Below are 57,671 nucleotides of genomic sequence, written 5' to 3'. Positions count from 1 at the left end.
TTTCAGCTTTTTTACCATTTTTGAAACAGCCTGTATTTTGCCAGGATACCATTCATTATAATCATTGTAATAGAGTTCGGCATTGGGATCTGCTTCATGTGCATACTGAAATGCCAATGGAATAAACTCTTCACCCAAAATTTCGTAAAACTTAGATTTCCGGTACGAACCATCTTCCAAAATAGCCTCGTTCACTACATCCCAGCCTTTTACTCTTCCTTTGTAGCGGGAAACAACTGTGGTAATGTGATTTTTCATTCTCTGTTTCAGCACTTCAGGAGTTACGTTGTTGCCATTGCTGTCTGTGAAAAACCATTTGGGAGCTTGGGAATGCCATACCAGGGTATGTCCAATAATGAACATTTTATTTTTCTCTCCGAAAGCAACAAACTGATCGGCATCATCAAAAAAGAATTTTCCTTCAGCAGGTTGCAGGAACATACTTTTCATACAGTTTTCTGCAACAATGGAGCTGAATTGTTGTTTGATGATCTCTACTGATTTCTGATCTGTTCCATGAATCTGCTGAAGATTCATGGCTGTTCCGATGTAGAATTTTTTATTAAAAGCTTCTTTCAATGAAACATTGGAAGTGCTCTGTTTTACTGGCGTGCAGGAAACGGCAAAAGCCATAAGGCCTGCTATGATAATACGATTCATATATTGGTTTTTATTTTCTTCTTTCTGCCAGATCTTTTTCAATCTGCACTTCCATTTTCTTATTAATTTTATATAGGAAAAGCAGTCCGCATGCGATAAAAAACGGAATCGCAGGAAATATGCTGACCAGCATTCTGGCTCCTTCTGCTACGGTTTCCGGTTGAATGACCTGTTGGGCGCCTTCGGTTGAAATATACCCGTATTTACCGATGATCATAGCCACCAGCGAACTTCCGATGCTTAATCCCACTTTTAATCCTACCATCATGGCAGAAAAAATAATGGCTGTGGCTCTCCGGTTATTTTTCCATTCCGAATAGTCGGCCACATCAGCAATCATAGCCCAAAGTATGGGCGTGCTTATTCCATAGAAAAAGCCGTGGCAGATCTGTGATAAAAACATCAGTTCAACTGATTTTGGCGGGTAAAAAATAAAGACTACAATAAATAAGGTTGAGATAAAAAGTGACAGGACAAATACATCTCTTTTTCCGTAACGGTCGGCAAACTTCTTTGAAAATGTAATTCCTACAATCATCATGATAATTCCACCGGCATTAAAGAGTCCAAATCCTGCAGACTTCACATTCTCGCCAAAAAAGTTCATCCCAATGGAATCAAAGAAATGGGTAATTGGGGCAATGAAGCTTTTCAATGCTGCTTCATCTACATAATTATTAAAATAATAGACATAGGAACCTCCTTTCATGGCCAATGTAATGAATATTAACGCTGTTACCGTCAGCATAATGACCCACGGCTTATTCTGAAACAGATCTTTTACATCTTCTTTTACACTAGATTTTTGCTCCGGCTTAGGAATAACTCTTTCTTTCGTTGTAAAAAACGTGATTAAAAGCATCACAGAACCGATAATGGCCAGCCAGGTCATTACTTCTTCAATTCCCACTGCTTTATCTCCATTACCCACTGATAAAATAATCGGAAGCATGAAAACCTGCACAAAAAACTGAGCAAACATCACTGCTACGAAACGGTAGGAAGATATACTGTTTCTTTCACTCATATCCCCGGTAATGACTCCGCTCAAAGCTGAATAAGGAAGGTTGTTGGAAGAATATAATAATAACAGTAACGTGTAGGTCACGGCAGCATACACCATCTTTCCTTTATAAGAAAAATCCGGGGTACTGAAAGCCAGCAAGGCAGCAATTCCCAACGGAACGGCCGTAAACAGAATCCATGGACGGAATTTCCCCCATTTTGTAACGGTACGGTCTGCCAGGGCACCAATCAACGGATTGAACCCAAAACCGGCAACCAGTCCTACGATTAAGGTAATAACCGAGGCATCCTTAGCTTTTAATCCGTAAATATCTGTGTAAAAATACGCCAGATAGGTCACCAGAGTCTGGAATACTAAGTTGGCCGCCAGATCGCCTAAGCTGTAGCCGATTTTTTCAAGGACCGATATTTTTTGAGATTGATTATTCATAAGTAGTTGTAATTTCAGATAGGATAATGGATATTTTATGTTTTTTATTCTGTAGTAAAAGGAGAAGCAGGAAGCCCGTTTTTATTTTTCAGGTTGGCCTGATCCGGATTATCTGCCCAGGCATATCTTACGGCGGCCGGATTTTTAACGGCGTCGCTCCAGACAACGATTTTATTTCCTTCTATTTTTGCATTGGCCCATACAAAATTTCCGTTTTCATTTTTAAGGGCAAATCCTTTCAGTGAGGAAACCGGAGAAAAGTCATCAGTTCCTTTTTTAAACGAAAGAATGATCGTATTTCCTTCTTTTTTGAATGATTCATACACCGGACCGTCTGCCATGATATTTTCTTTATAGGCGATTTTCAGTGCCTGAAGAGCAAGCCTGTCACCAATTGTTTTCTTGTGTAAAGGATGGATATCGTTCCATTCTCCGGCATCAATAGCTACGGCAAGCCCGGTATTGGGAACGGTAAGGGAAACTTTACGCTGCTGTTCCCGCAGCTCTGCCCAACCGCTTTCCACGGTCTGGGATTTCGCTTCCATAAAATTCGCAAGCTGTACGATGAGAAAAGGAAGATTTTTCTGATTCCACCGGGAACGCCAGTCGTTAATCATGGTAGAAAGCAGATCTGCATATTCACTGGATTTTCCGGTATTGCTTTCTCCCTGATACCAGATCACTCCTTTCATCTCATATCCTGTAAGCGGATGAATCATCGCATTATACAATCCTGTTGGTTTCCAGCGGATGAAAGTCTGCCCGGGAGCATTTCCATTCATTTTGTACCCTATGTTGTATTTCCATTGGCCTTTCAGATCTATTTTCTGATCTCCAACGTGCAGTTCATAAGGTTTGCCTTTAATAAACTCGCCTTTTCCACTCCCGTTGAGTACGCGTACCGTAATGATGTTTTTCCCTTCTTTTAATACGCCTGCCGGAATATCATACCAGCGGGGCGGATATTCATAGGTTACATTTCCTACTTTTATCCCGTTGATATAGGTGATATCAGCATCTTTTATTCTTCCCAGATTCAGAAAAGCAGCTTTATTTCCTGCTCCTTTGGGAAGTGCTATTTCTTTCCGGAACCAAACCGACCCTTCAAAAGCCCCTTCTTTATCTTCCCAGGAGCCCGGAATATTCATAGTACTCCATCCGGAATCATTCCATTGAGATTGTTCCCAATGTTCATTCACTCCTTTGTCATTCTTATCCAGTTCCGAATACCAGGCTTTGCTTAGCGCCTGTTCAGAAGATTCTGTGGTTTGTATGAGTTGATCGTTCTGCCATTTTTTGGCTTCGGAAAGATATTCCGGATATTTTTTCAGGGAATTTTCACCCATCCACGCCTGAACGAGTGAACCGCCTAAACTTGCATTGATAATTCCCACCGGAACATTCATTTTTTCGTGTATCGCTTTGGCAAAAAAATAGGCCACCGCAGAGAAATTTAAAATAGTCTGCTGATTGGTTGTTTCCCATACTCCGCCATCCAGATCTTCCTGTGGCGATTTGAAATTGTATTTTTGAGGAACGGTAAAAAAACGGATGTTCTGAGTATTCGCGTTTTGAATTTCCTGCTGGTACAAAGGTTTTACCCTCCGCATCGGAAGCTCCATATTGGATTGTCCTGATGCCAGCCATACTTCACCAATCATGATATTATGCAATGTTATTTCATTCACAGTCATGGTAAAAGGGCCTCCTGCTTTCATTTTTGGAAGCATTACATTCCAGTTTCCTGTTGCATTGGCTGTGGTGCTGTATTTTTTATTCTGAAAAGTTATATTCACTTTTTCCCCCGCATCCGCTTTGCCCCATATTTTTATGTCCTGATCTCTTTGCAATACCATTCCATCTGAAACCAAAGCCGGAAGTTTCACTTTAGCATTTACCGTATCGGTCACCCAAAAAGCAGTAAACAGGATCAATATTTTTAAAACGTTACAGGTATTCATTGTTATAAATTTGTGTGAAATATTATTAATAGAAATTTTCAGCAAGCTCATATAGACTATTGATATTCATATAATCTGACGTGAAGAATCGCAAATTCATCAACACCGATCCGTATGTGTCTTCCCTGATGGGTCTGGTCACCATTCAGCCTTCTTATAGGAATGAAATTTCCATTTTCATCAATCCTGATCTCATCCACCGGACCAATTCCCACCCTCTTTCCGCCTGTCCATTGATTTTGAGTCTGTATTTTTCCACCCTGCGCTGCAAAACCGTCTTCTCCCAAATCTTTAGCCTGAATTTCTTTTTTTTCATTGAGTTTTTCAAACTCCACCACCATCCCACTTCCGGCAATAAGGTATTCGTCTTTAGCTAACCGGAGAATAATTCCGCCTCCTTCAGGCCACACACTTCCGTCTTTTGCTCTTGGATCCCATGGAAGACTGAAAAAATGTCTAGCTGTAATCGTCAGGTCATCAAAACTGATCTTGCGCTCTGAATTGGTCTGATCGAATAACAGTCCTTTTGACCATCCCTGCCCCTGGTATTTTGTAAGAACCGGAATCAGCTGTTTCAATTTTGAATAGGCTTCTGCGAGTCTTTTGCTCCCTGCTTCGGAATTATTTTCTATGGAAAACGGACTGTATCCAATGGCATCATGTTCCCCGAAAGCATAAAAAGCCTGCACACCGTTGTTAGCCGTCATTTTCACTTCCGGTACAAAAAGCGGATTGTTATGGAGCCTGTACTTGGATACCCAATCAGCAAAATTTCCGTCATATAAATCGGGAGAAAGCATATCTATGCTGGGTGCCGCTGCGTGCCAGATATCAATCAGGTGAGCCAGCGGACCGCCCGCAGGATATTCTCCAGGCTGTCTGTTTCGGCTGTTCATAGCGGCATTTACATATAATGGAATATGATAAATGGATTTGGATGTTTTAGCCAGTTTTTCTACATACTGGGCATATGACCAGGCCGTGAAAAGTTCATCGGTATACAGATCATTTCCAAATATTTCCTGCCAGTTTCCTTTGGTTTTAAACCCTTGTTTCCCCCATTTTTCTGACAGGGAGGAATGAAGTTCTTTTTTATTGTTAATTAAAAATTTGATCAGTGTTTCAGGAACCTGAGCATTGAAAGCTGTATTGGCTTCTTTAGAATAGTCACGGGCACCTTCCAGCATTCCGATTTCGTTTTCTACCTGCATCATAATGACTGTTCCCTGTTTGGAATCAACGGAAGCAATATGTTTCATTACTTCAGCGAAGGCTTTCTGATCAGCATTCAGAACGTTTTGTGAGAAAGAGCTTGCTATTTCCATAGGTTTTCCGGCTTTGGAATAGGCTCTGGGATATTTTTTATAGTCTTTTTTAAACCACAACGGAGCGTAGCAGCTCATTGAGTTTTTCCAAGCACCAAACCATAAGAAAACGATTTTAAGATCATTTTTCCTGGCCTGATCAATGGTTGTATCAAGTAAACTAAAATCGAATTTCCCTTCTTCGGGTTCTATCATATCCCAATAGGCAGGCACTAAAACGGTGTTCAATCCCATCTGTTGAAGTTTTGGAAAATGGGTTTCAATATCATGAGCGGAAGATGCGGAAGAATTTCCCAACTCACCGCCTATGATAAGAACTGGCTTCTGCTCTACGACAAGCTGGGTTGCCGTACCTTTTTTCTGCAAATGAGGAATATTTTCCTGCGCCTGTAAACAGAACGAAAGGGCCATCCCTGAAAGAACCAACGCTTTATGTATCGTCATCATCAATTGATTGATTTTTTAGTTTATCTGTATTGTATTATTGATAACACAAATGGTATATTATGTACTGTTTTAAAATATTCTCACCATAGATTGTATTAACCTGTCAATATATTTGTGATGGTTTTTAAAAATAAAAGAAAGAATCTATATAGCAAAGGAATCCTGTGAGTACAAGCTTTCCGTTTGTCAAAGTGAGCCGTAAAACTTTAGTATTTCTTAGAAAAAAACAACACCCTTATCATAGATTGTACGATTATAAAAATGGAGTCTTTTTTATTTCCGGGTACTGCACAAACCTCAGCATACAGTATAAAAATATTCCGGACCGATTCTTTACACTTTCAACACGGGACTTATCATATTTTCGACAATAACTATCCTGTTGTTTATTTTTAAAATCAAATATGTTACATTAATAAATTTTAACATATATTTAACATTAAATTCATTTTATTTTCAGTGATTTTCTACATAAAACATAAACATTTACCTGATTATATTGCCTGAAATGAGATCCAACATCGTTTATTAATGAAATCCTTTTATTAAATATTCAAAAGCCAGACTTTACTTTTCCTCTACTGAAAATTTATAGATCGTTTTTGTCTGATATTTTTCTCCCGGAAAAAGCTTTACAGAAGGAAAATTAATCTGATTGGGAGCATCGGGATAATGTTGCGTTTCTAAACAAATTCCTGTTCTTACCATATTTTTACCTCCTGTTTTTGTAGTATGTTTTCCATCTAAAAAATTTCCGGTATAGACCTGTATACCGGGCTGATCAGTAAAAACTTCCATTTTCCTCCCACTTTCCGGGTGATACAATGTTCCGGTCCGTCTCATCCCGCTTCCTGTAAGGACAAAGCAATGATCATATCCATTAGCTCTCTTTAGCTGCTCATTTTCGGTATCGATATCTTTTCCTAAGAGTTTGGAAATCCTGAAATCAAAAGGGCTGCCTTCAACATCCTGAAATCTTCCTTCGGGAATCGAAAAGGTATCAATAGGAATAAACTGATCTGCTTCCAACTGTAGTTCATGATCAGTAATGGACTCTGTAAACCGGCCGGAAAGATTGAAATAGGAATGATGCGTCAGATTGATAATGGTAGCGCGGTCAGTTACCGCTTCATAAGAAATAATAAGCTCATTATCGTCGGTCAGACTGTAAAAAACCTTCGCTATAACTGTTCCCGGATACCCTTCTTCTCCATCAGGACTTTCATAAGTTAATTGTAAGGTGGGGATTTCAGTCTCTGCAAGCACTTCAGCAATCCAAACCTTGTTAAAAAACCCTTCTTTTCCACCATGAAGATGATTGGGTGCATTATTTTCTGTCAGATGATAGTTTTTGCCTTCCAGTTGAAAGGCAGCATTTGCAATCCTGTTCGCAAATCTCCCAATAATAGCTCCGTAGAAATATGAATTTTGGTTAAAATAATCCTGCGGTTCTACAAAGCCCAACACTACATCTTCATAGTTCCCATTTTTATCCGGAGCGGTTAATGAAGTGACAATCGCTCCATAGTTGATGATTTCAGCGGTCATTCCATTTTTATTCGTGAGGGTGTATTTTTTGACATTTTCCTCTTTGTCTGTGGTTCCATATTCTGAAATCTGAATATTTTCCATATTTTTTAGTCTTTTCGTTTTTTTATTAATAGATGTCAGATATGAGATTTCAGATATCAGACGTCAAACTTGCTTATAAGAATGTTTTTATTAAAATGTATAATTATTTAAAGTTATTATATACAATTTTTTATGTATTGTCATTCCGACGAAGAAGGAATCCCATTCATCAATTAGATTCTTCATTTCACTTCGTTACATTCTGAATGACAGCAGAATGAATAAAGTCCGTGTAAAATTGCATATTCTCATCTAATTTTATATTAATATTATTCATAGTTACTTTCGGGAGGGCCTAAATAGGATGGCTGTAATCCTCCTGTATTGATGAGTATTTTTTCGATGACAATTCCGGAATCCAGCACCCGGAAACGCAGGGTATGTTTTCCCGGTGTCGTTATGGTATGCTTTGTCACTGATTTTATAATATGCTCAGACTGCCATTGTCCCAGTTCGCCCCGGTAATTTCCGTTAAAATTAATGATTTGCGGTTGTTGTCCGTCAAAAGAGATTTCATACCGCAAGCCTTTATTGCTGTTAAAATTAAGGGTAGGCGCCAATAAAAGCTGGACTTCAAATAGTCCTGTTGAGGTAACATTCATATCATATTCCAGATAGATATTGTCCTCATTCTTAAGTTGACTCTTCTGCGGAAAGGTAGTTACACCGGACTTTGTTTTTCCGAAATCGGGAATTACTTTCCACTGTATGTTATCTGAAGTATGCTGACGTGCAAAATTCTCCGCTTCTATTGAAATATAGCCGTCTTTTTCTTTGAAGGTTTTAGTTTTTGGAGTTGAGGCTTTTGAAACATAGACTACTTCCGGCATTATATTTTGATCAGGCTGGTTCCAGCCTGTATATCCGATGTGCGGCTGATCCATCATATGTTTCCATTTTCCACCTGCAATTTCAGTGTTGTATTGCTGCTGTAGCAAAGCGTCATATGCAAAGTTCTTTTTTACTTTATCAGCATATTCGTTGGCGCTAAAATCATTTTTCGCCGCCAGCTGCCTGTTTTTTGCCACATTATAATACATTTCATACAGATTACTGCAAGCCTCGATCGGATAGAGCACTAACTGAAAATAAGCATCCTGATATTCCTTCGGGAGTTCTCCGGACAGGCGCATTGCATCAAGAGCAAGCGTGCGGTACTCGTTTACCACGGTTTCAAATTCATTATAATTATCGAGACTGTACGTGGTGCTGTTAAGTGTTTCAGGCGTTACTCTGCGATTATATTTTGCATACAGATTGATCATTCTGGCAATTTCTGTGGAATGCTTCTCTCCAAACTGTTCTGACGCCCATTTTTGGGTATATTCCATCAAATTATCCGCAGTAAACTGTTTGGGATTCCAGGCCATATCCATAAAGAAACTGATCGGAAATTCCATAGGCTTTAAATCGCCTACATTGACTACCCATACTTTATTCACCTGATGTTCGTAAGTCAGGTTCATCTGTTCCCAAACCCTTTGAATCGGACTGATGTTGATCCATTTTGAATTTCTAGGTCCGCCCACATAATCAAAATGATAATACATTCCATAGCCGCCTTTGTGAAGCGGTTTCGACAGATCGGGAAGTTTGCGGACATTCCCCCAGTTGTCATCACAGAACAGCAGAATAACATCATCAGGAACTTTCATCCCTTCATCATAATAATCCTGAACTTCTTTGTACAATGCCCAGACCTGAGGTATTTTTCTGGCCGGTTTTCCTGTTTCGTTTTCTATAATTTTACGCTGATCTTTTACAATCTTCTCTAAAAGGGAAATATTCGTTTTCTCTCCCATGGCTTCGTCTCCATCGCCTCGCATTCCAACTGTGATCAGCTTTTCCCAGTTTTTACTTCTTTTGATTCCGGTTTTCCAGAATTGCTGCAATACGTCAGCGTTTTTGTTATAATCCCAGATATTAGGAAGATTATTTTTCTTGATATAGCGATGCCAGTCGGTTTGTGCCAGTGCCATCGGCTCATGATGGGAAGTTCCCATGATAATTCCCATTTCATCCGCCAACACTCCATTTTGAGGATCATCATCATAGAAAGCTTTTCCCCACATTGCAGGCCAGAGGTAATTGCCTTTAAGGCGAAGGATCAATTCAAAAACTTTCTCATACAACTGGCTGTTGATTCCGCCAAAACTATTTCTGGCCCAGGTTCCTAAAGAAGGTTCTTCATCGTTCAGGAAAATCCCTCTATATTCTACTGCTGGCTCTCCGTCTGTATATATTCCTTTTTTAAAATATAGATTTTCTTTTTTTTGTACGGGAATATCTGCCCAATAATACCAGGGTGAAACGCCGATCTGCTTTGAAAATTCATAAATCCCGTAGATCGTCCCCCGTTTGTCACTACCAGCAATTACAACTGCTTCAGAAACTCCGTCAAAAGGATTTTTAATATTCTGAATGATGAATTTTTCCCGTTTCTCGTTTAATTCCTTACCATTCAGTTTATGTTGTCTGATCAGAAGGTCAATAATTGAATTCGTTCCTGCACTTCCAATGATGATCAGCGGAGAAGATCCATCTGGATTTTGATGAATTGTATCAGGTAATTCTCCGGTTACTTTCTTAAGATCAGTACTTAGCATATGAACGGCTCTTGCAATACCTTTATCAATTCCCTGATCAGTATACAAGGCAAGCTTTACGGATTGATTTTTTAACAGCAATACTTCTGCACTTGTCTCAGTAGTGATAAAGGATCCAACAGACTGAGCCGTCCCGCTAACGCAGAATATAAAAGCTGTGATGATGATTACTTTTGATAAAACTTTCATTGGATTGATTATGTACGTTGATTAAGGAATTTTTCACCAGTTCATATCGTTGGATAAGGTACTGTACAACCCGATCAAACTGCCTGTAAATCCTCCGGCAATATCGGTCGACAAAATATCTCCCGAAACTTTTCCGCCCAGATTTTTAAAAGTTTTTCCGTCAAGAGAATAATTAAAGGTATAATCATCTCCCTCAGCGACTACCTTGAGCTGCATCGTTTTAGAAAGCCCAATTTTTTCATGGGCAACAATGATAGAGTTTCCTTTTTCTGTTCTTTCCAGTACCAGATAATAGTCATTCCCTTTTTTCGTCAGTCCAAATACATAGTTGAATTTTTCATTCTGATAACACGTAATTCCGGCCAATTCCTTCTCAGATTTCGGGGTAAAATCTAAAGCTACGGCCGCCTCAAACGAAGCATGCTGTTGCCTGTGAAATAATGCTGAAATGGGAGCTTTTGCTTTAATATTGGTAGCAAAAGAATTTATTTTCAATCCTTTTTTAGTGATGGTAATAAAATTTTCACGCGGACCTCTCATCGCTATCCATCTCTTATCAAGATCAGAATTGGTTAAAGCATCTGAAAACGTAAAATTCCCATTCGGAAAAAATCCGGTTTGCCCTGTTTGATTTTTAACTCCTTTCAGCATCTTAAGTGCTGGCTTTATAGGAACTAATCCATTCTGAAATACAGGATACGTTCCGCTCCAGTCTACAGGGAGGATAAAAGTTTCTCTTCCCGTATTTACCCGGTTCTTTTCATTGGGACGGATGGCTAAAAATACTCCGTAATAATCACCTTCAGGGGTTTCTACCAGGTCGGCATGTCCTGCCCAATCTACTTTGTCTTTTCTGTCTTTCGGAAAATAACGCTGGGTAAGGATAGGATTATTTCCTGCGGGAATAAAGGGACCTTTCGGACTGTCGCTCACAAAAATAACTTCACTGTGATTGCCTCCTGTGCCTCCTTCCGCGCACATCAGATAATATTTCCCTCTTTTTTTATAGAGGTGCGGACCTTCTATCCAAATCGGTTTCTGGCTGAGGTCTACTCCACCATTCACAATGATTTTATCTGTGCCTGCTACCACCTGATCTTTCTCGAGATCATAATCCCATATTTTGATCACGCGGTGACCGCTATACTGTTCGGTTCCTTTTGGTGGGGCATCGTTATGAATAATATATGCTTTTCCGTTGTCATCAAAGAAAATGGAAGGATCAATTCCATCAAAATTAAGTTTTTGAACTTCACTCCAGCCTTTTGTTGGATCTTTGGTTTTGACAATCATATTTCCGATCCCGCTGGCAATCTGAGTAGTCACCATATAAAACGTATCGTTGTAGGGGTTGTATTTAATATCCGGAGCATAGATTCCTTCTGAAACACCTGATTTTTCCACTTTCAGCTGTGAAGGTCTGTCTAAAACATGCCCAATCTGCTTCCAGTTGACCAGATCTTTAGACTGAAAGATCGGAACTCCCGGAAACATTGAGAACGAGGAATTCACGAGATAATAATCGTTTCCTTTTCGCGTGATGCTGGGATCGGGATAACACCCCTGAAGGACCGGTGAATAGAATTCATCGTCTTTGAGTGGATTATCGGTATATATTTTATCATTTCCCCGGTACGTAAAGCCGGAGAAAACCTGTGCTGAAATATTCAGGGAAAGCAACGCTGTAACAGCTAAGACTGCTTTATTTTTAAAAACAATTGGATGGATTAGTCTTTTTTTCATAATTATTATCAATTAGTTTTTATCTTATTTTCTGGCTTTCGGTTAATGAAACGGATGATGAGCCAGGCGGCGATATAGGAGATTCCGGCAATAAAAAAGATGATATTGTATCCTCCGTTGATATTTCCGGCTTTTTTAAAAGTGTCCAGTATAATTCCAATAAACAAAGGAAAGATAATCCCGGCAACAGATCCCAGCATTCCACCGAATCCAATCACTGAGCTTACATATTTATTGGGCAATCTATCGCCAACCGTGGTCATCAGATTGGCTCCCCAACCCTGATGTGCAGCCGTAGCAAAAGCAATCACAATGGTAATGACCCACATATTGCCAAGATATTTGGAAAACATAACAGGCACGACCATCAATGCAAAAAGCAGCATCGTTATATTTCTTGCTTTGTTGATTTCCCATCCTTTTTTTATCAGCCATGAGGAAAGGTAGCCACCGCCAATACTTCCGAGGGTGGTTCCGCTGTAAATAAGGATCAGAGGAAGAGACGGTTTCGTAAGGTCCATTTTAAAAACATCGGCAAAATAAGCGGGAAGCCAGAACATAAAGAAATACCAGATCGGGTCGGTCATGATTTTCCCGATGGCAAATGACCAGGTTACTTTGTATTTGAATAATTCGGAAAGAGGGACTTTAGACTGTTCTTCTGGCTGTGCATCCTGATCGCTTTTTATATATTGGTATTCTTCATAGGTTAGTTTTTTTGATTGTTCAGGCGCACGATAAAATTTCCACCAGAGAACAATCCAGATCATTCCGGCTGCTCCAATCCATACAAAGGTTTGCTGCCATCCATAATGTCCGAGAATCCATGGAACTAAAAGAGGGGCCAAAATAGCTCCTACTGTCGCTCCGGAATTAAAAAGACCTGTCGCCAGCGCTCTTTCTTTTTTGGGGAACCATTCTGCTACGGATTTTATCGCGGCAGGAAAATTTCCGGCCTCGCTTAGTCCAAGAGCTGTTCTTGCGAGAATAAATCCGAAGGTATTTTTCACAAAACCATGTCCGATGGATGCGAGAGTCCAGATGATTAAAGAAACTGCATATCCTATTTTTGTGCCTACTCTGTCGATAAATCGTCCCATGGCAAGGTAGCCCAATGCATAGGAAGCGGTAAAAGCCATCACAATATAGCTGTAATCTTTTTCTGTCCAGTGAAAGTCTGCTTCCAGCGTTGGCTTTAGCAATCCCATCACCTGACGGTCCAGGTAATTGATTGTTGTGGCCAGGAAAACCAAAGACAGCATCCACCATCTCATATTCTGTTTTTTAGGAGGATGTATTTTGATCATGGTTGTATTAATGATTAATTGAGGGTTTTACTTTACTTTTTATAGATGATTTCAAACTGAAAAAACAGGGCCTTTCAATCCAATGAATGGCTCCAGGCCCCGTCTACTAAGTATATGAAACTATATGAAACGTGTTTATTTACACTCCGCTGAATGCACTGAAACCGCCGTCAACAGGCAGCAGTGCTCCGGTAATGAAGCTTGCCGCATCTGAACACAGGAACTGTACAGCCCCATTGAGTTCTTCGGCATCTCCAAAACGTCCCATCGGAGTTTTTGCAATCACTTTTATGCTTCGTTCTGTTAATGATCCGTCCGGATTCAATAAAATGTTACGGTTTTGATCACCGATAAAAAATCCGGGGGCAATGGCATTTACTCTTATTGTATCGCCATATTTCAAGGCTAAATCGGAGGCCAGCCATTGGGTAAAATTGGTAATTGCCGCCTTTGCCGCTGAATATCCGGCTACTCTTGTAATGGCTGAATAAGCCGCCATGGAAGAGATATTGACGATACTCCCGCTTCCCTGATGTGCCATTACTCTTCCGAAAACATAGCTTGGATATACTGTTCCGTTGATGTTAAGATCAGTGACCTGGTTCCATCCTTCAATGTCCATATCAAGAAAAGACTGGTCGGGAGATAAGGTGGCTGCTGGAATATTTCCGCCGGCTATATTGAGTAGAATATCAATTTTACCGTATTTTTCCACTATTTTATTCGCTGCGGCTTCTAAACTTCCTACGTCCATCACATTGGCTTCTACGGCAAATGCCTCACCTCCTGCATCGATAAGTTTTTTCACGCGGACATCCAGCGTTTCCTTATTTCTTCCCAGTGCGACAACGGTAGCACCTGCTTTTACGAAACTTTCGGCAAGACTTCCGCCTAACACTCCTGAAGCACCTGTAATGACAGCTATTTTTCCTTGTATACTAAATATTTCGTTCATTTCTTTTAATTCATTTAATAGCATTTTATACTATCGTTTATTATGATACTTCGCCGTAGGTTGTGTCGATTTTCATTTCATTTTGTACAGCTGCCATGACCCCTTCGATCTGGCCAAGCGCTAACATTCTTCCCAAAAATGAATAACCGGGATTGTATCCTTTATCAATATCATCGGTTAAAAGACGGCCGTGATCGATACGCATCGGCAGGGCTGGATTTTCTTTTTCAAATATCCGTATGACGTCGATAAGTTTTCCTCTTCCTCCAAGGTGATGCGCTTCGATAAAATCTCCGTTCTCAAAAACATTGGTACTTCTGAGGTGGACAAATCTGGTGCGTGAAGCATATTTCTGAGCAAGCTTAGGAACATCATTCTGCAATCCTGCACTCAGTGAACCGGTACAGAATGTAAGTCCGTTGTGAGGATTATCTACAGCATTCAGGAACCAGTCGATATCTTCTTCACAGGTGACAATCCGGGGCAATCCTAACAGGGAAAATGGCGGATCGTCAGGATGTACACCCATTTGAATATTCCATTCTTCACATATGGGCATGATCTTTTCAAGGAAATATTTCATATTCTGACGAAGCTGTTCTTTGTCAATACCATCATAAAGCGCCAGTAAACTTTTAAAAATCGCTACGGGATTCTGATCGCCTTCTTTAATGTTTCCATTGACAAATCCCTGGGTTTTAACAATTATGGAATCGATGAGCAGGTGTTTTTCTTCTTCTGTGAGGGTGCTTTTAAGCTGTTCAACTTTTTTAAGAATCTCTGACGAATAGTCTTTTTCTGCCCCTTTTCTTTCAAGAATATGAATTTCAAAATAGGCAAACTTTGCTTTATCAAAATAAAGCGATGATGAACCGTCTTCCCATGGATAATACAAATCTGTTCTTGCCCAGTCGAGGACCGGCATGAAGTTGTAACAAACTGTTGTAACCCCTGCTTTCCCTAAATTTTCTAAACTTTTACAATAATTTTCTATCAGCAGATCCCTGTCTTCACCGCCATATTTAATGGATTCACTTACCGGAAGGCTTTCCACGACCGACCAGCGAAGGCCGGAATCTTCTATGTAACTTTTATAGTCATTGATGGCTTCCAGCGTCCAGATTTCTCCGTTTGGAATATCATGAAGAGCGGACACAATGCCTTCTACCCCAATCTGCCGAAGCATTTCAAGTTTTATTTTATCCTTTTTTCCAAACCAGCGCCAAGTTTTTTCCATAGCTTTTTTAGATATTTTTCATGAAAACAAAGCAGGTGTTGTAAGCACCTACTTTGTCGTTAATATGAATGTGAAATTGTCTTTTAAATATTAATATCCCGGATTCTGATAGGCAGCCAATGCTGTTGCACTCATGTCCATCGCATCCATCTGAGATTGAGGAATAGGTCTTAAATAGAGGTAATTGGCAATATTTCTGGTATAGACTTTTGGAGTGTGATCTCCCACTGCTGTCCCTGCGATGGTATAAGTCTGAGCCAGATCACCCCATTTTTGGGTTCTTACAAGATCAAACCATCTGTATCCTTCTCCGTAGTATTCTCTGGATCTTTCTGCCAGGATGTAATCAACGGTGATTGTAGCTGGAGTTGCAGCAGTCATTGCTGCGCTGTTGTCTTCATTTTTGGCAACGTTTCCGTTGTTGTCCCAACGCCATTTTCCGGCTCTGCTTCTTATTACATTTACCAGGTCTCTTGCGGTCATTGCTCCTGAAGCGCCTTTTACCGCTGCTTCTGCTGCAATGAAATAAAGCTCTGAAAACTTAGCAATAGGAAAAGGACGGGTAATTCCTCCGTTGGGCTGTCCAAGGCCTGTTCCGTTGTCTGTTCTGTACGTTCCGATCTTCCATAGGTTTGGATAGGCGTATCTGCTGATTCCGCTCGGAGCAATTACATAATCTGCTCTGCCCGGTAAAAACCCTGCACCAACATTGCTTTTGTACACTGCATTGCTATAATCTATGGTTTGTGCCGGATCATCATTCAGGAAGGTAAGAATTGCACTTCCGGGTTGTACCGGAAGTCCGTTGGCATTGTATAAGGTAGCATTTGAAATTCCTGCCTTGTTCCAGTTCGCACGGAATGTCGTTACAAAAGTACCATCGTATCTTGAATCCTGCGTTTTATTAGCGAAGGTATTTTTTACAACTTCAATGGTAGGTGCCATTGTTTTCCATGGTCTTCCGTAGGCCTGAGCAGCTTCTCTCTGTACAGATCTCACTGAAGTACCTGTCCATTGCGGATTCTGAGAACTTTCAAGGAATGTATAATCCCAGGTTGTCATCCATGCTGCAAAATTTCCAGGAGAACCTCCTGTGTTATATGAGTGGCTGGATCCGTCATAATATTCACTGGATTCTGTGTGATCTGCATACAACAGCATTTCTTTATTTCGGTCGTTCTGAGCCAGATTGACATCATAATAGGTAGCCTGCAATCCGTATGCTCCGGGATTATTGATCCCTGCTAAAGCAATATCATACGCCTGCTGAAAGTACCACTGAGCGTTGTGCCCGTCAAGGTCTACCCTTGGTGCCTGCGGGTAGGTAGGAATTCCGTTGGGATTCTGAAGCCACCATCCGTAGGTAAGATAGGCTTTTGCTAAAAATAATCTCGCCACTGTTTTAGTAACACCACCGGTAACACGGGCTCCGGTCGGCAGATCCTGTACTGCTTTCAGTAGATCTGGAAAGATGACTTTTGAATAGACTTCAGGAACGGTATTTCTTACAGAACCTCTGACGGTACTGGTATTAAATTGTAATTCTCCGGATCCCAAATCCAACGGAACTCCTCCAAAGGTCTGAGCCAGCATAAAGTAGTCAAAAGCCCTGAAAAACCTGGCTTCCGCGATGATGGCATCAGAAACTCCTACCCCAGAACCTTTTTGAATAACTCCGTTGGCGGTATTGATATTTCTGAATGCATTGTTCCACAAAACGTCGGCACGGCTGGATGAAGGCGTAAGATTTCCGACTCCGGACATATCCATATCTTTGAAGTTGGCGTCTGCGGCGTGGCCATAGGTATATTCGTCGGTTCCTGTTTCACAGGCATTCAGCCAGTATCCGTTTCCGTAAATGTATCGTAAATGGGCATACATAGAAGTGATCCCACCCAGTACTCCAGCTTCTGTCTCAAAGTATTCTGGGGTATAAATATTACGGGGTTCTTCATCCAACAGGTTGGAGCAGCTGGAAAGCACCACAGTACACAGTAAGATTTTTGCTGTCGTATGTATTCTGAACTTTTTCATGTGAGTCAATTTTTAGAAGGTTAAGTTGACACCGATCATATAGTTTCTAAGTGATGGTGTGTTGGTTCCTATGGTTAAAAATCTTGATGGATAAACATCTGATACAGCCTGGTTTTCATTACCATATGAGTTGGTTTCAGGGTCCATGCCTGATTGTTTATGGTAAGGAGAGAAAAATACAAACGGATTAGTAACGGTAGTATACACCCTCAGTTTGCTGATTCCTGCTTTTTTGAAAACTCCCTGCGTGAAATTATATCCCAACGTGATGGTTCTTATTTTAAGATAAGAGGCATCAAAATAGGCTAATGTACTTCCGTATTTAGGGTTATTGTTACTCTGTACACTTCCGGGTCTTGGATAGTAAGCACCCGTATTTTCCGGAGTCCAGTAGTCAACGTCTACGTTATTTCGTCTTCCGTTCATCATGTTCAGGTAACTGGTATTTCCGTAAAGCGTACTGATAAGGATTCCGCCGCTTTTGAACGCTCCGATGATACTTAAATCAAAATTCTTGTACGCCAGTCTTGTATTGAAACCTCCCTGGAAATCAGGATCGGCATTCAGGATCTGTCTGTCATCAGCATTGATGGCTCTCACCGGACTTCCGTCCGCATTATACCCTCCGGTATATTTTACTTTGATAGAACCTTCTACCGATTTAGGATCTCCCGGCTCCAAAATGCTCATATAAGGATCTCCCGGCTGCCACAATCCTACATACTGATAATCGTAGATGGAGTTAATCGAATGGCCCACAAACCACCAGTTGGCAACATCTCTTGTCGCACCTGAAGATAGTGATGTGATTTTGTTTTTATTCGCATAAAAATTAACCCCAAAATCCCAGGAAAACCCGTCAGGATTACGGATAATGGATCCATTTAATGAGATTTCGATTCCTTTATTGCTCGTGGAGCCTACATTTCCGGTGTAGCTTCCTACTCCTGAGGTCGCAGGCAGTTTAACATCAAGCAATAAGTTTTTTGTATTGGTAGTATAATATTCTACCGTACCCGTTAAACGGTTATTAAATAATCCGAAATCCAATCCGTAATTCAGTGTTTCTGAAAATTCCCATCCTAATTTTGAATTAGGCAATGTAGATACATACGTTCCGATTGCATAGGTATCTCCAAAATTATAAGGTTCAGTTGTTAATCGGCCAAAAGTAGAGTAAGGAGCCACAGCCTGGTTGGAAGTTTCCCCGTATCCGAAACGCAATTTCATGGTATTAATGACTTTGGAATCTTTAAGGAATTTCTCTTTTGCAATATTCCAGCCCGCTGAAAAGGCATTATAGATATTCCATTGGTATCCCGGAGCTAACACGGAGGAAGCATCTCCTCTGATCGAGGCAGTAAACATATAACGTCCGTCATACTCATACATTACCCTTCCCATCCATGATTTAAGCCCTCTTTTATAGTATCCCTGGCTATCAGGGTTGATCGTAATTTCTCCCTGAGCCTGTCCCAGGTTATAAAACTGAAACTGGTCTGATGGAATATCCCTGGCTGTGATGTAAGAACTGTTGAATGTTCTCTGTTCCTGAGACTGTAAAGCCACTACATTCACTTTATGTTTCTCTGCAAAAGTTCTGTCAAACGTTAAAATATTTTCGTTAACCCAATGCGTCGTTAAAGAATTTCCAATAGATGCTGTAGACAGGTTATTCGGTTCTGAACTGAAGACTCCTTTGCCGGTGTAACTTCCTGTATTGGTGGTTTTAAAATTCAGTCCGACATTGGTTCTCAATGTCAATCCCTGTACCCACGGAATTTTGAATTCCCCAAAGAAATTATTGTAAGAACTGAACGCAATCGCTTTATCCACCCACGCATCCCCTAAATTATTAATAACATCTCTTGAATAGACATATTGCGTATCCGCAGACATCACTACTCTCTCTTTCCAGGTTCCGTCTGCATTGTAAGGATTGGTAACAGGCGTTGTACTTAATGTATTATAAAGACTTAAATTACTTCCTTTATTAACGGTATAGGCATTATTGGTAGTTATCCCGACCCGGAAATATTTTCCTAATTCCTGATCAAGACTTCCTCTGATATTGAACCTTTCAAAATTTTGCCCCGGCAATACAGACTGCTCATTGTAATAGCTCATCCCAAAGTTGTAGGAACCCTTTTCTGTTCCTCCGGAAATCCCGATATCGTGGTTGGTAAGAATACCGTTTTTGTACATTAAATCCTGCCAGTCTGTATTCACACTTTTGGATTCATCCACTCCATATTGGGTGAAAAGTCCGGCATCCTGGCGCAGTTTAATGAATTTCTGCGCATCCATCATCGGATATTTAGCAAAAACCGATGTAATCCCGGTATAGGTATTATACGTGAAAGTAGCTTTCTGGCGTTTTCTACCTGTTTTTGTGCTGATTAAAATTACCCCGTTTGCTCCACGGGATCCATAAATCGCGGTAGACGATGCATCTTTAAGGATATCCATACTTTGGATATCGTTCGGGCTGATATCGGCAAGTGATCCTGGAAAAGGAATTCCATCCAATACAATCAAAGGATCGTTATCTGCCGTTAAAGAACGGGTTCCTCTGATCCTGATCTGCATGGGAGCTCCCGGCTTACTTGAAGTCTGTGAAATATCTACTCCTGCTACCCTGCCCTGTAATGCCTGGCTGACATTCGCGGAGGGAACTTCTCTCATTACATCTCCTTTTACAGAGGCTACAGATCCGGTTACTGCTTCTTTTCTCTGTTTTCCATATCCTATCACCACCACCTCATCTATCTTCTTCTCCTTTTCAACAGTATCATTTTTAACCTGGGAATACGCTAAGCCTGAAGGCAGTAAAGCCATTGCAAAAAACAATGCAGCTCTATTACTTTTGGCAAAATAAAGTCGGTTCATAATTATTCTTTTTAAGTATTAAGGGGGAAACGAAAAGGCTGGTGCAGATGACTACGGCAGCAGCCTTCTCGTTTTTTTAGATATACATGTTCACGATCGCTTCAAACAGTTCCTGTTTTCCGCTTTTGGTCTGAGGTTCTCCTACCTCGTGAGCAATTCTCTGAAGATCTTCAAGGGTAAGACTTCCTTCTTCAAAAGCTTTTCCATTGCCGCTGTCAAAAGAAGCATATCGTTCTGTACGTAATTTTTTGTAATCGGAGTTTTCCAGAATATCTGCAGCCACTAACAAACCTTTTGCAAAAACATCCATTCCTGAAATGTGAGAGATAAATAAATCTTCCGGATCAGTAGAATTTCTTCTGATCTTCGCATCAAAATTAACTCCGCCGCTTCCTAATCCTCCTGCCGGAAGCAATACCAGCCATGCCTGAGCCAGATCACGGTAATCCACAGGGAACTGATCGGTATCCCAGCCGTTTTGATAATCTCCTCTGTTGGCATCGATGCTTCCTAATAAACCTGCATCCACCGCAGCCTGAAGTTCATGCTCAAAAGTATGTCCTGCCAAAGTAGCATGGTTCACTTCGATATTCAGTTTAAAATCTTTGTCTAAACCGTAATGTCTTAAGAAACCAATCACGGTTTCAGAATCGTAATCATACTGGTGCTTCGTTGGCTCCATAGGCTTAGGCTCAATCAGGAAAGTTCCTTTGAAGCCCTGGCTGCGTGCATAATCTCTGGACATAGAAAGGAAACGGGCAAGGTGATCTTTTTCACGTTTCATTTCGGTATTCAGCAAGCTCATATATCCTTCTCTACCACCCCAGAACACATAGTTTTCTCCGCCAAGTGCAATCGTTGCATCGATGGAATTTTTCACCTGTATTCCTGCGCAGGCTACCACATCAAAATTAGGATTGGTAGACGCTCCGTTCATATACCTTTCATGCGTGAAAACATTTGCAGTTCCCCATAAAAGCTTGATTCCTGATTCTTTTTGTTTTTCTTTGGCGTATTCCACCACTGCCTGAAGATTGCTTTCATAATCTTTCCAGTTATCAGCCGGTGCTACCAAATCTACATCATGGAAACAGTAGTATTGAAATCCTATTTTAGACATAAATTCAAAACCTGCATCCATTTTATTCTTTGCTCTGGAAACCGCATCATTTCCGATATCCCAAGGATGGTGAATCGTTGCTCCCCCGAACGGATCACTACCGTCTGCACACAGCGTATGCCACCATGCCATAGCAAAACGCATCCATTCTTTCATTGGTTTTCCCATTACTACCCTGTCTGCATCGTAATATCGGAATGCCATTGGGTTTCTACTTTCTTTACCTTCAAATTTGATGGTATCAACACCTGGAAAAAACGCTTTCTTTTCTGTTAAAATGTTCATATGTATTTGATTTTATTTTTAGTTTGTTTTTAGTTTGTTTTTTTATAATTTGGCATAAGAATCCCCTGCCTGCCGGTTTTTTTTAAGTCCGCAGGTACTATGAAAAGCTTTATGGTAGGGTGATTACATTATTTCGTTAAGATGTTGTTTCCATCTGGTATAGGCTTCTAAATATTGTTCTCTTTTTTCTGTTTCCGGCTCTATCACAGCAATTTTTTCAAGGGAAGAAAATGCTTCTTTAGAATCTGCATAGAATCCTATTCCCATTCCGGCGGCTCTGGCTGCTCCTACCGCTCCGTCCGTATCGTAAAGTTCAATCACCGCATTGCTGACACTGGCAAGAGACTGCCTGAAAATTGAACTTAAAAACATATTGGCATTTCCTGCACGGATCACCTGGATATCCATACCCATATTTCTCATGATATTCATTCCGTATTCGTAAGAAAAAACGATTCCCTCCTGTGCGGCACGCAGAATATCTCCTTTTGAATGAATATTGAAATTGATTCCATGCATAGAACAGCTGGTATCTCTGTTTTCCAGTACTCTTTCTGCACCGTTTCCAAAAGGAATGATGCTTAATCCTTTTGATCCTACCGGAGAAAGTGAAGCCAGATCATTCATATCCCCGTAAGAGGAAAGTGAGGTGGCAAAATTATGTTTTAACCAGGAGTTTAAAATTCCGGTTCCGTTGATGCACAATAATACGCCCAGCCTGGTTTGTTCAGGGGTATAATTGACGTGCGCAAATGTATTGACTCTTGAAAGAGGATCATATTCCAATTGGTCCAGTACTCCATATACTACTCCTGAAGTTCCGGCTGTTGAAGCAATTTCTCCGGGATTGAAAACATTCAGGGAAAGTGCGTTATTGGGCTGATCTCCTGCCCGGTATGAAATCGGTGTTCCTTCTTTTAATCCCAGTTCCTGAGCAGCAGAAGCCGAAACGGTAGACTGAATCCCGAATGTAGGGATGATTTCCGGGAAAAAACTTTTAGGAATTCCGTAATAATTAATCACGTCTTCAGAGATGCAGTTGTTTTTAAAATCCCAGAATATTCCTTCAGAAAGCCCTTCAATCGTCATTCCTATCTCTCCAGAAAGCTTCATCGCGATATAATCTCCGGGAAGCATTATTTTATCAATTTTTTCAAAAATTTCGGGCTCATTCTCTTTTACCCAGGCTAATTTTGATGCCGTAAAATTCCCCGGTGAATTAAGAAGATGGGATAAACATTTTTCGGTTCCTATTGCCTGAAAAGCCTTTTCTCCATAAGATACAGCACGGCTGTCGCACCAGATAATAGAAGGACGCAGCAGATTCTGATCTTTATCTACCAGGATCAATCCATGCATCTGCCAGGTAATACCGATTCCTTTTATATCTTCCGGATTGATTCCGGATTCATGCATTACAGATTCATGGGCGAGTTTTAAATTCAGCCACCATTCTGCAGGGTTCTGCTCAGCCCAACCCGGGTTGGCGGCCATGATTTTCATTTCTTTTTTAGGAGAAAAATCTGATGCAATAATTTTCCCACTGGATGCCTCTATGAGACAAACTTTAACAGAAGAACTGCCTATGTCATATCCTAGCAAATACATAATTTCAAAAGAGGGTGTTTATTTGATGAGTTTGGTATTGTTTTTCTTAAATATCTTGGCATCGAATTTATAATATCTTGCCGCCCGATGCGATACATTGGTTTCTATCTCTTCTAAAGGAATGATATAGTTGAATGACGAGATCTTTTTATGAAAATTCTTGATATCGATCTGTTTTTCGCTTAATGCACTGTACAGCTGATACAATTGTCTTATGATGAATTTTTTTGGCAGCAGTTCAAAAATAATAGAGAAATCGGATTCTATCCATTTTCTGATCTCTGTTAACGATTCGTTGATGATCTTATTATGGTCAAATGGCAGTGTTGGTACTTTATCTATAGGGCACCAGTCTACCGTATCATATTTTGTGCTGTTGATTTTATGATCAATCTTGCAAAGGGAAAGATAGGCTACCGTAATAATCCTATCGATATCATGCTCATACTCCTTCCCCATCCATTTGATATCCTCCTGGTTGCTTGCCCGCACGGGATCTGCAAAACACTTAAACTGTTTGAGAACCATTTTTTTTATTCCGGTTAATTCATACAGCACCCGTTGTGCGGCATCATCTACATCCTCATCACTCAGAATTAAACTTCCAGGCAGTTTTTTCTGCTTCTCCTTCGGAAAATCATCAAGACGGCGCTGTACCAATAAAATATTCAATTGGTTTTCATGGTCAAATCCAAAAACAACACAATCGACAGAAACATAAGTATGAATAAAATTTGGGCTCATTGACATGTTAACATTTACGTAACATCACAAATATAAAAATTCAATCGAGATAAAAAAATAAATCTAACATTATCAACTGCATATCAACAGCTTACATATCTATTTTTTATGATAAGAATGACATACATTTTATGATAAGGTTATCGTAAAAATGATGATATAAAATACTAAAGAAATTCATTAAGAGTGATTTAACTCTAAAAAAAACCTGCAAAAAGGGAATCATTTTTAAAGGAAAAAATATGATAAGAGAAATTGTAAAATTCTTTAATTTTTTTTCGAAATATGGCAAAAAAAAGCATTTTTAAGTGTAAAATAATTACAAAAATGGAAAATATTTTACCCATTTACCAGCTCAATTTCCCAATTTTATCAAAATGAGAGAATAATTCATAAAAAATGATTGGAAATGGGTCATCTTGTGAATGAATATTTCAATGTACGATATAAAAAGTCATGAAATAAACATAAAAAACTGATTTAATGAATGTTAAAATAACATTCATACTGCATTTTAATATTTTACAAACCTTGAGATGGAATCTGCTATTGCGGATAGAATTTCATTTGATCGAAGATCTCATCTGAATCTGTCCGGAGAAGATCAATAAGCTGTTTAAGTTCGGATTCTTCCCAGCTTTTTTGAAACATTTCGTCATGAATTAACATCACTACATTATTTTTAACAAATGTTTTATCTGAGGTGCATAGATTCTTTACCGAGCTATACATTTCTTCCACCGACTGTATCGGTGTTCCATCTTCAAGACGATGCTGCCATTCTATATCCCACCCGACTACCTTATATCCGAGTTTTGCCAGCTGATCGGCTGTCTGTATTCCGCTGGGACCATCATTTTTTACTCTTCCATTGAGTCGCCACATATTACGGCCCGGTAAGCGGACTATTTTATAAGGCAGTTTTAATAATGACTGATTATACAGGATATCATTCACAGATTTTTCGGTATTGCTGTAAAAGGCTTCGTAATGGTTGTTGACGTGGGAAAAACTATGATTGTATTCATCAATATAGGGATTTTCGTCATAGTATTTTGCATAGGAATCCATTTGCTTATCTTTAATGACATGTTCACCTACCATAAAAACGCTGATTTTAATTTTTTCCTGAAGAATAATGGTATTGATATTTTCACTTCCGTTCAGCGGGCCATCATCAAAAGTGAGATAGAGGTAGCATTTATCAGCGCCTGCTGTGTTTTTTTGAGAATATGTAAAATTCCATATCGTTAAAAAAACAACAATCAGAAAGGTAACCGTCTTATTCATAGCCATTTGATTTGTATACAAATATAATCAACTCCTAAAATATTTTTAATTATTTTTATTGAGGAGTTTTACCGGGGTAAACCTATAAAGCATACATCACTATGAAGATCATGAAAATCTCAAAAATTATTAAACAGGTAGGCTGGAAGGAAGTCCTTGCCGTTATTATTTTGCTGCTGGCATTTGTATTTTTCAGGAGTGAAAGACATGAAATGGCTGCCATTGGTCCGGAACTTAAAAATGCAGATATATGGTGGATAGTATCCGGAATTGTACTGACTTTTTTCTATGTTCTTCTGCAGGGATTGATGTACGTAACGAGCTTCCGGAGTACCGGATTGAATATAAAGCTGGCTGATGCAGTCGGCTTATTTCTTAAGCGAAATTTTCTGAGTATTTTTCTTCCGGCCGGAGGAGTAAGTTCTCTGGCTTATCTTCCCAGGAATATCAGAACCAAAGGCTATAAGTCTTCTAAAATCCATCAGGCAAGTGCGGTGTACGGTTTTGTGGGATTACTGACGGTTTTAATGGTAGGCATTCCGTTGATTGGTTACGCCGTATTTATCAATAAAAATTTCAGTGACAGCTGGATCGGAATTTCTATACTTACTGCTGTACTTGTGGGATGTTATTGTATTTTTATTTCATTCAGAAAGAAAAACTCTTTCTATCTGTTTTTCGAGAAAAAATTTCCCAAACTGATTAGTTCTGCTGAAGAAATTTTCAGCAGTGATATTGATAAAAAACAATTCTGGCTCACCGTCCTGGTTTCGATAGCCATTGAATTTTGTGGTGTTTTTCACCTTTTAATAGCCATGTATGCTTTTGGGGTTCCGGCTTCATTTTCTGCAGCGGCAATTTCATATGTGGTTTCTGTGTTACTGATGATCGTATCGCCATTTCTGCGCGGACTGGGAGCGGTAGAATTTTCCCTTACTTTTATCCTTGCTAATTTCGGATACAGCCATGCAGATGGCTTAGGAGTTACGCTGTTATATCGTGTTTTTGAATTCTGGCTTCCGTTGGTATTGGGAATTTTTTCTTATTTGTGGAGCGGAAGAAAGCTTTTCGCCAGGGTACTGCCGGTTTTCATGATTTTTTCTTTAGGGATTATAAATCTCCTTTCCGTTATTACTCCGGCACTTACCAACAGAATTCATATCCTAAAAAACTATCTTCCTCTGGAAGCTATTCATCTCTCTAAAATACTGACGCTTATTTCGGGAATCCTGTTGCTGGTAACTTCGGCTAATCTTTTTCGTGGTTCTAAAAGGGCATGGTATTTTGCGGTAGTTCTTACCATAACTTCGGCTGTATTCAATGTGTTAAAAGCATTAGATTATGAAGAAGCGTTATTTGCATTGTTCACGTTAGGATTATTGATATACAGCCGAAAGGAATATATTTTAAAGGCAAAAAGAATATCTATTCATCGGGGATTCAGCTGGTTTTTAGGAATTTTCATCATTATTTTTATTTTTGACTGTCTTGCTTTTTACTTTATCAGTGAACGGCATTTTGGAATCAATTTTACCAAAGAACAGGCGGTATATTATACGTTATACACGTTTCTTCTGTTTAAAGATTCAGGACTTGTTGCCAATACTCCGTTTGGAAGGGATTTTCAAAACCTGAATTATATATTAGGAATTACTTCCTGGCTTTTCCTTATATTTTCATTTTACAGAATGAATATTCACCGGGAGCAGGATGACACTGAAAACCGCAGCAGTGCAGAGAATCTCGTGAAAGAATACGGAAATTCTTCACTGGATTATTTTAAACTAACCCAGGAAAAACAGTTTTATTTTTCCGAAGATGTTCACGGATTTGTTTCATTCAGAACAGCCAATGGTTTTGCAGTGGTACTGGAAGAGCCTGTATGCCCGGAAAGGGATAAAACAGATCTGATCCGGGAATTTGATCATTACTGTCAACAAAATAATTTAAAAACGTGCTATTACCGGGTAGATGAAAGCGGGTTGATTTACTTTAATCCCCTGAAAAAGCAAAAACTTTTCATCGGCCAGGATGCTGTAGTGGATACTGAAAAATTCAGTCTGACCGGAAAGGATAAAAAATCAATCCGGAACAGCATTAACGGTTTAGAAAAATCCGGATATTATGCAGAGATATTGTATGCTCCTCATCCGGAAGAGATTATTGCCCAGATAAAAAATGTTTCTGATCTTTGGCTGACAGAATCTGATAAAAAAGAAATCGTTTTTGCAGAAGGAATGTTCAATGCTGAAACGGTACAAACTGAAGATCTTATCCTTATATGGAATGCTGACCGGAAATGTGTGGCATTCCTGAATATCATTCCTCACTGTGCTCCTGATGAATGCAGCTATGATATGGTGAGAAAAACTGAAGATGCCCCCAGTGGCAGTATTGATCTGCTAATTGTAAAGCTGGTAGAATATGCCAAAAGTAAAAATCTTCAATACATCAATATGGGAATGACTCCTATGGCCGGAATGCAGCAGCCCAGCAATACGGCTGAAGATGTCTTACAGTTTGCGTATCAGAGAGTCGGCAGTTTTAAATCGTATCAGACGCTTAGAAATTTTAAAGAAAAATATGCCAGTACCTGGGAAAATAAATATCTGGTCTACAACAGTGATTTTGATCTGTTACAAATTCCAGCCTCACTTAATAAGGTTATGAAGCCATGAAAAATGCAGTATTATTCCTTCTGAAACTACTTCCTGTTGCCGCATTACTGCTGCTGCAGGCCTGCAGCTCTAAAAATGATTTTGAAATATCTGTATGGAATTCGCATACCAATAAGCCTATTATTTTTTACATCAGTGGAGATGCCGGGTTTAATTCTTTTTCAAAAGGGTTAAACGATGACTTTCATACTTTGGGATATGATGTTTTTGCCTTAAATACAAAAACGTATTTCTGGAATAAAAAAACGCCGCAACAGACCTCCGCACAGATCGAATCCTATATCAATCAGCAGCTTAACGGACGGAAGAATCAAAAAGTAATTTTGGTAGGCTATTCTTTCGGGGCGGATGTTACTCCTTTTGTGTACAATCATTTTACAGACCATTTAAAAAAGAAAATTCAGCATGTTTTTATTATTGGTCCTTCAAAAACGACTGATTTTAAAATCCATCTCAACGAATATTTCGGTATGGAACCTAAAGGCAGCATGGCTGTAGTTCCTGAAATCAATAAAATACATACGGTTCCGGTAACCCTGATCCTGAGTAATTTTGAATTTCTCCACTTTCCTTACCAGCAAATTACGCTGGGTTCCAACTATCATATGAAACATATTCACGGAAATCATCATTATAGCGGAAATACAAAGCTCCTGTCCGGGTATATTCAGAAGGTGCTTGAAAATAAAACGACACTTTAGACTTAATTTTATAAAAAATCCCCGATACACAAGGTAGCAGGGAAAATTTCATTTAACTTTTAATCCACTCTTCACTGGTTTGGATAACCGCGTGTCTGGGAAGTATTTTTTCCATCAACATCTGATGAACATCAGGCTGCTGATCCTGACAACCATCCGACAAAATGGTGAGCTGATAATCTTTATCCGCTGCTTCCAGTGCCGTAGACAGAATAACACCGCTTGTAACCACACCGCACATCACCAGATGTTTGATTTGCTGTGACCTTATAATAACTTCCAGATCACTGCCCACAAAAGCACTGAACCTTTTCTTGATAACAACAGGCTCATTTTCAACCGGGGCCAATTGAGGTACGATGGTCATAAAGTCTTCCATACTGATTTTTTCCAGCATGGATGCTAAATTCCCAAAGGTTTTATTGTGGATATTAATTTCCGGAAGGCCTTTCTTAAATCCTACCACTGCATAGATCACCGGAATTGCATGTTCCCTCGCATATTGTATGGCTTTTGATACGTTATAAATCAGTTTTTCACTTCCTTCTAATCTCTGCAGCAGATTTTCCTGCATGTCGAGAACCAGCAATGCCGTTGAATTGTTGTTTTGCATTTTTATCGTATTTATGGGTTTAAAATAATATCTTTTTTATGTTGAATCTCCAGATCGCCTTCACAGGAATCCGGTTTTTTTTCACCTTTTAAAAATTTGTAGAAAAACATCACAATAATAAGACAGAGAATTCCCTGCGCCAATTGGCAGTGCTGGGCACTGATGTATTTAGAAATCCAGCCAATGATAAGACTTCCCAAAGGCAGAGTACCCAGCGTAGCCATAGCAAAGAAACCAATCACACGTCCACGCATTTCCACCACAGAGACGGTTTGAATAATGGTATTACAGATCGGCATAATAGACATGGTTCCAAATCCGCAGATGAAGCAGAATATGATGTAAACAGGTAATATTTTTACAAATGACATCGCAATAAGCCCTGCTCCCAATAACAAAAGATTGAAAAAAAGTATTATTTTAAGATTGCTTACTTTTTTCTGCGAGGCTATGAATAAAGTACTGGTAAAAGCACCCAATCCTGTCGCCGCAGTTATATACCCGTAGGTAGCGGCATCTCCATGAAACACCGATTTGGCAAAATAGGGCTGCAACGTATTATAGGTAATCACAAAAAAACTGACCAGGCTGCAGAGCAAAAGTGTTTTAGAAATCTCCGGTTGTTTTTTCATATAATCGAAGCCTTCTTTAAAGTCTGTCCACGGTTGTTTTCTTTTTAGAGGAGCTTTATAAGCTGGAAAATGGATCATATTTAAACAAATAATCACTGCGATAAAACTAATGGCATTGGTTCCGAAACAAATAGCTGCCCCATAATTGGCAATAACAATTCCCGCTAGCGCAGGTCCTGCCAGACGGGTCAGGTTATTGAGTGAGGAATTCATGGCGATAGCAGCCGGCAGATCTTCATTGGATTTTACCAGATCATTAACCATGGCCTGCCGTGCCGGAATATCGTAGGCATTGGCGATCCCGAGCATTAAACTTAACAGTAGCAGTATTGATACAGAATGGTATCCGTATACATAACAAACAGTTAATAAAACGGCTTGCAGTGCGGAGATAATTTGCGTGGCCATCAGAATTTTGTATCGGTTGTACCGGTCGGCAGTAATTCCTCCTGCCGGAGATAATAAAAAGGATGGAAACTGCTCGGCAAAAGTGGCTACCCCTACCATCAGAACAGAGTTCGTCATGGTGTAAATTACCCAGATTACCGCAGTACGCTGCATCCACATTCCTATTCTTGAAATTAACTGTCCTGTAAAAAACAACCGGTAATCACGGGATTTAAAGACTCTGAAGGCGTTAGCAAAATTCATATTATTTTTTATAGACTAAAATTAAAATTGGGTCGAAAAATAAATAAAAAAAATATTACCGGATTCCACGATAATATAATTCACAGAATTGGTTAAGAACATCTTTCCCGTCATCATCAGGATTTCCATGAACAACAAACTCTCTGTTGATCCCACGTATCGCGGAAAGGAAGAGAAAAATATTCTTTTCAATCTGATTAATGTCCATGTCAGGGATTTCATTCCTTTGTATGGCATTGAAAAATACCTGCTGTAAAATAAGGATTTCTTTCTGCAGATATTTTTGGTGAATCTGTTTTTTAGCTTCCATATATTGGGAAAATGCCTCAGCATCCATCCCGGCTTCCATGGCTTTATATAAGGATTTACGCTTTTGAACCATCTCAAATTTTGTATGGGTAAAAGCTTTCAGTTTATCCAGGAAAATATCGTGTATGCTAAGCCTTTTTAATGTTTCAGTAACTACATCACTGATCTCTGAATCCAAAACTGCATTGAAAATTTCTTCTTTACTTTTAAAATAATAATAAAGGGTACTTTTCCCCTTTCCTACCGCTTTTGCGACATCTTCCATGGTCACCATACCCAATCCGTGTTTCTGGAAAAGTTTTTGAGCAGCAGTGATTACCTGATTTTTAAAATTTTCGTTGGCCATATTTAAAATACTGATGCAAATATACAAATTTTTCGACCGAATTTAAATATCAGTCCAAAATTTATACTATTTTTAACATGAAGAAGTTTTTTCCAATTTTAAAGATTTTTTTTTCATGTCATTACCCTTATAATATTAATAATAGTCTATTTATCTGTTTTTGTAGAACCAAGAGCCCAGGCTATTAATACCGGCTGAAAAAATAATCTCAGCAGTCTTTTATTATCAGTATCCAGCCCGAAACCATCTTTCCGGTCTTTGTACTGTGCAATATTTCCTGGAAATACCGCAGCGAAAAAAGTTCCTGCCACTTTTCCTACGATATCCTGTTGCTTTTCAGAAGCTCCAATCAATGCAGTTCCTAAAGCAATTTCGGCAATACCTGAGTAGAATACAGTATCATCTTTTTCAAGAGGTACCCATTCCGGTACCTGAGCTTTAAATTCTTTTCGGGCAAAGGTTAAATGTCCTATACCGGCTGATATTAAAAATCCGCCCAATGCATATCTTCCTATTTTTTTGATGAGTTGCGTATCCATTTGTTTAATTTTTAAGTTTAACTGTCTTTTTTATCAGAGTGGTTTTTCAACAGTATATAGGTTAATCCAATTCCAAGTCCTGCCAACAGTGCCATTTTAGTATTTCGGGAAGGTACGGGCAGCATGGTTTCTCCGTAAATTTTATGGGGATTTTTGGATTCCTGCAGAACATTTCCGGGATCAGAGGGCGCATTTTTCATCTTCATCATGAGACGCATTCCTGCTGAAGCGATATTAATAATAGGTTTTGGGAATAAGCCGTATACGGTTTTAAGAACGAGTGAAGTGGTATCGGGAAAGAGGTCTTTTTGAGGACTTCTTGCAAGTTGTACTATTTTAGCAGCGGTATCGCGTGGATCGGCTGCAAATGGCGGTATTTTAAAATCCAGTCCTGAATATTTTGCAGAATGCATATTTCCTGTAGACTGCTGGATTTGCGGATAGAGGTTACAGATATGAATATCTTTAGAATTGGAAATTTCTCCGTTCAGGCATTCCATCATTCCCCGGATACCAAATTTTGTAGCGGAATAGACGGCACTGTAAGGAGCCGGCATAAAGCCTCCAATGGATACGTTATTGATAAGAATTCCTTCCTGCTGTTTTTTAAAAATTGGCAGCACGCTGTACGCGCCATGCATGTATCCGAATAAATTGGTTTTTATGACATGTTCATGGAGTTCCATAGGTATTTCCTCAAACTTTCCACTGGCCATGACTCCCGCATTATTAACCCAGATATCAATTCTTCCATTGAATTGTAAGGCTGTTTTTGCCAGGTTTTCAACATCTGATGCTATAGAAACATCGGTAACAACGCCAATGGCTATGGCTCCTAAATCTCTGCATAATGCTACGGTTTCATCCAGGGCTTCTTTTCCTCTGGCGGCAATAACGATATTACACCCTTCTAGTGCAAATGCTTCAGCAGTGGCTCTTCCTACTCCGCTGCTTCCTCCTGTAATAACAACGGTTTTTCCGCTTATTTTTTGTGGTAATTGATCCTGTGATTTCATTTTGTGAGTGGTTTTAAAGTTTCAAATAGTTACTTATAATGAACCTATTATTGTGCCACAAAAATGAAAATTATCCTTAAAATGTATATTTTTTTGTCTAAAATTTAATGATAACCAATAAATACATTGATTTATTTTATCTCTTTTTTTAATAATGCCGGAAAGTCCGGAGCCGGAAATGGGAAGTTATTGTTACTTCCAAACTCACATTATTTATGCATTCTTTTTTCCCTTTTACGTAATTCTTCAGTCTTTTTTAATTCACGCATTTTTATGTTCAGCAGCTTGCGGAGATCGTTATTATATTTTCTGTAATTTTTTATAGTCTGCTCCAGCTTTCTTTTGGTAATCAGATAGTCTTCATACAATCCACCCAGTTCTGAAGCCCGGGAAATGATATCTCCGGACTGTCCATCAGCATCACCAGCGATTTGTTTTACTAACCAGCGGTAATGCTCCATCCTTTCGGTCAGGTTGCTGTGAAATTTAGGTTCTATTCCCTGCATAATTATATTTATTGATTAGTTTCCAATACTGATCAGCGGTGCATCACTTTGAAATATAATTTTCATTTTCTCACCGGATATTTCTTTGCTTTCCTGCTTTGAATAAATGGTACTGAGGACCGATGAAAGCAATACTTCATCGGGATTTCCCAAAGGAAGTAAGGGCAACGATGCATATTCACTGACCGGTTTCTGTGGAGTAATTCCATTACTGTACCCGCCTTCACCATCGGCATTGAAAACTTTATAAATAACGGGATGAATCTGCCATGAGATTTTACGGGGTTTTCGTTTATCTTCTACGGTAAATCCTGCCATATCTTTTCCCAGGGTGATGTCTCCAACCTGCATCACCTGCATATACGGTTTAAGGTTATTAATCACGATTTCAGAGGCTGATGCGGTACTGCTGGATGTGAGAATATATACTTTGTTTATTCCCAATGCATTGGCCCGTAATGCAGGAAAGCTAAGAGCACCGGGATCATAGGCAATCTGCTGTGAGAAGGTTCTCTTGACTTCCCCACCGTTTTTATTTCCTTTATAGGTAATGAAATGGGAGCCGGAGGTGATGCCTGAAGGAATCAATGCACAAAGTGCAGCCGCAGAGGCAACGGAACCGCCATAGTTGTAGCGCAGATCCAGAATTAAATCCTGTATTCCTGCTGCTTTAAATTCTGCAAATTTCTGATTGAGTATGGGAGTCATTCCATCAGGAAAATCATACACATACAGGTATCCTGTTTTTCTTCCGCTTTCTTCAAAAATTTTCGACATCACGGGCTGATCTAAAGAAAACCCGTAATAAATGGTCATATTAGTTTCGTTGGTCACCGTCCCGTCTTTCCAGTCTCCCACGGTAAGTGTCAGGATGGTTTTCTCAGGAATGGAGGTGGTCAATTGTTCAGCATTAGAAGCTGTGAGGAGTGTTCCATTAATTTTTGTAATGATCTTTCCTCTTTCCAGTCCGGCATTCTGTGCTGGGGAGTTTTTAAGGACAAGCTTGACAACAGTGACCACTTTACCACCCGGCATTTGAAGAGTCGTATAGTCAAAACCGTACATATTCCGTACAGAACGTGGGTACGTCGAGGAATCATCTGTATTCACAATGAAAGAAAAACGATCCTGAGAAGAGAGCAAACTTTTAAAGAAGTCTTTGACCGGCAGGTGGTAATCCGGTTTTGCAGGCATCTGCTCTGCCCAATAGTAATATCGCCTCATACTATCCTGAACCCAGACATTCACTGATTCTGTGCTTCCTTCCGGAAAGTTGGGAATATCTTCATCCGTATCTTTGCAGGAAATGATAAAGACAGAGACTACTGCGAGTACTAATACGGCGGCTTTAAAAAAACGTATGATAGATTGGGTTGGCATAAATTCCATTTCTTTATAAGTAATCGGCTACATCAATATCTCCTTTAACAACTAATTTTCCGTTCTCCAATACTTCCTGAAGAACGATCATATTGGCTCCGATATCCTGTTTGATTTTAACTTTAATGATTTCAGAACCGATGTATGGATCTGTAGTTCCGGGTTTGTATAATTCCAGGTATACGGGTGCTGAAGCGCTGAAAAAATTATATATTTTCACAGTTGTAAAATGATCTTTCCCGATGTTGTCGAATTCTGCAAGGACAACTCCGTTTTCTCTTTTCAACACTCCTTTTATATTGGCCAATTGGGAACCGGAATATTCCCCGAGATTCGGGAAAATAAATTCAAATCCTACTTTCCCCAGATTGACCTGAGGTTTTACAGCATAGGTTTGCAGAAAAATACCCGGAAGATTGAAGAAATTCAGATCTTTAAAATCCTGTATATTATGATAATTGATGGTGTATCTGGCTATTTCCGTATGGGTCTGGTTATTATGAATGGTAAGCTGATCGGTTTCATTTTCGTCCACCACAAACCTGAGCCTGGTTTCTATTTTATTGGTGTAAGAGGTATTTCCATTAATGGAGACGGGAACTCCGTTCAACCTGAGCTGAATGATATCCGGTTTGGAATATCCTATAATATTGATGTCTGCAGGCTTCTGTGCTTTGTCGTACGGCTGCATCACACTGCTGTCTGTACAGGAAAACAGGATGAACAGGACGATCAGTGTTACAATCTTTTTCATGGGTATTATATTAAATTTATAGCGTATCAGTTTAAAACTATTGCCCCACCCAATCGCAGGGCAATAGAACAATTATAAAAAAAACTATGTTGGATGTATTTTGAGTCAAAGTTTTTGCGGTCAGGCGTTTAACTTATCTTTATATAGGTTGTGTTTCATGGCAATTCCCGCGGAATATTAGTTTTAAGGATAGAAAGGGTTATTTTTTGATAAATTTCAGTCTTTCTGTAGTGTTTCCATCAGACACTTCCAGCATATACGTTCCGGTGTACAGCATCATAACACTGATGCTTTTTGAATATTGCGTCATCAGAACTTTTTGTCCAGCCATATTATATACGGCAACCGTTGTATTATTTTCTTTCAGTGCGGGATTGAGTTTCAGCTGTAAAAATGCGGTTACAGGATTCTCTGCTACCTGTGTTTTGTTTTTACCTGCTTTGGTGTCTTTTGTTCCTAAGAATGAAGTGGAAAAAATAGCCATCTCATCAATATTGATATTCTGGGAATTGGAAGCGGCTCCGGATGAAACCCTGTTTGACCAAAGTCCGATGTAAATTTTCTTTCCGGCAAAAGTTGAGATATCAATTAATGATTCAGCAAACTGAGTTAAATCTGCAGGCAAAACAGCCGTGGTTGCACTGAATTTATATAATGCCCCGCCAGTATTTTGTGCCTCCGTTGCCAATTGCTGGAAGTCAGACAATCCGGGAACCTGTTTTTGGGGAGTACTCACAAAAATATACACATCTCTGCTTACACTGGTATGGGTAGACCTTTGTCTTCCGATGTATCCGGCTAATGTGATGGTTCCGCCCACTCCTGTAAGATCGATTTCAGGAGAAATGATCCAGTCATTTTCTGTGGCAAAATTTGTGGCATTTCCTGTGGGAACCAAATTGATAGAATGACGAAGAACACCCGATGTTCCGTAGGTTAAAGCGGTACCGTTATGATAAATATTCTGTCCCTGCATCCATCCGTTTCCGTTGCTGTTCAAATCATGGAATGTCCATCCCTGTAAAGCTGCTGCAGAATCAAAAGAATTACTCCAAACCACGTACTGTGCAGCGATTGATTCTGATAAAAATACAATAGATAATAAAATTATTTTTTTCATAATACCAATTATTAAAGTTTTTGTTTGTAATAAAAGCAGGGAATAACAAGACTGCCTTCCCTGCTTTTTAAGTAAGTTTATTGTACTACTGAGAAATCATATTTTGTCCAGATTCCCTGGAAATTTCCACAGTTTCTTGGCGATACATTCCATCCTCCGTTGTTAAAGAATGGCTGGGACATTCCCCAAACTGAAGATGCTCCGGTTAATAAATTAGCAACAGGAATTCCCGCTGTTCCTGTTCCCAGCACAGCTGTTGAAAATCCGTGTACTTTAATCGTACTGTAAGAAGAGGCAGAAGATAATTCTGAACCTGAACCTTCCACTCTGATTCCTGTAGGATATCCTGTAACGACCGCATCATTTAACGTTAATCTACCGTTTCTTCTGATATGAATTCCGTTTTCATATACTGCTCCGTTAGCTGTACTTGAAGCTCCGATGATGGTAAGATTATTGATGACAGGATGGGTAAGCAATGCAGTAGCGGTACCACCAGCGTTGTTATCCAATTCGATACCGTTGGAATCAGGACTTCCACCACTTACAGTATGTGAAGAATTATAATCCGCTAAAGAAAGTGCACAGGTAATTGTCCCGGTGTATCCATTATCAAAATCGAAGTTATCATCTTCTGCAGCAAAAGAAACCAGGTTGGAAGCGTTCACCGTACCTCCGAAGAATTCGAAAGAATCATCCTGACCGTAAGATACCTGAATATGGTCTAATGTTGTTCCGTTTCCAACTCCTCCTAATGACAAGGCATTGACTTCGTTACCAGAATTAGCGCCTACAAAATCGTATCCGGCAAATTCAATACGAACATATTTTAATGTACCTGCATTATGGGCAGCATTGGTCCCTCCAAAATAATAATCGCTACCTGTCAACCCTTCGATAGTCGTTGTAGTCGGTACGTTTGTTGGTGCGTCTCCCAAAATAACAACTCCTCCGAAATCTCCCGGCGTAGCTGTGGTATCTTCGTTTCCGTCCAGCAACTTATAACTTGTAAAAATAATAGGCTGAGATTCTGTACCGGTAGCATTGATTTTACCTGTTTTAGTAATCACCAATATTCCTGAACCTTCTCCTATAGCGTTTGGTTTTGCCTTAATAAACGTACCTGGCTGTATGGTAAGCGTTGCTCCATCTTTAACGGTAACAATCCCGTTGATTTCTACCACTCCGCTCCATGTTGTATTGGACGTAATGGCACCACTAACAGTAGTTACAGGAAGTGCAGAAGCCGTAATATATTCAGCAGAAGCTGATTTCATTTCAAACGGAGTTGATGAATCTGCTAATGAATCATGTTGACACGCAGTAAGTGATAATGTTGCTGCAGCGATCAGAGTTAGTTTTCTCATAGTTAAAGATTTTAGAATAATCAGGTCGGTTGTTGATGTTTCAGACCTGATGATTTTTATTTTAGAAATACCCACCTCAGCATTTCTACGATTTGGTTAATTTTTTTACCCTGCAATACAGGAGGAGCTGTAGTGCAACGTTTCCCAATTGATCTGTCCGTATCCGGGAACCACAACGGACATTCAGTTTTACCTGAATCTGTACTGTTTTGCGCATGAACAGTAACTATTTGATTCATTCTCAGGGTACCGAAACCTGTACATTGCTATTCTGAGCTCTTTTCTTTATTGTATTGTTTTAAAAAGTATAATTCACACTTACCCCCAGCACTCTTCCGCTGTAGGCCCGAAAAAGTATTTTATCAATTCCTTTGTCGTATTTATCGGTAGCACCGGGCAGCAATCCCCACAATTCCCTTTCTGTTTGGGAAGCACCGCCTTTTGACACGGAGTAGGAATTGTAATTGTTGTAGTATTCCTTAACTCTGTTGAACAGGTTTTTGACATTGAATTTCAGCTCCAGATTTTTATTTCTCAGGAATTTATAGGAGATCTGTGCATCTGCCACCGCATAGGCACGCTGTATTTCTTCTCCGTTGTACGCGTAGCCTACAGTAATGTACTGGTCGCCTTTTGCATTGTATAAAAAGCTCAGTCCCAAACGGTCTCCGTCATACATCAGACCCAGGTTATAGGCATACGGTGTCTGTCCGTACAGAGGTCTTTCCACTTCATAGGTATCATCGGTGTCCATTGTTTTTTCTCTGTCTTTGAAAGCAATGACCTTCGTATTGTTGTAGGTAAAATTTCCGCTTATAAAAAGTTTCTCCAGAAAAGAATCCGTTGCAATGAAACCCAGGTTTTTTCTTATTTCCGCTTCAAACCCTTTCAGTTTGGCATTTTTTGAATTTCCGTTATAGAGGTATAAATTTCCTTCGTTGGAAATATATCCTTCCCGTTCAATGGGACGGTCGATATTTTTATAGTATAATCCTGCAGAAAATATTTCTCCCAATCCCGGAAACCATTCGAATTTAAAATCATAGTTATTCACCACCGATGAAACCATTTCGGTATTGTAGATAAGGCCGTTTGCGACCGGATCAAAATAAGGCAACCCCGTTCTTTCATTAAACTGAGGACGGATTACCGTTCTGCTGTAGGCAAGTCTCAGATTTATTGTATTGGTAGGACTGTATGTGAAATTTGCCGAAGGCATCCATTGCCAGGGTTTATCTTCAACCTCAGTTTTATTTACATTCCTTGAATCACTCGGATCCAGCTGCTGGGAAATAAGATCATACTTAAAATATTCTGCCCGTACTCCCCAGACCAGCCTCAGTTTATTTTTCCAGCGGTTGTCAAACATCACATACATCGCATGCTGTTTCACTTTCCCTTCATATTTTTCGTTTTTATAGAGCGGTCTTGTCTGCCATCCGATTCCTCCCGGTACATAATGTGAGCCGTTAAACCACTCAGCAAGTGAGCCGTCCAGGGTCAGCATATTGTTCCCACCGTTCGGTACATCCCTGTTTTCATCTACTCTTAATAAAAATTTCTGCTGCTGATTGGTATTGCTTTTTGAAGCTCCTGCATATCCAATTTTCAGATCATTCTTAAAGTTGCCTGCATTTTTTCTCCATTTGAGGGAACCACCGTAGTTGTAATCTGTTTCTTTGCTTTCGATATACCCTCTGGAGAAATCACTTGAGGAATTATTAATCTGATGATAGGTTAAAATTTCGCTTCCTATAAAATCATAAAAAGTCTGATGCTGTGTATAATCTTTGGTATCCGAAGAAACTCCCGTTCTTGCTGCAAACCAGTCGACATCCAGGTCTCCTATTTTGTGATTGCCTTCCAGCTTATTCTGTAAAAGGGTCTGGTAGATAGGATAATCCGTATTATCTGTATAAGGTTTGTCTAAAGATTTTATCTGGGAAGGATCATTATTCGGGATGACTCCGTTATAAAAATAATTATAGGAAGTTTCGGCATTGGAAGGCATTCCGCTTCCGCCAGTATATTCATTCCAGCCTGTGATTTTTGTTAAGGTGTTGTCATAAATATGCGTGTACGAGTTTCGGAAAGAAAGCCTGTTCTTACCAAGCTGCAATCCAAAATTCAGCATGCCCGCTACCGTAGAATTATAGGTGTAGGAAGCTCCTTTATTTTTAAAATTGTAAAATTTCACGGGTGCTGCTCCTTTTTCCTGCCAGTCATTGATAAGTTCAGTCGTATCCAGCCAGTTTCCTCTTCCTGTATGATCAATATCCAGCTTATTCTGTTCATTTCTTATCGTAAAAGCTCCTGCAAATCCCCATTTGTTATTGTTTTTAAACTTAAAGCTTCTTCCCAGCGCCAGCTGCATATTGGATCCCAGATCTGCTTTTGTTCCGTAGGTTGTGAAATTATCATTGACAAATTGTTTAGACTGGGTAAAAAATAAAGGATTGTTCCAGTCCATAGGTTCGAGTCCTTTAGGGAAATTCCTCGTTCCGTCATCATACCCGAAATAATCATATTTACCCTGTTTACGCGTCAGAAATTCTTTAAATGTTGAAAGGTCGTTATAAGAGGAACCCACACTTACCGTCGTAAAGTTTTCATTAGGAATATCTTTCGTTTTCACTTCCACATAACCCCCGGCAAAATTGGCATTCATATCAGGAGTGGCTGTTTTGCTTACCACAATACTTTCTACCATCGCGGTAGGAATAATATCAAATGAAAAATTCTGGTTATACGCTTCCGTACTCGGCAAACTGATTCCGTCCATTGCTGCCGTATTCCAACGTTCTCCCATGGAACGCACCACCACATATTTGTTATCAATGGTTGTGATTCCCGTCACTCTTTTCAAGGTTCCGCCCACGTCATTATCCGGGGTTTTGGAGATCTGTTCCGCAGAAATACCATCACTCATTTGAGCCGCTCTTTTCTGCTGAGCCAGTAATCCTGCCTGGGTATCAGACTTTCTGTTTCCCGTAATGACTACTTCTTTGATATCTGTTATTTTATCTGAAGCGGGCTTTAACGCAAATGAAATCATATTTGTTTCATGGGCACGTACTGACAGCTTTTCTACCCGTAAACTGTTGAATTTTGTAGCTTTCACCATCAAAACATACACCCCGGAAGGAAGATCCATCACAAAATCACCATTATTATCCGTTACCACGGTTTTTCCTGCAACGGTTACCTCTGCTCCCACTACCGGATTTCCAACTTCATCAACGATTTTTCCTGAAATTCTTCCCTCTCCCGTTACGGAAACAGCTGCTCCTTCATATTTAATTGAAATAAGATCCCCACGAAGGCGAAATGCCACCGGAAGCCCGTTTACGATATCTTTCAGACAATGATTCACAAGAATATTTTCACATTTCACTCCTTTTACTTTCAATTCTTTAATATCCATTTTTGAATAGGCCAGCCGCATCCCTGTTTTACCGGCAAAGTCTTCCAGGACTTCAATCAGCGGTTTACTGGCAGGGACCGAAAACGATACCTTCTGTATCAGCTCCTGCGCTTCTGCTGTCACCGTAAAAAATAGTACCGCGGCGGTAAACCCACATTTCAAACTTTTCATCTTCACTTTCTCTTTTTAATTTTATGTATCTGATTATTGTTTTTTGATGGTCGGATTTTATTTTTTCAGGGTATAGATGCGGTTTTCTTTTTGTACTTCCAGCCCCAGTATAAAGGCCAGTGCTTCCATATTTTCATCCGTACTGCCTCCCGTAAAATCCGCAGTAATTTTCTTTTCTGCTGCTTCTGAAGGATATAGAATACGTATTTCATCATTTTTCTGTAAAATATCAACGACTTGTTTTAACGGAACATCATTAAAGCTTAAGGACAACACTACCGGATGCTTTTTGCCGGATGTTTTCGGTACGATCAGAGAAACAATTGCTGATGTATGGGCTATCCCGAAGTTGGTCCATTTCTGATGAGGTGTAAGATAGGATACCGGAATTCCGGAAGAGGATACTGCCACCTTCCCTTCGTAAAGCTCTACAGCCTTGGTGATTCCCGATTGGGAAACTTTAAAAACCGTTCCCAATACTTTGGTACTGAAACCATCAGCACGGACAATAAAAGGATGGATTTTAGATTTGGCTACAGAAAAGACGGCATCTCCCTTTAAGTCGACTATTCGGGTTTCTGCAGGAAAAGATTTTTCTACCGTAAGTTCAGCACCACGTAAAAGTGTTACGACTGAACCATCTTCTAAATGTACAGTACGCGTACCTGATTCGGCAGTATAAATATCTGCTTTAAAGAATGTTTGGTAAGTAAAAATGCCTCCCAGCGAAAGAAGCAAAATAATAACTGCGGCAATCTTATATGCATAGTTTCTAAAAGTAAGACGTGGAGCTATGGTAACTGGCTGTATAAAATAAGGTTCCAGCAATGATAGGACCCTTTCTCTGGATTCTTCCAAATGGTTTTGATCAAGGCTTTTTTCTGCATGTGCTTTCCAGATAGTTAATACTTCCGTTTCTTTTTCAGAAATGGTCTCGCCTGATATTTCCCGCTTCCAGAGTTTGAAGACAAAAGCTTCGGTATTTTTATATTTTAAACTTTTCATACAGTATTTCATTGGCATCCACAGATGCTGCTATCTATAAGACTATGAAAATGAAATACTTCCCTAAGCTATTCGTAACATTCTATTAACTTTACACGAGCTTATCAACAATTTTGAGGGATTTTATCTGTTTTATCAACATTCCCGTCATATTTACCCGCTGATTTTCAGAAATAATTAATCTTACCTTATTGAAAGTTCACAAAAAGTTAATTTTTCTTTAGGTAATTTTGCGGTACAACTATGACACCTACAGATTATACTTTATTAAAGAAAATAAAATCAGGCGACCGGCCTGCCTTTATGCTATTGTATGAACGGTACTGGGCCCATCTCTACCGCTTTGTTTTCGTAAGAACCAAAGACAAAGAGATCTCAGAAGAACTTCTGCAAAACCTTTGGATAAAGATCCTTGAGGATACGGCCACCATACAGACGGATGAATCGGAAAGTGCCAAAGGCTATCTGCTGCGTTACCTGCATTACAGGGTGATTGATCATTATAACAGCTATAAAAAAATACCTTCAACAGTAAGTATTGATGAGTTTGATATTCCAGCGGTGGCAGAGACTACGGATACCGAATATTTTGAAATTCTTGAAGGAAATGAAATTTCTGAACTGCTGTCCATGATTGATGAGGTAGTGGACCAGCTTTCTTCTACTGAACAGCAGGTCTATGATATGAGGATCCGGAAAAACATGTCTGTGAATGATACGGCAGAAGCTTTAGGAATAAGCAGCAAAACCGTCAGTAATAAGCTTAGCAAAGCTCTTGGAGAAATCCGGGAACAGCTCAGCCCGGAATATCAGTCTTCTAAAAAACTGGTTTCTATATTGATGCTGATGGAGATGCTGACGAAGTATTGATTATAATAAAAAAAGATAGAAATTATAATCCATCAGAAAATTTATTGCCAATGAATTGATAGAAAAGAGAAAGATAAAACAGGTTTTTCACCTATCCTAAAGCCAAAAGTTCCTTCCCTTCAAAAACCCACTTGTTATTTACCTGCTTAAAATAATAAATTTCATATTTTGCTCCGCTTCCTAAAGATTTAACAACCTCAACAGCAGAATATTGATTGTTTTTGCTAATAACCAGATTAACAAAAGAAACATTGATTACGTCATTCCGGTTTTTAAAAATATTATCACTGTTAAAAAAAGTCGATACTCACCAATATTTTTTTGGGGTATTTCTGCCAGCTTTATAAGATCATTATCTATTTTTTCATTGCTTAATTGAAACTTATCCTGAAATTTTTTAATTACAGCTTCCTGGTCAGCCTTAATTTCGCCTACATACTGATAAATGGAAACATCCAAAGGATTACCAGATAATTTGAAATACTCTAAATGATCCAACAATATTGTGAAATTTTGTGTAATTAATTGTTTTCCGAGCTGCGCTTTTTGTTCTTTATTCTGACAAGAAAAAAGTAAAAAAAGCAGCAGATATTTAAAATTCTCAACCATGTTGATTTTGTTTTGTATACGTTCTCATCATAAGTCCAAAATATATTAAAACAAGCAATGTATTCCCGAACTGAATATGTTCTTCAATACAATAAGAATTTGTAAAACTAGATAAATACAAGGAAATATTATAATTTTAACCTTATGAATACTACAGAAAAAATAAGTAAAGAAGTGAAAGGGTTCCATGAAGATATTGAAAAATGGTTTCACGGACAGGAAAAAGATAAGGACAGTCTTTATGAAAAACTTTTATCCGGTTTTGCACCCGATTTTACAATGGTAAATGGTAATGGTAATACTATTTCTTTATCTGCCTTTGCTGAATGGCTACCGGGAGTATACGGTAAGTTTCCTGAGCGTCGTATTATCCTTGAAAATATTGAAATAACCCATACCGAAAGCCATGGGCTGGCTTCCTATATTGAGATCCAGATCACGGGTGATGCTACGACGAGACGTCAGTCGTCCGCAGTATTTCTGGTGAATGAGGAAAAAGCAGTATGGCTTCACCTCATCGAACACTGGATTTAGTGCTTGTTCCGGAAAAGTTATCCCGTAAGATAAAGGTCCGGAAACCATATTAGTGTAAAGAAGTCTATAATTTACTGAGTGATTTTATACACACAACGCTGTGCTCCTAAAAGAATATGTTTCACGCGGTCTACTTTGTAAGGGCTGCCGATCAGGTTTTGAAAATTAGATAATTCGGCACGGCAAAACCCCTGACATTCAGCAGCGGCAGCGCATATCGGACAGTGATTTTCGATGAGGAAATATTCACCTTCTTCTTTTTTCCATTCTGCCATATATCCTTCTTCAGTTCTGATGTTAGCCAGAATCTCCAGGCGCTGTTCCAGTGATTCTGCTTTTTCCAGTAGTTTTTCATACCGCTCATACGTATTCTTTTCACGGTCATTGATTAACAAATTCAATGCATTTTCACCCAACAGATTTTTTACCGATCTCAGCAGCTGAACGGTTACATCAGCGTGCATATCGGGAAATTGTGCAAAGCCTTTTTCTGTCAGGGTATAATAGGTAGAAGGTCTTCCGACTCCTTCACTTTTAGCAACAGATTTGATCAAACCTTCTTGTGAAAGATTCAGTAAATGTTTTCTCGCCCCTTCCTTTGTTATGGCTAATTCTTCAGAGATTAAAAGCGAAGTGGCCTCGCCTCTCATTTTTAAAAACATTAAAATGCGTTCTGCTGCCGATTTTTTCATTTGACAATACTTACGTTGTTTTATTTTAAGACAACAAATATAGTCATTTTCTATAATCTCCAATTTACAAGCACAAATCAATCTTGTACAGTCAGTTATCAAATAACTGCAGAATTTAATTAAACAACTTTAAAGTTGTTTAATTAAAAGATATTATTACCTTTGTCCCATACTAATCAAATAAACTACGTTATGAAACCATTTACATTACCACAACTATCTTATGCTTATGATGCACTGGAACCTTTTATTGATCAGGAAACAATGACCATTCATCATCAACGTCATCATCAGGCCTACGTTGATAATCTGAACGCAGCGTTAGAAAAAAGCAATGAAACCACTACTGATCTGGAGGCTCTATTACAAAGAATAAGTGAATACAGCCCGGCAGTAAGGAACAATGGCGGCGGACATTATAATCATTCTTTATTCTGGGAACTTCTTTCTCCTGAACCGAAGCATATTCCTGAAGGAAAATTGGCAGAAGCTATTGATTCAGCTTTTGGAAGTTTAGAAAACCTAAAAACAGAAATGAAGAAAGGAGGTTTGGGACAATTCGGATCCGGATGGGTATGGCTGTATGTAAAATTCAGCGGTGCTCTTGCCGTAAGCTCAACACCGAATCAGGACAGTCCCATGATGGATATGCAGTCAACGAACAGAGGTTTTCCCATTCTGGGAATTGATGTATGGGAGCATGCCTATTATTTAGCATATCAGAACAAAAGAGCCGATTATTTAGAAGCGTTCTGGTCCGTACTGGATTGGTCTGTTGTTGAAAAAAAATATGAAGAAGCTCTTTTAAAAATCAAATAACAGATCGGTATCTGATTAAAATATATATCATGGATCAAGTATTCGTTAACAAAGCAGCAGCCTCGGGAATTATAGCCATTGACCTGTTAGTCTATAAACCTTCGGTTGAAGTACTGGAATTAGATATTAAAGATCATCTTTTCATGGGAATGATTGTGAAAGAAAAGGAGTTTAAAGATTCCGTTTCTGCAGTAGATTTCTCTATGTATCAAGGGAAAGCAGTGGCCGTATTCTGTTCTGTAGATGCTATCATTCCGCCTTGGGTGTATATGATGCTGATGGAAAAGCTGTATCCATATGCCATTTATACTGATCTTAATACTTCAGACATTGTAATTCTGGATCTATGGAAACAAAATCTTATCCGTGCAGATCTGGAACCGTATAAAGATCAGAAAGTGGTAGTCCGAGCCGGAACTGACATCCCTCCTGCCCTATACTTGTTGGCTACCAGACTGTTGAAACCGTTAGTCAAAAGTTTGATGTACGGCGAAATTGGCCTGCCAAAGATAATTTTCAAAAATTAAAACAAAATGAAAGCACTTATATTTAACGGAGCGTTAGAAAGAAGACCATTTTCTACGTCAGGGCTCCTTACTACCTATTTTACAGAGAAACTCAAAATGCTGGGGATTACTCATGAAACTTTTGCACTAGCAGATTCCGGTATTCCTCTTTATGATATCACCCTTACCAAAACGCCGCTGGCTGTAGAGCGTATGACGCAACTGTTTCTGGATGCAGATATTCATTTCTGGCTGGCACCGCTTTATCACGGAAGCATTCCGGGAGTGATGAAAAACTGCCTGGATTGGCTTGAAGTCACTGCGGATGCACCTCAGCCTTATTTAACCGATAAAACGGTAGGAATGGTATGCTGGGCGGATGGTCTTCAGGCCATGCAGGGCATTAATACAATGGATGCTATTGCCAAGTCATTACGGGCATGGCCGCTTCCCTTCAGTGTTGCTATGATCCGAACTTCTTTATTCGATCAGGAAAACAGAATTACCCCGATGTATGCTGATAAACTCGACCGGCTGATTGACATTGCAACCACCAAGAAAATAGAAAAAATTGTACTTGCTGATAGTTATAGATAAGATAAACAGAACTCTGTAGCTATTGTTCATTATTTTTGATTAAATTTAATAAAGGGATTCTAAGACAAAATCCTGTTGAAAGAATCCCTTTTTTTAAACAATTCAGATTCGGAGTATTGTTCATCATCTATTCAAATAAAATAATTGAGTCTAAACAATTAACAGCATGGCAATAAAAATAACAGACGATTGCATCAACTGCGGTGCATGTGAGCCTGAATGTCCCAATTCGGCTATTTATGAAGGAGCTATTGACTGGCGGTGGCAGGACAAAACAAAACTTTCCGGAAAAGTAATTTTTCCTGACGGTACAGAAAAAGATACCAGTGCTTTCAACGAGGCTGTTTCAGATGATGTCTATTACATTTTTGCCGGAAAATGTACGGAGTGTAAAGGGTTTCATGAGGAACCGCAGTGTAAAGCGGTATGCCCGGTAGACTGCTGTGTTGACGATCCCGACCATCGGGAAACAGAGGAAGTCCTCCTGAGCCGGCAGAGATTTCTTCATACGTAATCAAAATTCTAATTACCTGTCTCATCATATAACCACTGTTTCGCAGTGGTTAATTTGTGTAAATAAATAGGTAAATCAATATATTCCTGCAAAAGCAGCTCTTTACCGAACTTCTTTAGGATTGGTTAAAGCAGCTATCCTGGATTGCGCATACTTAATCTGCTCTGTTTCTTTTTCCGGATCCGGTTTGTTTTTCAGGTACATCGTATAATAGCTGACTGCATTTTTAGGTTGTTTTAAATTGAGGTCATACAAAATGCCCAATCGGTAATAAATGACATTACTAGTTGTAAAAGTCAATCCTCTTTTATACGCAACAAGTGCATCGGGAAATTGATTTTTAGCCTCGTAAATTCCTGCCAAAGCAGCATAATAGACCGAAATATGATCTGAAACAGCTTCATCTATGGTTTTCTGGGCATAGAGAGCAGCTTTATCATATTCTTTCAATTCACGATAGCTTAAAGCCATATAATATAAAGTTCCTTCATTCTGAATATCTAAAGCTTCTAACATGCTATAAAAACTGATGCATTTCTGATAGTCTTTAAGGTAAAAATAAGCCTGTCCCATATCATTCATTACATTCGGATCAGCATTTACTTTCATCAGTTTTTCTCCTGTTTCAACGACTTCCTGGTATTTACCCAATTGATTTGCCAGTGATAATTGACTCTGCTGCAATGTGAAATTTTCCGGATCCGCAACAATGGCAGTTTTAAGCACATCATATCCCTGCTGATATTGTCTGAGATCGCGGTACAGCATCGCCAGATCATAGGCAGCATCCGGATCTGCAGGATTCAGGGTATTGGCTTTTTTGAGGTAAGAAAGTTTTGTTTCAGGCTTATCTTCAAATACCGCCAGTTGTTTATAGGCATTGAAATTGAGGCTGTCCAGCTGGATAATCTGCTGAAGATAGGATTTGGCTTTCGCAGCATTCTTCCTTCTGGAATTGATATGAGCCAAACTAAAGAGAACCGGGAGGTTGCTGGGTTCTATAGCATTTACTTTAAGATAGTTTTTTTCTGCTTCCTGTAATTTCCCAGCCATCATATTGCAATAGGCCATCTGGGTTAATGCTTTTATATCCTGTGTGTTTTCAGGGTAGATATTTTGCAGATATTGGGCAGCATCCGCGTAACGCTGTGTTTCGTAATATCCGAGGAGTTTTTCTTTATCTATATCCGCTTTTTGTGCAGTTGCATTATTAAAAATGCATACCATAAAAAGCAAGGGAAGACCGATTTTCATATACTGTGATTTTTAACCAAATTATCAGTTATTTATTAAGCCACCAAATTTTTCTGTTATATTATGATCTATATTCAGCTCATTTTAAGAAAATTTGGTGGCTTAAACAGCACTCCTCTATTTTGCTTTTACTTCATCGTATATCTTTTGAGTATTAGGCGTATCTACATGAAGCTGTGCACCCAATTGTAAGACGGCACCACCTAATAATTCCAGTTCATTATTTTCTTTTCCTGAATTGACATCCAGCTGTAATGATGTAGGAGTTTCGGAAGGAAATCCGGCTGCTTTTTCAAATGTTTTTTCAATAATATCCTTTTGAAGAGGAATATTTTTCCGGTCAGCCATCTGCTGTATTTCCTTCATGATTTCCGTGGCTTCCTGTTTCTGTAATTCGTCCGTACAAACCATACCAATGGAAGAATTATGCTTTGCAGTCACCAGTCCGAAACTTGATATAAAAATAAACTTTGTCCAGATATCCGTTAATGAATTGTCCTTAAAATCAAGATCAATTTTACTGTCTCTTAATAAACTTACAATCCAGTCCACATCTGCCGAAAAATGCTCCGGATCTCGTCCTACGATCATTTTTCCAGCCTTTCCTTTATGTTCTACCACTCCTTTTTTTTTGATATGGGAAGCTACATAAATACAGGTTGGTAAAATCACGTTATCAGGAATCACTTTTCGTATTCTTTCGTAGATATCGGCCCCATTCATCATAGGAAGCAATACCGTATCTTTATGGATAACCTGCAACAACTGACTGCAGACATTCTCCAGATCATATTCTTTCACACAGATCAGAACCAGATCAGGATTTTTAATTTCACTGATATGCTGCACTACAGCATCGGGATGCGTCTGGCTTACGGGATGTTCAGGAGAAAGTAAGGTTAACCCTTCTTCTTTTACTTTTTTATAGGTTTCTCCTCTTGCAATAAAGGAAATGGTATGGTGTTGCAGGGTTTCATTCGTTTGGTTGATTTTAAAACCAAAATATCCGCCTACACCACCAAGTCCGGCGATGACAACATGTTTCTTACTCATTAATTTATTTTTAGAATGCTTCCTGTTTATGAAGCAAAAAGTTGATGATCATTATTTCGGTTCCCACAATTCTATTTTGTTCCCCTCCGCATCAAGAATGTGAACAAATTTTCCAAAATCATAGGTTTCTATTTTGTCTAGAATGGTTACGCCTTCTTTTTTAAGTTCTTCTACCAATCCTTCCAGATCAGCAACCCTGTAATTGATCATAAAATCTTTTGAAGAAGGCTCAAAATATTTTGTATCGGCAGCAAACGGAGTCCATTGGGTCGCTCCTTCTTTGGTTGTATCAGATGCTTCCCGCCACTCAAAAGTGGCTCCATAATCGTTGGTGTCTAAACCAAGATGCGTTTTATACCATTCTTTCATTTTGTTTGGATCTTTGCATTTAAAAAAAATACCTCCAATTCCTGTTACTTTTTCCATATTCTCTGTTTTAATTAAAATTTCTGGCAGCAGCATCACCGAATGATACCACAAGTGATAAAATTATTACTATTTTTTTATTTCAGGGCAATATTTTATGCTTTACATAGTTTTTATGTAGAATTCCGGTTCCGCTTTTATTCAAAACTTGAAATCCCTTAATAAAGGTAAGCGATATCTGTGGGAAAAAACGATTATCTCGGCTTACTTATTTAAAGTGACCTATTAAGGAACGATCAAAAATATCAAAATGTATGATGACTCATCTGCTTAAAAATTAAACAATGATCATTTACTATTTCACAATAAATTGAAAAATATCAAATAAAAATGAAATTATCCTATCCAATAATTAAGGTTTAATCCCGTTTAAAACATAAAAATTAACATATTCGAATCTTTTTTAAAATTTAAAATACCTATTTTCGCGCTACTTATTTTAGGTATAAAAAAATTTAAACACCATCACCTTATAAAAAACTATTTAGCCTTGACTTATCTATATATTTTCTTCTCTGTTCTTTCGATAGACCACTCAACATAAGTTTTAACTTTTAAAACATGATATTTTCTATTTTCTTTAACCCTAATCCACAACCTATTATTCTTAGATTTTTACTATTTTAAACATCAACTGAATGCAAACATCTTTTTTAAAAATTGCTACTGCCACGGCTGCACTCTGTTTCAGCACGTTCGCAATAGCACAACAGAAGTATTCTGTAAGCGGAACCATTAAAGACAAAAAAAATGGCGAGCTGCTGATTGGAGTAACTGTAAAAGTAGCTGAGGATCCAACGATTAACGTTGTTGCAAATGAATACGGCTTTTACTCGCTGTCTTTACCGGAAGGCAATTATACGATGATCATTTCGTATCCGGGTTACAGAGATTTTGAACAGCAGATAAAAGTGGATCAGAATATTAAACTGGATCTGCCGCTCAGCCAGGAAGAGCAAAGTGTAGGAAAGATTGATGAAGTCGTTATTTCCGGGATTAAAAAAGATAAAAACCTAACGTCAGCACAGATGGGTACTGAGACGTTAAGCATCAAAAATATAGAAAAACTGCCTGTCCTGTTCGGGGAAAAGGACGTTATGAAAACGATACAGCTCTTGCCAGGTATTAAAAGCAATGGTGAAGGAAGCAGCGGATTCAGTGTGCGAGGTGGTGCTACGGATCAGAATTTAATATTATTAGATGAAGCACCTGTTTACAATGCGTCTCACTTATTAGGATTTTTCAGCACATTCAACAGTGATGCATTAAAAGACGCCAGCATCATCAAAGGAAACAGTCCGGCACAATACGGAGGCCGTCTTTCTTCGGTGATGGATGTAAAAATGAAGGACGGAAATAACCAGGATTATAACGTCAACGGAGGAATCGGTCTTATCAGCAGCAGGCTGAGCGTAGAAGGGCCCATTCAAAAAGAAAAATCATCATTTATTGTATCGGGAAGAAGAACCTACGCCGATTTGTTCCTGAAATCAACGGATGATTTTAAAGACAGCAAATTGTATTTTTATGATCTTAACCTGAAAGCCAATTATCAGATCAATGATAATAACCGCCTTTATCTGTCCGGATATTTTGGAAGAGATGTGCTGGGTATCGGGAAAACGTTCTCAACGGATTGGGGTAATACTACCGCAACATTGAGATGGAACAGTATCATCAACAGTAAATTGTTCTCCAATACTTCATTCATCTACAGCAATTATAATTATAAAATCAGCTTAGAAAGCAACGATAATACCTTTGGCTTAAACTCCCAGATTGAAGACTGGAATCTTAAGCAGGATTTTACATGGTTTGCAGGAAATAAGCATTCCGTTCGATTTGGCTTCCAGTCTATTTACCATACCCTGACGCCAAGCAGTGCTTCCGGTACCAGCGTAAGCAGCTTTCCAAGAAATCCAAGATATTCATGGGAAAATGCGGTGTATATGAATGACGATTTTAAAGCTTCAGATAAGCTTACCGTTAATTATGGACTAAGACTTTCTACCTTCAGTGTATTGGGTGGTGACACATTCAATACCTATGAAAACGGGACTCTTACAGGAAGTCAGTATCTGGAAAAAGGGAAATTCGGAAAGACCTATGTTAATCTTGAACCGCGTATTACTGCCAATTACCGTATCAATGAGGTAAGCAGTGTAAAAGGTGGCTATTCCCGTAATACTCAAAATCTCCACCTGCTAAGCAACAGTAGCAGCGGAAATCCTACCGACCAATGGATCGGAAGCAGTTATACGGTAAAACCGGAAATTGCAGACCAGGTAAGTTTGGGCTACAGCCGAAATTTCAATCATAACAATTATGAGATTAATGCAGAGATTTATTATAAATCCATGCAAAACCAAATTGATTTTAAAAATGGTGCTCAAATCACCTTTGATACAGCCGCAGACGTAGAAAGTGAATTGCTGTTTGGGAAAGGAAGAGCCTATGGTCTGGAACTGATCGCCAAAAAGAAATCCGGGAAACTGACGGGCTGGATCTCTTATACGTTATCTAAAACGGAAAGAAAAATCAATGGTATCAACGATAATGAATGGTACGATGCCAGAATGGATAAAACCCATGATCTTTCGATCGTTGCAACGTATGAACTGAATAAAAAGTGGTCTGTTTCAGGATTGTTCCTTTACAGCACCGGAAATGCCGTTACCTTTCCTACCGGGAAATATGAGCTGAACGGGCAAACGATCTTCCAGTACAGCAGCCGGAATGCAGACAGAATGCCTGCATACCACAGAATGGATCTTAGTGCTACGTATGAGCCGGAAACCACCAAACGTTTCCGTGGATCATGGTCATTCGGTATTTATAATTTGTATGGACGCGAAAATGCCTATACGATCACTTTTGAAGACAATCCGAATAACCCGGGAACTACCCGCGCTATGCAGACGTCATTATTCCGTTGGGTACCAAACATCACTTACAATTTCAAATTTTAAATCATGAAGAATACATTTTTTATCATAGTATCGCTGTTTTTATTAACGTCTTGTGAAAAAGAAATCGACCTGGATCTTGCCGACAAAAGCGGAAACATCGTTATCGAAGGAAATATCACCGACCAGCCCGGACCTTATTATGTGAAAATAACAAAATCCGTAGCTTTCACCCAAAACAATCAGTATCCTGCGGTTACAGGTGCACAAGTTATTTTAAGTGATAACACCGGACAAACTGAAACCTTGCAGTATGTAGGCGACGGAAAATACAGAACGTCAACTTTCACAGCGGTTACCGGAAGAACCTATACCCTGAAAGTTCAGGCAGAAGGAAAACAATATACAGCCCAGAGTACAATGCCTGCAGCAGTAAATTTCGACGGGCTTACGCAGGATTCTTTTGTTTTCGGTGGGGTAACGACCTATACCCTTTTACCTGTTTTTACGGATCCTGCAGCATTAGGAAACCGCTATCTTTTTAATTTTACGGTTAATAATAAACCTAAAAAGACCTTTGAAGTATTTTCGGATAATGTCAATAACGGACTAGTTAATCAACGTCCGCTTTTCCTTCCTAATGATGATAGCAGCGATGCTGATGCAGTTAAAGTAGTCCCTGGAGATACTATCCACGTTGAAATGCAGTGTATCGACAACAATATTTTCACCTTTTACAGTGCACTACTTCAGATTACCGGAGATAATGGCGGCGGCGTTACGCCTTCCAATCCTCCAAGTAATGTAAGCAATGGGGCTTTGGGTTATTTTTCGGCCCATACAACGAGTACGAAAAATTTTGTGATTCAATAAGTTATACACTTACAACTTATACAAAATAACAGGCTATTCCTAATGATCGGGAATAGCCTGTTTCTATTGAAATGAAACGTGATTTTATTTTTTTAATCCGAACAATACATCATCATTTTTATTGGCCGGACTCGAGGACTTTTAACAATTCTGTCTGCTGGATCACCTCATTTTTACTGCTGATAAGATTATAATTAGCTTGAAGCCAGCCGTTCCGTACCACAAAAAAGGTGTAGGCATCCATCAGCCCCTCTTTATATTTTTCTTCAGATTTCTGGAAAGACAGTTTTTGATTTTCGAAATTGGCATCCAGCAGGGCATATTTTTCCTGAGCATTCAAAAACTGGGCTTTAATGGCATTGAGATTCTGGGTAAGGTTATTGATAATTAATTCTTTATCATATCCCGAATAGATGGTGTTTAGTTTTGCAATTTCACTATTGGTTTTCACCTGTAACTTATTGAAAACCGGAATACTGAGACCAAAAGAAAGCAACTGATTTTTGTTCTGACTAAACTGATCCGAGAAACTGATCGCAGGAACATCATTTTGTCCCAGCACTTTATTATAGAAACTCGACCAGCTGTAACTTCCGTTTAAGGTTGGCAGGTACCCTGCTCTTGCAATATCTTCTCTCTTTTTCTGGGCATTGATCTCCGCCATCACCGATTGATAAGCCGGATTTTTTTCCAGCAGTTTTCGGGTAAAATCAGGATCCTGAAATTCATTTTCGGAAAAAACTTCTTCATCCGCCATCACAAAGTCCAGAGAATCCTGAGTAACCGCCAACGAATTGAGAAGATTAATTTTTGACAGATCACGCTGATTTTTTGCGGATACCCACTGTTCCTGCAAAGTACCAAGATTCGCTTTGATGTCATACACATCACTTTTAGGACGGTTGCCGATTTCCACTTCTTTTTCAGTACGTCTGATCTGTTCTTCAATCCCTGAAATCTGGGTTTCCAGTACATTCAGCCAGCTTTTGCTGTTCTGGTAAGTAAAAAACATTTGAATGACGTTCAATTTCACTTCATTCTGCGCCTGTTTAAGCTTATAGGTACTGGTTTCTTTGTTAAGTTTAGACAGGGAAATATTCAGGAAATTTTTCCAGTTGAAAAGTTCCCAGTCTGCTCTTGCGTATAACTGGTCATATTGCGTATTCAGGGTTTCTCTTTGGTTACTCGACTGGTTGATGGAAGAGCCAAAGCTGTTCGTATGATTGACACCTGCTTCTACAGAAGGCAGCAGCATTCCTTTTGAGCCAACGACCAGCCTTTCGTTCTTGGCAACGGTAACCGTAGCCTGCTTAATCAACGGATGATGAGTCGTGGCATAATCGAGACACTGTTGCAGGTTCCATGATTGCTGTGCCGGAAAAAGGCCAACAAAAAATATGAAAATGAAATTTTTCATGAGTACGTTCTGGTTTGAATAGATAGTAAAAGTAATAGGATGATGAATCCGGTTACTCATATTTCAGATAGGTGACAAGATTAACTTTGGTCGCTTTATAGGCTTTGATGCTTACCACAGCAAACGTCAGTACAAGCAGCACACAGAAACTGACGATAAACGGCCAGACCGGCATCTCAATTCGATAGGCAAAATCTTTCAGCCACTCATTCATCAGGTAATAGCAGATCGGAATACTGATGAACACGGCTATCACAGTAATCCATAAGAACTGGCGGGTAAGCCCGAATATCAAAGTCTGATCCGAAGCTCCTAATGCTTTCCTGATCGCCACATCTTTCAGTTTCTGCTCGATCATTAAGGAAGAAAGTGCAAAAAGCCCCAGTAAAGCTACCATAAGCACCATGGCATTCAGAATGGTAAATAGAGTCTGCTGTTTTTGGTACTCTTCAAAAGTTTTGGCAAACTCCTTATTGATGAAGTAATACGTAAAAGGATAGCCAGGTTCTGCTGTGGTTCCCCAGAATTTTTTAATCCTGTTTACGGTTCCATCAATATCATTTGCTTTTAATTTAACCTGAATATTATATACATACAATCTCTTCCAATCTGTTTCTTTATAATGAAAAAATATTACAGGGTCAACCTTATATTTTAAACTTTTAAGGTTGAAATCCTTAACAATTCCCACTATTTTATATTTTTTATTATCAAATCCCGGTTGAAAATTATTTTGAAATGCCTGTTCATCTGTCCAGCCAAATTTTTTAACAAATGCTTCGTTTACAATGGCACTATTGATGGTGTCGGAAGCCAGCGCAGGATCCAGCCACCGCCCTTTTAATAATTTCACCCCCATAAACTGAAGATAATTATAATCCATTGAGCCATGTTTAGCATTAATACTCTGTTGCTGATAATCCATATTTGAATCGCTCGATCTGCCGCTTCCTGCTACTGCTTCTCCAAAAGAAATGTCTTCTACCCCATCAATCTTTGAAAGTTCAGTTTTCAGCCTTTCATATTTCAGCCATGGTTTTGGACTGTTTTCGTTAAAATTGATCATCATGATCTGCTTTCCGTTGAATCCTAAATCTTTATTCATCATGTATTTTACCTGGCTGTGGACAATCAGTCCTCCGATGATAAAAAATGAAGAAATAACAAGCTGTAGCGTAAGGATTCCATTTCTCAGCCATACACCATGTTTGCTTCTTGAGAAATTCCCTTTCAGTGTTTCAATCGCTTTGAAACTCGAAAGATAAAAGGCAGGAATCAATCCGGACAATAAGGTAACTACCATAACCATCGCCAGTGAATAGGCAAAAATATGCCAGTCATTCAGCCGTATCTCTTTATTAAAAAACTTGTTGAAAGAAGGAAGCAGAAGCTCAGTCAGTGCCAGTGCCAGAATATAGGACAGCAGGCAGATCATGAACGTTTCCAGAAAGAACTGCATCATCAACGAAAGTCTTGTTCCTCCAATGGCTTTCCTTACACCTACTTCTTTGGCCCTCTGTGATGCTTCAGCTGTCTTCAGATTGATAAAATTGATGGCAGATAGAATAACAATCAGAACAGATAACGTAAATAAGATCATAATGATTTTGAAATCTCCCGTACCAAACCATGATGCTTTTGCATGGAGCTTAAGACCTTCCAGAGGGGTAAGCAATACATCGTCAGGACCATACAAATCCATATATTTCTGTGCTGTCATTCCTGATCCTTTAGCCCCGAGCGCTGCTTTTAATTGTAAGATGTCTCTTTTAAATTTCTTTTGGAAAACCACAGGATCAACTCCCTTTTTAAGCATAAAGAAAGCTCCAAAGCTATAAGTTCCCCATTGATCATTAGGATCTTTCAGCTGTCCGGCAGCTGACATAATAAATTCCGGTTTA

At 39.2% G+C, this 57,671-nt stretch carries 45 protein-coding genes (2 of these 45 cut by a window edge); 10 read left to right on the top strand and 35 right to left on the bottom strand.

The genetic code is table 11. From position 1 onward, the window contains the following. From IW15_RS16180 to IW15_RS16105, 16 genes are all read right to left on the bottom strand, one after another. Nucleotides 1-660, bottom strand: the 5' portion of a protein-coding gene (locus tag IW15_RS16180; RefSeq protein ID WP_034713577.1) for an endo-1,4-beta-xylanase. 456 nt of this gene lie to the left of the window's left edge; 660 of the gene's 1,116 nt are visible here — the first part of the coding sequence; the start codon lies at nt 658-660; the stop codon falls past the left edge of the window. Nucleotides 661-670: 10 nt separating this feature from the next. Continuing rightward, on the bottom strand, nt 671-2,116 hold the full coding sequence (locus IW15_RS16175; protein ID WP_034713441.1) for an MFS transporter: 1,446 nt from the start codon (nt 2,114-2,116) through the stop codon (nt 671-673). A 44-nt stretch (nt 2,117-2,160) separates the two neighbouring features. After that, the gene (locus IW15_RS16170; protein ID WP_084681459.1) at nt 2,161-4,077 is read right to left on the bottom strand and encodes a sialate O-acetylesterase; all 1,917 of its coding nucleotides are present in this window, start codon (nt 4,075-4,077) and stop codon (nt 2,161-2,163) included. Nucleotides 4,078-4,133: 56 nt separating this feature from the next. Next, nucleotides 4,134-5,849 carry a GH35 family beta-galactosidase gene (locus IW15_RS16165; protein WP_034713438.1) on the bottom strand — a complete coding sequence of 572 codons (1,716 nt, stop codon included), beginning with the start codon at nt 5,847-5,849 and terminating at the stop codon, nt 4,134-4,136. Nucleotides 5,850-6,416: 567 nt separating this feature from the next. After that, entirely contained in the window at nt 6,417-7,481 is a 1,065-nt protein-coding gene (locus IW15_RS16160) for an aldose epimerase family protein (protein WP_034713436.1), read from the bottom strand. Nucleotides 7,482-7,750: 269 nt separating this feature from the next. Further along, nucleotides 7,751-10,276 (bottom strand): glycosyl hydrolase 115 family protein, encoded by a 2,526-nt coding sequence (locus IW15_RS16155; RefSeq protein WP_034713434.1) that lies wholly within the window; start codon nt 10,274-10,276, stop codon nt 7,751-7,753. 33 nt (nt 10,277-10,309) lie between these two features. Continuing rightward, nucleotides 10,310-12,019, bottom strand: a complete 1,710-nt coding sequence (locus IW15_RS16150) for a glycoside hydrolase family 43 protein (protein WP_034713432.1) — start codon at nt 12,017-12,019, stop codon at nt 10,310-10,312. Between the two features lie 8 nt (nt 12,020-12,027). Then, nucleotides 12,028-13,326: an MFS transporter gene (locus tag IW15_RS16145; RefSeq protein ID WP_034713430.1), complete on the bottom strand. Its 1,299-nt coding sequence runs from the start codon at nt 13,324-13,326 to the stop codon at nt 12,028-12,030. A gap of 139 nt (nt 13,327-13,465) precedes the next feature. Next, on the bottom strand, nt 13,466-14,281 hold the full coding sequence (locus tag IW15_RS16140) for an SDR family oxidoreductase (RefSeq protein WP_034713575.1): 816 nt from the start codon (nt 14,279-14,281) through the stop codon (nt 13,466-13,468). 40 nt (nt 14,282-14,321) lie between these two features. Then, nucleotides 14,322-15,518: a mannonate dehydratase gene (gene uxuA, locus IW15_RS16135; protein ID WP_034713426.1), complete on the bottom strand. Its 1,197-nt coding sequence runs from the start codon at nt 15,516-15,518 to the stop codon at nt 14,322-14,324. Nucleotides 15,519-15,608: 90 nt separating this feature from the next. Continuing rightward, nucleotides 15,609-17,552, bottom strand: a complete 1,944-nt coding sequence (locus tag IW15_RS16130; protein WP_034713424.1) for a RagB/SusD family nutrient uptake outer membrane protein — start codon at nt 17,550-17,552, stop codon at nt 15,609-15,611. A gap of 12 nt (nt 17,553-17,564) precedes the next feature. Further along, a complete protein-coding gene (locus IW15_RS16125) occupies nt 17,565-20,441 on the bottom strand; it encodes a SusC/RagA family TonB-linked outer membrane protein (protein WP_034713421.1) in 2,877 nt (958 codons plus the stop codon). A gap of 76 nt (nt 20,442-20,517) precedes the next feature. Further along, on the bottom strand, nt 20,518-21,846 hold the full coding sequence (gene xylA, locus IW15_RS16120; protein WP_034713419.1) for a xylose isomerase: 1,329 nt from the start codon (nt 21,844-21,846) through the stop codon (nt 20,518-20,520). Nucleotides 21,847-21,969: 123 nt separating this feature from the next. Continuing rightward, a complete protein-coding gene (locus IW15_RS16115) occupies nt 21,970-23,454 on the bottom strand; it encodes a xylulokinase (RefSeq protein WP_034713416.1) in 1,485 nt (494 codons plus the stop codon). Nucleotides 23,455-23,472: 18 nt separating this feature from the next. Next, on the bottom strand, nt 23,473-24,198 hold the full coding sequence (locus tag IW15_RS16110) for an NUDIX hydrolase (RefSeq protein ID WP_034713413.1): 726 nt from the start codon (nt 24,196-24,198) through the stop codon (nt 23,473-23,475). A gap of 546 nt (nt 24,199-24,744) precedes the next feature. Beyond that, nucleotides 24,745-25,488, bottom strand: a complete 744-nt coding sequence (locus IW15_RS16105) for a polysaccharide deacetylase family protein (RefSeq protein WP_165585211.1) — start codon at nt 25,486-25,488, stop codon at nt 24,745-24,747. A gap of 110 nt (nt 25,489-25,598) precedes the next feature. Here IW15_RS16105 and IW15_RS16100 point away from each other — a divergent pair, with 110 nt between their 5' ends. Both IW15_RS16100 and IW15_RS16095 read left to right on the top strand, forming a co-directional pair. Beyond that, a complete protein-coding gene (locus tag IW15_RS16100; RefSeq protein ID WP_034713568.1) occupies nt 25,599-28,166 on the top strand; it encodes a phosphatidylglycerol lysyltransferase domain-containing protein in 2,568 nt (855 codons plus the stop codon). Continuing rightward, the gene (locus tag IW15_RS16095) at nt 28,163-28,867 is read left to right on the top strand and encodes an AcvB/VirJ family lysyl-phosphatidylglycerol hydrolase (RefSeq protein WP_051882100.1); all 705 of its coding nucleotides are present in this window, start codon (nt 28,163-28,165) and stop codon (nt 28,865-28,867) included. Before IW15_RS16100 ends, IW15_RS16095 begins: the two co-directional genes overlap by 4 nt. Nucleotides 28,868-28,919: 52 nt before the next feature. On the opposite strand, the gene IW15_RS16090 is transcribed toward IW15_RS16095, so the two are convergent. From IW15_RS16090 to IW15_RS16030, 12 genes are all read right to left on the bottom strand, one after another. After that, a complete protein-coding gene (locus tag IW15_RS16090) occupies nt 28,920-29,480 on the bottom strand; it encodes a cysteine hydrolase family protein (RefSeq protein ID WP_034713411.1) in 561 nt (186 codons plus the stop codon). An 11-nt stretch (nt 29,481-29,491) separates the two neighbouring features. Further along, nucleotides 29,492-30,763: an MFS transporter gene (locus tag IW15_RS16085; protein WP_051882098.1), complete on the bottom strand. Its 1,272-nt coding sequence runs from the start codon at nt 30,761-30,763 to the stop codon at nt 29,492-29,494. Nucleotides 30,764-30,818: 55 nt separating this feature from the next. After that, nucleotides 30,819-31,418, bottom strand: a complete 600-nt coding sequence (locus IW15_RS22120; protein WP_051882096.1) for a TetR/AcrR family transcriptional regulator — start codon at nt 31,416-31,418, stop codon at nt 30,819-30,821. A 146-nt stretch (nt 31,419-31,564) separates the two neighbouring features. Then, a complete protein-coding gene (locus tag IW15_RS16075; RefSeq protein ID WP_034713408.1) occupies nt 31,565-31,957 on the bottom strand; it encodes a DoxX family protein in 393 nt (130 codons plus the stop codon). Between the two features lie 17 nt (nt 31,958-31,974). Beyond that, nucleotides 31,975-32,973 (bottom strand): SDR family oxidoreductase, encoded by a 999-nt coding sequence (locus IW15_RS16070; protein ID WP_034713406.1) that lies wholly within the window; start codon nt 32,971-32,973, stop codon nt 31,975-31,977. 209 nt (nt 32,974-33,182) lie between these two features. Then, entirely contained in the window at nt 33,183-33,479 is a 297-nt protein-coding gene (locus tag IW15_RS16065) for a hypothetical protein (protein ID WP_034713403.1), read from the bottom strand. Nucleotides 33,480-33,494: 15 nt separating this feature from the next. Then, a complete protein-coding gene (locus IW15_RS16060; RefSeq protein ID WP_051882111.1) occupies nt 33,495-34,859 on the bottom strand; it encodes a S41 family peptidase in 1,365 nt (454 codons plus the stop codon). Nucleotides 34,860-34,872: 13 nt separating this feature from the next. Beyond that, entirely contained in the window at nt 34,873-35,613 is a 741-nt protein-coding gene (locus IW15_RS16055) for a hypothetical protein (protein ID WP_034713400.1), read from the bottom strand. 199 nt (nt 35,614-35,812) lie between these two features. Next, nucleotides 35,813-36,733 (bottom strand): T9SS-dependent choice-of-anchor J family protein, encoded by a 921-nt coding sequence (locus IW15_RS16050; RefSeq protein ID WP_034713397.1) that lies wholly within the window; start codon nt 36,731-36,733, stop codon nt 35,813-35,815. A gap of 77 nt (nt 36,734-36,810) precedes the next feature. Next, a complete protein-coding gene (locus IW15_RS16045) occupies nt 36,811-38,100 on the bottom strand; it encodes a hypothetical protein (RefSeq protein ID WP_034713395.1) in 1,290 nt (429 codons plus the stop codon). Between the two features lie 298 nt (nt 38,101-38,398). After that, nucleotides 38,399-41,695, bottom strand: a complete 3,297-nt coding sequence (locus IW15_RS16035; RefSeq protein ID WP_034713391.1) for a TonB-dependent receptor — start codon at nt 41,693-41,695, stop codon at nt 38,399-38,401. A 57-nt stretch (nt 41,696-41,752) separates the two neighbouring features. Beyond that, nucleotides 41,753-42,700, bottom strand: a complete 948-nt coding sequence (locus IW15_RS16030; protein ID WP_228384382.1) for a FecR family protein — start codon at nt 42,698-42,700, stop codon at nt 41,753-41,755. Between the two features lie 243 nt (nt 42,701-42,943). Between IW15_RS16030 and IW15_RS16025 the strand changes: the two genes are divergently transcribed. After that, complete coding sequence (locus tag IW15_RS16025) at nt 42,944-43,570, top strand: RNA polymerase sigma factor (RefSeq protein WP_034713387.1); 627 nt, start codon at nt 42,944-42,946, stop codon at nt 43,568-43,570. A gap of 255 nt (nt 43,571-43,825) precedes the next feature. Here IW15_RS16025 and IW15_RS16020 read toward each other — a convergent pair whose 3' ends face one another. Further along, nucleotides 43,826-44,179: a hypothetical protein gene (locus IW15_RS16020; protein WP_034713384.1), complete on the bottom strand. Its 354-nt coding sequence runs from the start codon at nt 44,177-44,179 to the stop codon at nt 43,826-43,828. Between the two features lie 144 nt (nt 44,180-44,323). Here IW15_RS16020 and IW15_RS16015 point away from each other — a divergent pair, with 144 nt between their 5' ends. After that, the gene (locus IW15_RS16015; RefSeq protein ID WP_034713382.1) at nt 44,324-44,713 is read left to right on the top strand and encodes a hypothetical protein; all 390 of its coding nucleotides are present in this window, start codon (nt 44,324-44,326) and stop codon (nt 44,711-44,713) included. A gap of 71 nt (nt 44,714-44,784) precedes the next feature. Here IW15_RS16015 and IW15_RS16010 read toward each other — a convergent pair whose 3' ends face one another. Next, nucleotides 44,785-45,405, bottom strand: coding sequence for a helix-turn-helix transcriptional regulator (locus IW15_RS16010; protein WP_034713380.1), 621 nt, complete (start codon nt 45,403-45,405; stop codon nt 44,785-44,787). A 192-nt stretch (nt 45,406-45,597) separates the two neighbouring features. On the opposite strand from IW15_RS16010, the gene IW15_RS16005 reads away from it, so the two are divergent. From IW15_RS16005 to IW15_RS15990, 4 genes are all read left to right on the top strand, one after another. After that, on the top strand, nt 45,598-46,224 hold the full coding sequence (locus tag IW15_RS16005) for a superoxide dismutase (RefSeq protein ID WP_034713379.1): 627 nt from the start codon (nt 45,598-45,600) through the stop codon (nt 46,222-46,224). Between the two features lie 29 nt (nt 46,225-46,253). Next, nucleotides 46,254-46,751 carry a DUF2480 family protein gene (locus IW15_RS16000; RefSeq protein WP_034713376.1) on the top strand — a complete coding sequence of 166 codons (498 nt, stop codon included), beginning with the start codon at nt 46,254-46,256 and terminating at the stop codon, nt 46,749-46,751. Nucleotides 46,752-46,757: 6 nt separating this feature from the next. Then, nucleotides 46,758-47,327: an NADPH-dependent FMN reductase gene (locus tag IW15_RS15995; protein WP_034713373.1), complete on the top strand. Its 570-nt coding sequence runs from the start codon at nt 46,758-46,760 to the stop codon at nt 47,325-47,327. A 166-nt stretch (nt 47,328-47,493) separates the two neighbouring features. Continuing rightward, the gene (locus IW15_RS15990; RefSeq protein WP_034713370.1) at nt 47,494-47,841 is read left to right on the top strand and encodes a 4Fe-4S binding protein; all 348 of its coding nucleotides are present in this window, start codon (nt 47,494-47,496) and stop codon (nt 47,839-47,841) included. A 102-nt stretch (nt 47,842-47,943) separates the two neighbouring features. Here the strand turns inward: IW15_RS15990 and IW15_RS15985 are convergent, their stop codons facing one another. From IW15_RS15985 to IW15_RS15975, 3 genes are all read right to left on the bottom strand, one after another. Continuing rightward, a complete protein-coding gene (locus tag IW15_RS15985; RefSeq protein WP_034713368.1) occupies nt 47,944-49,095 on the bottom strand; it encodes a tetratricopeptide repeat protein in 1,152 nt (383 codons plus the stop codon). Between the two features lie 117 nt (nt 49,096-49,212). Further along, complete coding sequence (locus IW15_RS15980) at nt 49,213-50,148, bottom strand: ketopantoate reductase family protein (RefSeq protein WP_034713365.1); 936 nt, start codon at nt 50,146-50,148, stop codon at nt 49,213-49,215. A gap of 51 nt (nt 50,149-50,199) precedes the next feature. Beyond that, nucleotides 50,200-50,574 carry a VOC family protein gene (locus IW15_RS15975; protein ID WP_034713546.1) on the bottom strand — a complete coding sequence of 125 codons (375 nt, stop codon included), beginning with the start codon at nt 50,572-50,574 and terminating at the stop codon, nt 50,200-50,202. Nucleotides 50,575-51,212: 638 nt separating this feature from the next. Between IW15_RS15975 and IW15_RS15970 the strand changes: the two genes are divergently transcribed. Both IW15_RS15970 and IW15_RS15965 read left to right on the top strand, forming a co-directional pair. Continuing rightward, nucleotides 51,213-53,543, top strand: coding sequence for a TonB-dependent receptor (locus IW15_RS15970; RefSeq protein WP_034713364.1), 2,331 nt, complete (start codon nt 51,213-51,215; stop codon nt 53,541-53,543). A 3-nt stretch (nt 53,544-53,546) separates the two neighbouring features. Then, the gene (locus IW15_RS15965) at nt 53,547-54,353 is read left to right on the top strand and encodes a DUF4249 domain-containing protein (RefSeq protein WP_034713361.1); all 807 of its coding nucleotides are present in this window, start codon (nt 53,547-53,549) and stop codon (nt 54,351-54,353) included. 118 nt (nt 54,354-54,471) lie between these two features. Here IW15_RS15965 and IW15_RS15960 read toward each other — a convergent pair whose 3' ends face one another. Both IW15_RS15960 and IW15_RS15955 read right to left on the bottom strand, forming a co-directional pair. Continuing rightward, nucleotides 54,472-55,770 carry a TolC family protein gene (locus tag IW15_RS15960; RefSeq protein WP_034713544.1) on the bottom strand — a complete coding sequence of 433 codons (1,299 nt, stop codon included), beginning with the start codon at nt 55,768-55,770 and terminating at the stop codon, nt 54,472-54,474. A 52-nt stretch (nt 55,771-55,822) separates the two neighbouring features. After that, nucleotides 55,823-57,671, bottom strand: the 3' portion of a protein-coding gene (locus IW15_RS15955) for an ABC transporter permease (protein WP_034713359.1). It continues 566 nt past the right edge of the window; only the last 1,849 of its 2,415 coding nucleotides appear in the window; its start codon lies beyond the right edge, outside the window — the gene reads right to left on this strand; its stop codon occupies nt 55,823-55,825.

It is taken from the genome of Chryseobacterium soli (assembly GCF_000737705.1).
Classification (GTDB): Bacteria; Bacteroidota; Bacteroidia; order Flavobacteriales; family Weeksellaceae; genus Chryseobacterium; species Chryseobacterium soli.
The sequence above is the reverse complement of the archived record's forward strand: the minus strand, read 5'-3'. Positions and strand labels throughout refer to the sequence as shown.

Coding starts and splice junctions, on each gene's coding strand:
- IW15_RS16175 (WP_034713441.1), bottom strand. CDS start 2,116: ATGAATAATCAATCTCAAAAAATATCGGTCCTTGAAAAAATCGGCTAC.
- IW15_RS16170 (WP_084681459.1), bottom strand. CDS start 4,077: ATGAATACCTGTAACGTTTTAAAAATATTGATCCTGTTTACTGCTTTT.
- IW15_RS16165 (WP_034713438.1), bottom strand. CDS start 5,849: ATGATGACGATACATAAAGCGTTGGTTCTTTCAGGGATGGCCCTTTCG.
- IW15_RS16160 (WP_034713436.1), bottom strand. CDS start 7,481: ATGGAAAATATTCAGATTTCAGAATATGGAACCACAGACAAAGAGGAA.
- IW15_RS16155 (WP_034713434.1), bottom strand. CDS start 10,276: ATGAAAGTTTTATCAAAAGTAATCATCATCACAGCTTTTATATTCTGC.
- IW15_RS16150 (WP_034713432.1), bottom strand. CDS start 12,019: ATGAAAAAAAGACTAATCCATCCAATTGTTTTTAAAAATAAAGCAGTC.
- IW15_RS16145 (WP_034713430.1), bottom strand. CDS start 13,326: ATGATCAAAATACATCCTCCTAAAAAACAGAATATGAGATGGTGGATG.
- IW15_RS16140 (WP_034713575.1), bottom strand. CDS start 14,281: ATGAACGAAATATTTAGTATACAAGGAAAAATAGCTGTCATTACAGGT.
- uxuA (WP_034713426.1), bottom strand. CDS start 15,518: ATGGAAAAAACTTGGCGCTGGTTTGGAAAAAAGGATAAAATAAAACTT.
- IW15_RS16130 (WP_034713424.1), bottom strand. CDS start 17,552: ATGAAAAAGTTCAGAATACATACGACAGCAAAAATCTTACTGTGTACT.
- IW15_RS16125 (WP_034713421.1), bottom strand. CDS start 20,441: ATGAACCGACTTTATTTTGCCAAAAGTAATAGAGCTGCATTGTTTTTT.
- xylA (WP_034713419.1), bottom strand. CDS start 21,846: ATGAACATTTTAACAGAAAAGAAAGCGTTTTTTCCAGGTGTTGATACC.
- IW15_RS16115 (WP_034713416.1), bottom strand. CDS start 23,454: ATGTATTTGCTAGGATATGACATAGGCAGTTCTTCTGTTAAAGTTTGT.
- IW15_RS16110 (WP_034713413.1), bottom strand. CDS start 24,198: ATGAGCCCAAATTTTATTCATACTTATGTTTCTGTCGATTGTGTTGTT.
- IW15_RS16105 (WP_165585211.1), bottom strand. CDS start 25,488: ATGAATAAGACGGTTACCTTTCTGATTGTTGTTTTTTTAACGATATGG.
- IW15_RS16100 (WP_034713568.1), top strand. CDS start 25,599: ATGAAAATCTCAAAAATTATTAAACAGGTAGGCTGGAAGGAAGTCCTT.
- IW15_RS16095 (WP_051882100.1), top strand. CDS start 28,163: ATGAAAAATGCAGTATTATTCCTTCTGAAACTACTTCCTGTTGCCGCA.
- IW15_RS16090 (WP_034713411.1), bottom strand. CDS start 29,480: ATGCAAAACAACAATTCAACGGCATTGCTGGTTCTCGACATGCAGGAA.
- IW15_RS16085 (WP_051882098.1), bottom strand. CDS start 30,763: ATGAATTTTGCTAACGCCTTCAGAGTCTTTAAATCCCGTGATTACCGG.
- IW15_RS22120 (WP_051882096.1), bottom strand. CDS start 31,418: ATGGCCAACGAAAATTTTAAAAATCAGGTAATCACTGCTGCTCAAAAA.
- IW15_RS16075 (WP_034713408.1), bottom strand. CDS start 31,957: ATGGATACGCAACTCATCAAAAAAATAGGAAGATATGCATTGGGCGGA.
- IW15_RS16070 (WP_034713406.1), bottom strand. CDS start 32,973: ATGAAATCACAGGATCAATTACCACAAAAAATAAGCGGAAAAACCGTT.
- IW15_RS16065 (WP_034713403.1), bottom strand. CDS start 33,479: ATGCAGGGAATAGAACCTAAATTTCACAGCAACCTGACCGAAAGGATG.
- IW15_RS16060 (WP_051882111.1), bottom strand. CDS start 34,859: ATGCCAACCCAATCTATCATACGTTTTTTTAAAGCCGCCGTATTAGTA.
- IW15_RS16055 (WP_034713400.1), bottom strand. CDS start 35,613: ATGAAAAAGATTGTAACACTGATCGTCCTGTTCATCCTGTTTTCCTGT.
- IW15_RS16050 (WP_034713397.1), bottom strand. CDS start 36,733: ATGAAAAAAATAATTTTATTATCTATTGTATTTTTATCAGAATCAATC.
- IW15_RS16045 (WP_034713395.1), bottom strand. CDS start 38,100: ATGAGAAAACTAACTCTGATCGCTGCAGCAACATTATCACTTACTGCG.
- IW15_RS16035 (WP_034713391.1), bottom strand. CDS start 41,695: ATGAAAAGTTTGAAATGTGGGTTTACCGCCGCGGTACTATTTTTTACG.
- IW15_RS16030 (WP_228384382.1), bottom strand. CDS start 42,700: ATGAAAAGTTTAAAATATAAAAATACCGAAGCTTTTGTCTTCAAACTC.
- IW15_RS16025 (WP_034713387.1), top strand. CDS start 42,944: ATGACACCTACAGATTATACTTTATTAAAGAAAATAAAATCAGGCGAC.
- IW15_RS16020 (WP_034713384.1), bottom strand. CDS start 44,179: ATGGTTGAGAATTTTAAATATCTGCTGCTTTTTTTACTTTTTTCTTGT.
- IW15_RS16015 (WP_034713382.1), top strand. CDS start 44,324: ATGAATACTACAGAAAAAATAAGTAAAGAAGTGAAAGGGTTCCATGAA.
- IW15_RS16010 (WP_034713380.1), bottom strand. CDS start 45,405: ATGAAAAAATCGGCAGCAGAACGCATTTTAATGTTTTTAAAAATGAGA.
- IW15_RS16005 (WP_034713379.1), top strand. CDS start 45,598: ATGAAACCATTTACATTACCACAACTATCTTATGCTTATGATGCACTG.
- IW15_RS16000 (WP_034713376.1), top strand. CDS start 46,254: ATGGATCAAGTATTCGTTAACAAAGCAGCAGCCTCGGGAATTATAGCC.
- IW15_RS15995 (WP_034713373.1), top strand. CDS start 46,758: ATGAAAGCACTTATATTTAACGGAGCGTTAGAAAGAAGACCATTTTCT.
- IW15_RS15990 (WP_034713370.1), top strand. CDS start 47,494: ATGGCAATAAAAATAACAGACGATTGCATCAACTGCGGTGCATGTGAG.
- IW15_RS15985 (WP_034713368.1), bottom strand. CDS start 49,095: ATGAAAATCGGTCTTCCCTTGCTTTTTATGGTATGCATTTTTAATAAT.
- IW15_RS15980 (WP_034713365.1), bottom strand. CDS start 50,148: ATGAGTAAGAAACATGTTGTCATCGCCGGACTTGGTGGTGTAGGCGGA.
- IW15_RS15975 (WP_034713546.1), bottom strand. CDS start 50,574: ATGGAAAAAGTAACAGGAATTGGAGGTATTTTTTTTAAATGCAAAGAT.
- IW15_RS15970 (WP_034713364.1), top strand. CDS start 51,213: ATGCAAACATCTTTTTTAAAAATTGCTACTGCCACGGCTGCACTCTGT.
- IW15_RS15965 (WP_034713361.1), top strand. CDS start 53,547: ATGAAGAATACATTTTTTATCATAGTATCGCTGTTTTTATTAACGTCT.
- IW15_RS15960 (WP_034713544.1), bottom strand. CDS start 55,770: ATGAAAAATTTCATTTTCATATTTTTTGTTGGCCTTTTTCCGGCACAG.